Source organism: Kitasatospora sp. NPDC094028 (assembly GCF_049543595.1).
Lineage (GTDB): Bacteria > Actinomycetota > Actinomycetes > Streptomycetales > Streptomycetaceae > Kitasatospora.
The window spans coordinates 113232-169365 of the sequence record NZ_JBMVFA010000014.1 but is presented as its reverse complement, the minus strand read 5'-3'; the positions used below and the strand labels follow the sequence as shown (position 1 = coordinate 169365).

The 56134-nt window shown below is 74.0% G+C and carries 52 protein-coding genes and 1 pseudogene (2 of these 53 only partly in view); 27 read left to right on the top strand and 26 right to left on the bottom strand.

Going from position 1 to position 56134, the window contains the following annotated elements:
* From ACPC54_RS22080 to ACPC54_RS22070, 3 genes are all read left to right on the top strand, one after another.
* Positions 1 to 78, top strand: the 3' end of a protein-coding gene (locus ACPC54_RS22080) for a helix-turn-helix domain-containing protein (RefSeq protein ID WP_498966981.1). It extends 771 nt beyond the left edge of the window; the window shows 78 of its 849 coding nt (coding positions 772-849); its start codon lies off the left edge, out of view; its stop codon occupies positions 76 to 78.
* A 117-nt stretch (positions 79 to 195) separates the two neighbouring features.
* Positions 196 to 651 carry a glycine-rich domain-containing protein gene (locus ACPC54_RS22075; protein ID WP_498966979.1) on the top strand — a complete coding sequence of 152 codons (456 nt, stop codon included), beginning with the start codon at positions 196 to 198 and terminating at the stop codon, positions 649 to 651.
* A gap of 108 nt (positions 652 to 759) precedes the next feature.
* Positions 760 to 1470 carry a class I SAM-dependent methyltransferase gene (locus ACPC54_RS22070; RefSeq protein ID WP_498966978.1) on the top strand — a complete coding sequence of 237 codons (711 nt, stop codon included), beginning with the start codon at positions 760 to 762 and terminating at the stop codon, positions 1468 to 1470.
* Between the two features lie 112 nt (positions 1471 to 1582).
* On the opposite strand, the gene hutI is transcribed toward ACPC54_RS22070, so the two are convergent.
* From hutI to ACPC54_RS22040, 6 genes are all read right to left on the bottom strand, one after another.
* Positions 1583 to 2758, bottom strand: a complete 1176-nt coding sequence (gene hutI / locus ACPC54_RS22065) for an imidazolonepropionase (protein ID WP_498966977.1) — start codon at positions 2756 to 2758, stop codon at positions 1583 to 1585.
* Positions 2759 to 2789: 31 nt separating this feature from the next.
* Entirely contained in the window at positions 2790 to 4169 is a 1380-nt protein-coding gene (locus ACPC54_RS22060) for a formimidoylglutamate deiminase (protein WP_498966975.1), read from the bottom strand.
* Positions 4160 to 5341 carry an allantoate amidohydrolase gene (locus tag ACPC54_RS22055; protein ID WP_498967025.1) on the bottom strand — a complete coding sequence of 394 codons (1182 nt, stop codon included), beginning with the start codon at positions 5339 to 5341 and terminating at the stop codon, positions 4160 to 4162. Before ACPC54_RS22055 ends, ACPC54_RS22060 begins: the two co-directional genes overlap by 10 nt.
* A 20-nt stretch (positions 5342 to 5361) precedes the next feature.
* Positions 5362 to 7044 (bottom strand): urocanate hydratase, encoded by a 1683-nt coding sequence (gene hutU, locus ACPC54_RS22050; RefSeq protein ID WP_498966973.1) that lies wholly within the window; start codon positions 7042 to 7044, stop codon positions 5362 to 5364.
* Between the two features lie 217 nt (positions 7045 to 7261).
* Entirely contained in the window at positions 7262 to 7582 is a 321-nt protein-coding gene (locus ACPC54_RS22045; protein ID WP_498966971.1) for a hypothetical protein, read from the bottom strand.
* A gap of 123 nt (positions 7583 to 7705) precedes the next feature.
* Positions 7706 to 8575: a MurR/RpiR family transcriptional regulator gene (locus ACPC54_RS22040; RefSeq protein ID WP_498966970.1), complete on the bottom strand. Its 870-nt coding sequence runs from the start codon at positions 8573 to 8575 to the stop codon at positions 7706 to 7708.
* Between the two features lie 234 nt (positions 8576 to 8809).
* Between ACPC54_RS22040 and ACPC54_RS22035 the strand changes: the two genes are divergently transcribed.
* Entirely contained in the window at positions 8810 to 9238 is a 429-nt protein-coding gene (locus ACPC54_RS22035) for a hypothetical protein (RefSeq protein ID WP_498966968.1), read from the top strand.
* A 28-nt stretch (positions 9239 to 9266) separates the two neighbouring features.
* On the opposite strand, the gene hutH is transcribed toward ACPC54_RS22035, so the two are convergent.
* Together hutH and ACPC54_RS22025 are read right to left on the bottom strand one after the other, a co-directional pair.
* The gene (gene hutH, locus ACPC54_RS22030; RefSeq protein ID WP_498966967.1) at positions 9267 to 10844 is read right to left on the bottom strand and encodes a histidine ammonia-lyase; all 1578 of its coding nucleotides are present in this window, start codon (positions 10842 to 10844) and stop codon (positions 9267 to 9269) included.
* A 130-nt stretch (positions 10845 to 10974) separates the two neighbouring features.
* Positions 10975 to 12141, bottom strand: coding sequence for a macrolide family glycosyltransferase (locus ACPC54_RS22025; RefSeq protein ID WP_498967024.1), 1167 nt, complete (start codon positions 12139 to 12141; stop codon positions 10975 to 10977).
* Between the two features lie 124 nt (positions 12142 to 12265).
* Between ACPC54_RS22025 and ACPC54_RS22020 the strand changes: the two genes are divergently transcribed.
* The 3 genes from ACPC54_RS22020 to ACPC54_RS22010 all read left to right on the top strand — a co-directional run bounded on the left by ACPC54_RS22020 (position 12266) and on the right by ACPC54_RS22010 (position 14233).
* On the top strand, positions 12266 to 12886 hold the full coding sequence (locus tag ACPC54_RS22020; RefSeq protein WP_498966966.1) for a TetR/AcrR family transcriptional regulator: 621 nt from the start codon (positions 12266 to 12268) through the stop codon (positions 12884 to 12886).
* 154 nt (positions 12887 to 13040) lie between these two features.
* Positions 13041 to 13532 carry a Pycsar system effector family protein gene (locus tag ACPC54_RS22015; protein ID WP_498966965.1) on the top strand — a complete coding sequence of 164 codons (492 nt, stop codon included), beginning with the start codon at positions 13041 to 13043 and terminating at the stop codon, positions 13530 to 13532.
* Positions 13529 to 14233: a Crp/Fnr family transcriptional regulator gene (locus ACPC54_RS22010; RefSeq protein WP_498966963.1), complete on the top strand. Its 705-nt coding sequence runs from the start codon at positions 13529 to 13531 to the stop codon at positions 14231 to 14233. The genes ACPC54_RS22015 and ACPC54_RS22010 overlap by 4 nt, the downstream gene beginning before the upstream one ends.
* Before the next feature lie 4 nt (positions 14234 to 14237).
* On the opposite strand, the gene ACPC54_RS22005 is transcribed toward ACPC54_RS22010, so the two are convergent.
* The 9 genes and pseudogenes from ACPC54_RS22005 to ACPC54_RS21965 form a co-directional block, all read right to left on the bottom strand.
* Positions 14238 to 15887 (bottom strand): serine/threonine-protein kinase, encoded by a 1650-nt coding sequence (locus ACPC54_RS22005; RefSeq protein ID WP_498966961.1) that lies wholly within the window; start codon positions 15885 to 15887, stop codon positions 14238 to 14240.
* Positions 15884 to 16945, bottom strand: coding sequence for a protein phosphatase 2C domain-containing protein (locus ACPC54_RS22000; protein ID WP_498966960.1), 1062 nt, complete (start codon positions 16943 to 16945; stop codon positions 15884 to 15886). The genes ACPC54_RS22005 and ACPC54_RS22000 overlap by 4 nt, the downstream gene beginning before the upstream one ends.
* Before the next feature lie 2 nt (positions 16946 to 16947).
* On the bottom strand, positions 16948 to 17628 hold the full coding sequence (locus ACPC54_RS21995; protein ID WP_498966958.1) for a vWA domain-containing protein: 681 nt from the start codon (positions 17626 to 17628) through the stop codon (positions 16948 to 16950).
* Positions 17629 to 17698: 70 nt separating this feature from the next.
* Entirely contained in the window at positions 17699 to 19504 is a 1806-nt protein-coding gene (locus ACPC54_RS21990; protein ID WP_498966956.1) for a vWA domain-containing protein, read from the bottom strand.
* A complete protein-coding gene (locus ACPC54_RS21985) occupies positions 19501 to 21732 on the bottom strand; it encodes a hypothetical protein (RefSeq protein WP_498966954.1) in 2232 nt (743 codons plus the stop codon). Before ACPC54_RS21985 ends, ACPC54_RS21990 begins: the two co-directional genes overlap by 4 nt.
* A 65-nt stretch (positions 21733 to 21797) precedes the next feature.
* Positions 21798 to 22592, bottom strand: a complete 795-nt coding sequence (locus ACPC54_RS21980) for a hypothetical protein (RefSeq protein ID WP_498966952.1) — start codon at positions 22590 to 22592, stop codon at positions 21798 to 21800.
* 911 nt (positions 22593 to 23503) lie between these two features.
* Positions 23504 to 24637, bottom strand: a pseudogene (locus ACPC54_RS21975) (GGDEF domain-containing protein); the annotation flags it as partial.
* Between the two features lie 328 nt (positions 24638 to 24965).
* Positions 24966 to 26246 carry an adenylate/guanylate cyclase domain-containing protein gene (locus ACPC54_RS21970; RefSeq protein ID WP_498966950.1) on the bottom strand — a complete coding sequence of 427 codons (1281 nt, stop codon included), beginning with the start codon at positions 26244 to 26246 and terminating at the stop codon, positions 24966 to 24968.
* Positions 26247 to 26337: 91 nt separating this feature from the next.
* On the bottom strand, positions 26338 to 27243 hold the full coding sequence (locus tag ACPC54_RS21965) for a biotin--[acetyl-CoA-carboxylase] ligase (protein ID WP_498966949.1): 906 nt from the start codon (positions 27241 to 27243) through the stop codon (positions 26338 to 26340).
* Between the two features lie 223 nt (positions 27244 to 27466).
* On the opposite strand from ACPC54_RS21965, the gene ACPC54_RS21960 reads away from it, so the two are divergent.
* The 6 genes from ACPC54_RS21960 to ACPC54_RS21935 all read left to right on the top strand — a co-directional run bounded on the left by ACPC54_RS21960 (position 27467) and on the right by ACPC54_RS21935 (position 33078).
* Complete coding sequence (locus ACPC54_RS21960) at positions 27467 to 29056, top strand: acyl-CoA carboxylase subunit beta (RefSeq protein WP_498966947.1); 1590 nt, start codon at positions 27467 to 27469, stop codon at positions 29054 to 29056.
* A 24-nt stretch (positions 29057 to 29080) separates the two neighbouring features.
* The gene (locus tag ACPC54_RS21955) at positions 29081 to 29302 is read left to right on the top strand and encodes an acyl-CoA carboxylase epsilon subunit (RefSeq protein ID WP_498966946.1); all 222 of its coding nucleotides are present in this window, start codon (positions 29081 to 29083) and stop codon (positions 29300 to 29302) included.
* 165 nt (positions 29303 to 29467) lie between these two features.
* A complete protein-coding gene (gene mmpB, locus ACPC54_RS21950; RefSeq protein ID WP_498966945.1) occupies positions 29468 to 29608 on the top strand; it encodes a morphogenic membrane protein MmpB in 141 nt (46 codons plus the stop codon).
* A gap of 34 nt (positions 29609 to 29642) precedes the next feature.
* Positions 29643 to 30242 (top strand): nucleoside triphosphate pyrophosphatase, encoded by a 600-nt coding sequence (locus ACPC54_RS21945; RefSeq protein ID WP_498966943.1) that lies wholly within the window; start codon positions 29643 to 29645, stop codon positions 30240 to 30242.
* Between the two features lie 94 nt (positions 30243 to 30336).
* Complete coding sequence (locus ACPC54_RS21940; RefSeq protein WP_498966942.1) at positions 30337 to 31071, top strand: hypothetical protein; 735 nt, start codon at positions 30337 to 30339, stop codon at positions 31069 to 31071.
* Positions 31072 to 31305: 234 nt separating this feature from the next.
* Entirely contained in the window at positions 31306 to 33078 is a 1773-nt protein-coding gene (locus ACPC54_RS21935) for an acetyl/propionyl/methylcrotonyl-CoA carboxylase subunit alpha (RefSeq protein WP_498966941.1), read from the top strand.
* Positions 33079 to 33185: 107 nt separating this feature from the next.
* Here the strand turns inward: ACPC54_RS21935 and ACPC54_RS21930 are convergent, their stop codons facing one another.
* On the bottom strand, positions 33186 to 34145 hold the full coding sequence (locus ACPC54_RS21930; protein ID WP_498967022.1) for a DeoR/GlpR family DNA-binding transcription regulator: 960 nt from the start codon (positions 34143 to 34145) through the stop codon (positions 33186 to 33188).
* Positions 34146 to 34381: 236 nt separating this feature from the next.
* Positions 34382 to 35929: an NAD(P)H-quinone dehydrogenase gene (locus ACPC54_RS21925; RefSeq protein ID WP_498966940.1), complete on the bottom strand. Its 1548-nt coding sequence runs from the start codon at positions 35927 to 35929 to the stop codon at positions 34382 to 34384.
* Between ACPC54_RS21925 and ACPC54_RS21920 the strand changes: the two genes are divergently transcribed.
* The 3 genes from ACPC54_RS21920 (at position 35928) to ACPC54_RS21910 (ending at position 39250) form a co-directional block, all read left to right on the top strand.
* A complete protein-coding gene (locus ACPC54_RS21920; RefSeq protein WP_498966939.1) occupies positions 35928 to 36365 on the top strand; it encodes a gamma-glutamylcyclotransferase family protein in 438 nt (145 codons plus the stop codon). The two genes, ACPC54_RS21925 and ACPC54_RS21920, sit on opposite strands and share 2 nt — an antisense overlap.
* A 180-nt stretch (positions 36366 to 36545) precedes the next feature.
* The gene (locus tag ACPC54_RS21915) at positions 36546 to 37367 is read left to right on the top strand and encodes a purine-nucleoside phosphorylase (protein ID WP_498966938.1); all 822 of its coding nucleotides are present in this window, start codon (positions 36546 to 36548) and stop codon (positions 37365 to 37367) included.
* Positions 37368 to 37531: 164 nt separating this feature from the next.
* The gene (locus tag ACPC54_RS21910) at positions 37532 to 39250 is read left to right on the top strand and encodes a phospho-sugar mutase (protein WP_498966937.1); all 1719 of its coding nucleotides are present in this window, start codon (positions 37532 to 37534) and stop codon (positions 39248 to 39250) included.
* Positions 39251 to 39314: 64 nt separating this feature from the next.
* On the opposite strand, the gene ACPC54_RS21905 is transcribed toward ACPC54_RS21910, so the two are convergent.
* Complete coding sequence (locus ACPC54_RS21905) at positions 39315 to 39989, bottom strand: PH domain-containing protein (protein WP_498966936.1); 675 nt, start codon at positions 39987 to 39989, stop codon at positions 39315 to 39317.
* A 108-nt stretch (positions 39990 to 40097) separates the two neighbouring features.
* Between ACPC54_RS21905 and deoC the strand changes: the two genes are divergently transcribed.
* The 4 genes from deoC to ACPC54_RS21885 all read left to right on the top strand — a co-directional run bounded on the left by deoC (position 40098) and on the right by ACPC54_RS21885 (position 44318).
* On the top strand, positions 40098 to 41084 hold the full coding sequence (deoC, locus tag ACPC54_RS21900; protein WP_498966934.1) for a deoxyribose-phosphate aldolase: 987 nt from the start codon (positions 40098 to 40100) through the stop codon (positions 41082 to 41084).
* Between the two features lie 5 nt (positions 41085 to 41089).
* Positions 41090 to 42565, top strand: coding sequence for an aldehyde dehydrogenase family protein (locus tag ACPC54_RS21895; protein WP_498966932.1), 1476 nt, complete (start codon positions 41090 to 41092; stop codon positions 42563 to 42565).
* The gene (locus tag ACPC54_RS21890; RefSeq protein ID WP_498966931.1) at positions 42558 to 43463 is read left to right on the top strand and encodes an aldehyde dehydrogenase family protein; all 906 of its coding nucleotides are present in this window, start codon (positions 42558 to 42560) and stop codon (positions 43461 to 43463) included. Before ACPC54_RS21895 ends, ACPC54_RS21890 begins: the two co-directional genes overlap by 8 nt.
* 216 nt (positions 43464 to 43679) lie before the next feature.
* On the top strand, positions 43680 to 44318 hold the full coding sequence (locus ACPC54_RS21885) for an ATP-binding protein (protein ID WP_498966930.1): 639 nt from the start codon (positions 43680 to 43682) through the stop codon (positions 44316 to 44318).
* A 162-nt stretch (positions 44319 to 44480) separates the two neighbouring features.
* On the opposite strand, the gene ACPC54_RS21880 is transcribed toward ACPC54_RS21885, so the two are convergent.
* A complete protein-coding gene (locus tag ACPC54_RS21880) occupies positions 44481 to 45143 on the bottom strand; it encodes a SigE family RNA polymerase sigma factor (protein ID WP_498967021.1) in 663 nt (220 codons plus the stop codon).
* A 589-nt stretch (positions 45144 to 45732) separates the two neighbouring features.
* Here ACPC54_RS21880 and ACPC54_RS21875 point away from each other — a divergent pair.
* The 4 genes from ACPC54_RS21875 (at position 45733) to ACPC54_RS21860 (ending at position 49053) form a co-directional block, all read left to right on the top strand.
* Positions 45733 to 46413 (top strand): response regulator, encoded by a 681-nt coding sequence (locus ACPC54_RS21875; RefSeq protein WP_045693468.1) that lies wholly within the window; start codon positions 45733 to 45735, stop codon positions 46411 to 46413.
* A gap of 56 nt (positions 46414 to 46469) precedes the next feature.
* A complete protein-coding gene (locus tag ACPC54_RS21870; protein WP_498966927.1) occupies positions 46470 to 48026 on the top strand; it encodes an ATP-binding protein in 1557 nt (518 codons plus the stop codon).
* Entirely contained in the window at positions 48023 to 48334 is a 312-nt protein-coding gene (locus tag ACPC54_RS21865) for a hypothetical protein (protein WP_498966926.1), read from the top strand. Before ACPC54_RS21870 ends, ACPC54_RS21865 begins: the two co-directional genes overlap by 4 nt.
* Positions 48335 to 48420: 86 nt before the next feature.
* Entirely contained in the window at positions 48421 to 49053 is a 633-nt protein-coding gene (locus ACPC54_RS21860) for a VanZ family protein (RefSeq protein WP_498966925.1), read from the top strand.
* 10 nt (positions 49054 to 49063) lie between these two features.
* On the opposite strand, the gene ACPC54_RS21855 is transcribed toward ACPC54_RS21860, so the two are convergent.
* On the bottom strand, positions 49064 to 49714 hold the full coding sequence (locus ACPC54_RS21855) for a PhzF family phenazine biosynthesis protein (RefSeq protein WP_498966924.1): 651 nt from the start codon (positions 49712 to 49714) through the stop codon (positions 49064 to 49066).
* Between the two features lie 146 nt (positions 49715 to 49860).
* Between ACPC54_RS21855 and ACPC54_RS21850 the strand changes: the two genes are divergently transcribed.
* The gene (locus tag ACPC54_RS21850; RefSeq protein ID WP_498966922.1) at positions 49861 to 50373 is read left to right on the top strand and encodes a hypothetical protein; all 513 of its coding nucleotides are present in this window, start codon (positions 49861 to 49863) and stop codon (positions 50371 to 50373) included.
* Positions 50374 to 50488: 115 nt separating this feature from the next.
* Here the strand turns inward: ACPC54_RS21850 and ACPC54_RS21845 are convergent, their stop codons facing one another.
* A complete protein-coding gene (locus tag ACPC54_RS21845) occupies positions 50489 to 51850 on the bottom strand; it encodes a hypothetical protein (RefSeq protein ID WP_498966921.1) in 1362 nt (453 codons plus the stop codon).
* Between the two features lie 396 nt (positions 51851 to 52246).
* On the opposite strand from ACPC54_RS21845, the gene ACPC54_RS21840 reads away from it, so the two are divergent.
* Positions 52247 to 52432, top strand: a complete 186-nt coding sequence (locus ACPC54_RS21840; RefSeq protein ID WP_498966918.1) for a PspC domain-containing protein — start codon at positions 52247 to 52249, stop codon at positions 52430 to 52432.
* Positions 52433 to 52516: 84 nt separating this feature from the next.
* Here ACPC54_RS21840 and ACPC54_RS21835 read toward each other — a convergent pair whose 3' ends face one another.
* The 3 genes from ACPC54_RS21835 to ACPC54_RS21825 all read right to left on the bottom strand — a co-directional run bounded on the left by ACPC54_RS21835 (position 52517) and on the right by ACPC54_RS21825 (position 55375).
* Positions 52517 to 52903 carry a hypothetical protein gene (locus tag ACPC54_RS21835; RefSeq protein ID WP_498966916.1) on the bottom strand — a complete coding sequence of 129 codons (387 nt, stop codon included), beginning with the start codon at positions 52901 to 52903 and terminating at the stop codon, positions 52517 to 52519.
* Between the two features lie 223 nt (positions 52904 to 53126).
* Positions 53127 to 54284 carry an adenosine deaminase gene (locus tag ACPC54_RS21830; protein ID WP_498966915.1) on the bottom strand — a complete coding sequence of 386 codons (1158 nt, stop codon included), beginning with the start codon at positions 54282 to 54284 and terminating at the stop codon, positions 53127 to 53129.
* Between the two features lie 125 nt (positions 54285 to 54409).
* Entirely contained in the window at positions 54410 to 55375 is a 966-nt protein-coding gene (locus ACPC54_RS21825; protein ID WP_498966913.1) for a LysR family transcriptional regulator, read from the bottom strand.
* Between the two features lie 92 nt (positions 55376 to 55467).
* On the opposite strand from ACPC54_RS21825, the gene ACPC54_RS21820 reads away from it, so the two are divergent.
* A protein-coding gene (locus ACPC54_RS21820) for an MFS transporter (RefSeq protein ID WP_498966911.1) crosses the window boundary here: on the top strand, positions 55468 to 56134 show its 5' portion. 623 nt of this gene lie beyond the right edge of the window; 667 of the gene's 1290 nt are visible here — the first part of the coding sequence; it begins with the start codon at positions 55468 to 55470; its stop codon lies off the right edge, out of view.

Sequence of the window (56134 nt, the reverse complement as noted above, 5' to 3'; positions counted from 1 at the left end):
GCCCGCTTCGCCGCGCTCGCCGTTCACGGCGGCGCCGCCCGCGCGCTGATCACCTCCGCGATCAGCGACTTGGGCTGAGGTTCGCAAATTTTCGCAACTTCGTTGAGGCGCAAGCTGGTTGGTCCGTAGCGTTCACGGTGTCGCCGGGCAGTGCGCCCGGCGACACCAGGTGCCCCAACAGCAGTCGGAGGAACCATGGCAACCGCAGTTGCACCCACCGACCCGATCGTCGGCCCGCTCCGGAACGTGCGCAACCACGTCCCCACCGATCTGTGGGACAAGCAGATCGGCCTCCTGATGCGCGACTACCCGTACGACCACGTCATGGCCGCCCGCGTCCTCGGGCAGGGTTACGCCTACCTGCTGACCGCGATGGCCCACCGCGGCGAGCAGCTGAGCCTCGGCCCCAGCTCGCTGGTCGACATCGGTGTCCACGCGATCATCCTGGACACCGTCGCCTACGCCGAGCTGTGCCGGACCCACAACGACGGCCAGTTCCTGCACCACGTGCCGGCCGTCGCGTTCAAAGAGGACGGCACCGTCCTGCGCACCGCCCAGCTCATCGCCGCCGACGGCTGGGACGTGGACCTGCCGCTGTGGGCCGACGCCGCGAACTGCAGCCCCTGCCACCCCGGCAACGACTCCCACTGATCGGCCAGTTGCGGTGGCCCCGGCCCGGCTGGGGCCACCGCGACGCGGGCGGGTGAAGTTCACTCAAACCGCAGCGCCCGGGGCGCCTGGGGTACCAGGATGGCCCGGGTGAAGACCACCTCCCCCGCCCGAGGCGCAGCGCCAGACCTCTGGCACCACTACGGCCGCTCCCGCACCACCACCGACCGGTCCGTCCCCGAGTCCTTCTCCTGGGTCTGGGCCCAGGACGGCGGGCCGGGGACCGAGGTGCTGGGTGACCTCACCGGCCTCATCGTGGCCGACCTCGGCGCGGGTGCCGCCCGGCACGCCGCCCACCTCGTCACCCACCTGGCACCGGCCCGGGTCGACGCGGTCGACGCCTCCCCCGCCCAGCACGCGATGGCCTGCGACCTCTACGGTCGTCTCGCACCACGCCTGCGCCTGGTGCACGCCGACGTGGTCGAGCACCTGGACCATCACCCTGGCGGGTACGACGTCGTCTACTCAGTGTTCGGCGGGCTCGATTTCGCCGACCCCCGCCGGCTGCTCCCGGCCGCTGCCCACGCTCTGCGTCCCGGCGGGCTGTTCATCGCCTCCACCCTGGGCCACTACATCGGCGGTGCGCCCGCCGAACCGGACGTGCAGCACGCCGACATCCCGGCCCACACACCGGACGGCGCTCCGGCAACCATGCGCCGCTGGGTTCTCCAGGAGCACGTCTGGACGAAGCTGTTGGGCGAAGCGGGGTTCACGAAGATCAGTGTCGACCGGCTCCCTCCCACCGCACCGAGTGCACGCGCTGCCGACACCCTGCTTGTCTGCGCCTACCGTCTGCCCTGACGGCTGTGGGAGATCTTGGCATCGGGGCGTGCTGGCCATTCCGGCGACCGCGCCCCAGCACGTCGCCCCGTCGAGCGCCGGCTCGACGGGGCGACGTGAAGGGATCAGGGGCTCAGACCTCCCGCACGCCCGACCGCCAGACCCCAGCCGTCAGTGGCACGCCCGGGCGGTAGGCCAGGTGCACGTGCGAGGGCGCGTCCAGCAGCAGAAGGTCCGCCCGCGAGCCGACCGCGACCGTCCCCACGTCACTGCGGCGCAGCGCGTGGGCGCCGCCCGCAGTCGCGGCCCAGACCGCCTCGTCCGGGGTCATGCCCATCTCCCGCACCGCCACCGCGATGCAGAACGCCATCGAGCTGGTGAAGCTGGAGCCGGGGTTGCAGTCCGTTGACAACGCCACCGTCGCGCCCGCGTCCAGCAGCCGCCGCCCGCTCGGGTACTCGGCCCGGGTCGAAAACTCCGCGCCCGGCAGCAGGGTCGCGACCGTGCCCGAGCCGGCCAGCGCCGCCACGTCCTCGTCGGTGAGGTGAGTGCAGTGGTCGGCCGAGGCCGCGCCAAGTTCCACCGCGAGCTGTACGCCCGGGCCGTACGTGAGTTGGTTGGCGTGCACCCTCGGCGTGAGGCCGCGCTCGATGCCGGCCGTAAGGATCGCGCGGGCCTGGTCGCCGTCGAAGGCGCCCTTCTCGCAGAACACGTCCACCCAACGGGCGTGCGGCGCACAGGCGTCGAGCATCTCGCCGGTGACGAGATCCACGTAGCCCGCCGGGTCCTCGGCGTACTCGGGAGCGACCACGTGCGCGCCCAGGTAGGTGGTTTCCGGGGTGTGCTGCGCGGCGATGCGCAGCGCCCGCGCCTCGTCCTCGACCGTCAGCCCGTAGCCGGACTTGCACTCGATGGTGGTGGTGCCCTGCCGTAGCGCCTCGGCGACGAATCGCGACAGGTTGGCGTCCAGTTCGGCGTCGCTCGCCGCCCGGGTGGCCGCCACCGTTGTGCGGATGCCGCCCGCCGAGTACGCCTGCCCGGACATCCGGGCGTTGAACTCGGCAGTACGGTCACCCGCGAACACCAGGTGGGCATGGGAGTCGACGAAGCCGGGCAGCAGCGCCCGCCCCTCGGCGTCGAACCGCTCGTCCCCAGCCGGAGCGGCGGACGACGGACCGACCCAGGCGATGCGGTCGCCCTCGACCACCACGGCCGCATCGCTCAGCAGACCGAGCGGCCCGGTGCCGAGCCCGGGATCGTTGGTGACCAGGCTGCCGATGCCCGTGATCACGGTGGTCTTGGTGCTCAAGACAGCGCCTTCCTAGGGGAGTTAAGAAACGTCAGCCGCTCAGCGCGCCGATCGCGGTCCGCAGCGCGCCGGGCACGTCCGCCACCAGCCGGTGCACGCCGTCCCGAACGATCTGCCGGCCGCCGACCACCACGTGCCGCACATCCGCCGCCGAGGCCGCGAAGACCGCGATCTCCGCGCCGAGCCGCGGCGGCGGGCCGGCGGTGCGGACGGAGTCCAGCGCGATCACCGTGAAGTCGGCGAGCGCCCCGGCCTCGATCCGCCCGGCCTCGGGCCAGCCGAGCGAGGCGTGCCCGTCCTCGGTGCCCGCCCGCAGCAGCGCGTTCGCCGTCCAGTGCCCGCGCGTACGGGTGCGCAGCCGCTCGTCCAGTTCCAGCGCCCGCGCCTCCTCGAACGGGTCGATCACGGCGTGGCTGTCGCTGCCCAGGGTGACCGGGCAGCCCGCCGAGGCGAGCGCCCGGGCCGGGCCGATGCCGTCCGCGAGGTCCCGCTCGGTGGTGGGGCACATGCAGATCGTCGTGGAGCTGTCGGCGAGCAGCCGGACGTCCTCGTCGGTGAGGTGGGTGGCGTGCACGGCCGAGGTTCGCGGGCCGAGCGCGCCGTGGTCGGCGAGCAGCCGGGTCGGGGTGACGCCGTGCGCGGCGAGGCAGGCGTCGTTCTCGGCGGTCTGCTCGGACAGGTGGACGTGCAGCGGCGCCCTGCGCATCGCCGCCCAGTGCGCGACGGTGCCCAGCTGCTCGGCCGGGACGGCCCGGACGGAGTGGATCGCGGCGCCGATCCGGGCGTGCTCGCGCGGCTTGAGCGCCTCCGCCCGCACCGCCCAGGCCTCGGCGTCGCCGTCGCTGAACCGCTGCTGCGGCTTGGTCGGCTCGGCGCCGAAGCCGGAGGAGAGGTAGCAGGTGTCCAGCAGGGTGATCCGGATGCCGGCCCGGGCGGCGGCCTCGATCAGCGCCTCGCCCATCGCGTTCGGGTCGGTGTAGCGGGCGCCGCCGGGCGCGTGGTGCAGGTAGTGGAACTCGCCGACCGCGGTGATCCCGGCCAGCGCCATCTCGGCGTAGACCGCGGTGGCGAGCTCCAGGTACGTGTCCGGGTCGAGCGCGCCGGCGAAGCGGTACATGGTGTCGCGCCAGGTCCAGAAGGTGCCGGAGCCGACCTGGACGTGGCCGCGCAGCGCCCGGTGGAAGGCGTGCGAGTGGGCGTTCGCCTGGCCCGGCACCGCCAGCCCGTCCAGCCGGACGGCCCGGGGCGGGCAGGGCCCGCTGTCCGGTGTGACGGCGGCGATCCGGCCGCCCGGGCCGGTGGCGATCAGCACGTCGCGCTCGACGGCCGGCCCGTTGGGGTGCGGCAGCCAGGCGTACTGCGCCCAGTAGGTCACCGGCTCGACGACCGGCGTCGATGGGGTCACTGACACGCCAGGTCCTCCAGTACGTCGGCGAGGGCGCTCACCCCGGCCAGGCAGTCCGCCCGTTCGGCGTGCTCCGCCGGGGAGTGCGAGACGCCGGTGGGGTTGCGCACGAACAGCATCGCGGTCGGCACGGCCGATGCCAGGATGCCCGCGTCGTGTCCCGCGCCGGTGGGCAGCACCGGCGCGTCCAGCAGCTTCGCCAGCCGGTCGCGCAGCGGCCCGTCGAAGTCCACCACCGGGGTGTAGGACTCGCGGGTCAGCTCGACCCGGACGCCGTCGCGCCCGCCGCGCTCGGCGGCGGCCTGCTCGATCTCGGCGACCAGCGCGGTGAGGGTGCGCTCGTCGGCCGCCCGGGAGTCCAGCCAGCCGCGCACCAGCGAGGCGATCGCGTTGGTGCCGTTCGGCTCGACCGCGACCTTGCCGAAGGTGGCCAGCGCGCCCGCCTGCCTGGCCTTCTTGCGGGCGGCGAGCACGGTGTTGGCGTAGGTCAGCATCGGGTCCCGGCGGTCCTCGATCCGGGTGGTGCCGGCGTGGTTGGCCTCGCCGTGGAAGTCGAACCGCCAGCGGCCGTGCGGCCAGATCGCGCTGGCCACGCCGACCGGCCGCTCCTCGGTGAGGTAGCGGCCCTGCTCGACGTGGAGTTCGACGAAGGCGCCGATCCGGGCCAGCCGGTCGCCGTCCGCGCCGATCGCGGTCGGGTCGTAGCCGGCCCGCTCCATCGCGTCGGGCAGCCGCAGGCCGTCCGCGTCGCGCAGCTCGTACGCCTCCTCGCGGGAGAGCACCCCGGCACTGAGCCGGGAGCCGATGCAGGCCACGCCGAACCGGGCGCCCTCCTCGTCACCGAAGTTGACGATCGCCAGCGGCCGGCTGAACTCGGCGCCCCGGCCCCGCAGTTCGTCCAGCGCGGCGAAGGAGGAGACCACGCCGAGCGGGCCGTCGAAGGCGCCGCCGTCCGGGACGGAGTCCAGGTGCGAGCCGGTGACCACGGCGCCGCCGGCGTTCGGGTCGCCCAGCCAGGCCCACTGGTTGCCGTTGCGGTCCAGCTCGTACGCCAGGCCGCGGTCGCGGGCCTGCTGCTCGAACCAGGCGCGGCACTCGGCGTCGGCGGAGTTCCAGGCGAAGCGGCGGTAGCCGCCGGAGGAGGCGGAGCGGCCCACGGGGAGCAGCTCCGCCCACATCTCTTCGAACGAAGAAACCGTCACAGCTCACCCATCGGCACGCGCACGCCGCGCTCGCCGGCGACCTCGGTGGCGCGGTCGTAGCCGGCGTCCACGTGCCGGATGACGCCCATGCCCGGGTCGTTGGTGAGCACCCGGCGGATCTTCTCCCCGGCCAGCGCGGTGCCGTCCGCGACGGTGACCTGGCCGGCGTGGATCGAGCGGCCGATGCCGACGCCGCCGCCGTGGTGGATGGACACCCAGGAGGCGCCGGAGGCGACGTTGACCATGGCGTTGAGCAGCGGCCAGTCGGCGATCGCGTCCGAGCCGTCCAGCATCGCCTCGGTCTCGCGGTACGGGGAGGCGACCGAACCGCAGTCCAGGTGGTCGCGGCCGATCACGATCGGGGCGGACAGCTCGCCGGAGGCGACCATGTCGTTGAAGCGCTCGCCGGCCTTGTCGCGCTCGCCGTAGCCGAGCCAGCAGATCCGCGCGGGCAGGCCCTGGAAGTGCACCTTCTCCTGGGCCATCTTGATCCAGCGGGCCAGCGACTCGTTCTCCGGGAAGAGGTCGAGGACGGCCTTGTCGGTCTTGTGGATGTCCTGCGGGTCGCCGGACAGCGCGGCCCAGCGGAACGGGCCCTTGCCCTCGCAGAACAGCGGGCGGATGTAGGCGGGGACGAAGCCGGGGAAGGCGAAGGCGCGGTCGTAGCCGGCCAGCTGGGCCTCGCCGCGGATCGAGTTGCCGTAGTCGAAGACCTCGGCGCCGCGGTCCTGGAAGCCGACCATGGCCTCGACGTGCCTGGCCATCGACTCGCGCGAGCGCTCGGTGAACTCGGCGGGCTTCTCGGCGGCGTAGGTCGCCATGTCGTCGAAGGCGACGCCGACCGGCAGGTAGGCCAGCGGGTCGTGGGCGCTGGTCTGGTCGGTGACGATGTCGATCGGCGCGTCCATCGCGAGCAGCTGCGGGACCAGCTCGGCGGCGTTGCCCAGCACGCCGATGGAGAGCGGCTGCTTCTTGTCGCGGGCGGCGGTGGCGAGCTCCAGCGCGTGGCTGAGGTCCTTGGCCTCGACGTCCAGGTAGCGGTGCTCGATCCGGCGGGCGATCCGGGACGGGTCGCAGTCGATACAGATCGCCACGCCGCCGTTCATGGTGACGGCCAGCGGCTGGGCGCCGCCCATCCCGCCGAGGCCGGCGGTGAGGGTGATGGTGCCCTCCAGCGTGCCGTTGCTGTTCCATTTAGAAGCGTGCTTGTTGGCGACGGCCGCGAAGGTCTCGTAGGTGCCCTGGAGGATGCCCTGGGTGCCGATGTAGATCCAGGAGCCGGCGGTCATCTGGCCGTACATGGTGAGCCCGAGGCTCTCCAGGCGGCGGAACTCCTCCCAGTTGGCCCAGTCGCCGACCAGGTTGGAGTTGGCGATCAGCACGCGCGGCGCCCACTCGTGGGTCTGCATGACGCCGACCGGGCGGCCGGACTGGACCAGCATGGTCTCGTCCTGCTTCAGGCCCTGCAGGGTCTTCACCATGGCGTCGAAGGAGCGCCAGTCGCGGGCCGCCTTGCCGGTGCCGCCGTAGACGACCAGCTTCGACGGGTGCTCGGCCACCTCGGGGTCGAGGTTGTTCATCAGCATCCGCAGGGCGGCCTCCTGCTGCCAGCCCTGCGTCGTGAGCCCAGTCCCGCGGGCCGCCCGTACCTCTCGCGGACCGCTCGTCTGCTGCGCCATGTCCCGGCCTCCTTGCGGATGGATTCATTCAAGCTCGGTTCGGCTGAATATATCCAAACATTCAGCCCTCGACCAGACCTGGAATCCATCGGATCAGCGATGGCCGGAACCCGCGCCCAGGCACGCCGGAGCGCCCGCCCGGCCTGGCCCTCCCGGCGGAGGGGCCCCAGGAACCGGAACGGGCCGAAACGGACCCGGAACGCGCCCGCGACGTCGCTCAGGCGGCGGCGTCGCCGTCCCAGTCGATGCCGATCTCGGCGAGCCACCGGCGGTCGGCGGCGTCCGGAGCGGGCGGGGACGGCGGGCGGGGAATGTTCTGGACGGGGCCGAGGCCGTACCTCTCGGCGGCCGCGGCGGCACGGGAATCGGGCTCGATCACGCCGACGTGCACGGCGGACTCGTCGCCCGGGTCGAGGACGATCAGTTCGGGCTCGGGCAGGCGCCGCAGGGTGACGCGGCGTCCGCAGGTGGGGCAGGACCATTCGTCGACACCCGAGGCCAGACGGGCGACGAACTTCATCTCGTGGATCACGCGCATGGGCGGCACCCCCTGCAGTAGGGGATGCCCGGCGCGCGGGACGGCTATTCCCGGCCGAACCGCCGTGAACTGCGTTTAACCCCGTCCTTGTTCACTCCGGCCCCCGTTCACTTCGGGCCGTGCTCACTCCAGGAAGAGCCCGCGCGCCGCCGCCGACTGCTCGATCGCCTCCAACCGGGCCTCGGCCCCCGGGAGTTCGTCGCACATGGTCTGCAGCAGCACCCGGCCGAGCATCATCGGCGCGCAGGCGGTGTCGAAGACCAGGCCGGTGCCCACGGCGGCCGGCAGCATCAGGTCGGAGAGCTTGGCGACCGGTGAGAAGACGCTGTCGGCCACGGTCAGCACGGTCAGCCCGCACTCGCGGGCCACCGCCAGCGCGTCCATCAACTCCCGCGGGTAGCGCGGCAGCGCGAAGCAGAGCAGCGCGCTCGCCCCGGCCGCGGCGGCCTGTTCCAGCCGGTCGGCGAGCATGCTGCCGCCCTCGTCGAGCAGCCGGATGTCGGGGTGCACCTTGGCGGCGAAGTACGCGAAGCCGCGCGCCTGCGCCGAGGCGGCCCGCAGGCCGAGCACGGGCAGCGGGCGGGAGGCGGCCAGCAGCCGGGCGGCCCGGATGATCGGCTCGGGGTCGGCGAGGAGCTCGGCGAGGTGGCGCAGGTGCTCGATCTCGGCGAGCACGGCCTGCTGGTGCTCGTTGCGCACCGCGTCGACCGGGGTCTCCGCCGCGGCCGGCTCGCCCGCGCCGAGTTCGCGCAGCTGCCGGCGCAGCGCCGGGTAGCCGTCGTACCCGAGCGCGACCGCGAAGCGGGTGACGGACGGCTGGCTCACCCCGGCGAGCTCGGCGACCTCGACGCTGGACAGGAACGGCGCCTCGGTGGCGTGCCGGACCAGCGAGTGGGCGATCCGGCGCTGGGTCGGCGTCAGCCGACGGCCCTCGAAGAGCTGGAGCAGCCGGGCGGAGGGCCCGACGGTGCCGGCCTCGTCGGTGGCGGTCATCAGCGGTACCTCCGGATGCAGCGGTTCGGACGACGACTGTGCAGCAGCACGTCCCCGGTGGCAAAAACGTCTCGTGCGACGGGACGTCCGGCGGGACGCCCCGAGGACCGGACCGTACACGCCCCCGCGCACCCGCACCGCCTCTCGGGGTGACCCTGATTTCTCCCTGAGCCTGCCCGGATTCCCCCCGCGAACGGATGGACCGGGCCCGGCGGCGGCGCCAGGCTGGTGGCCATGGACACTCGCCAGGACGAACTGCGGCGCGACCTCGACGCCACCCTCCAGGCCCGGAAGGAGCTGGGCAAGGAGTACGAGGACGAGCTGGTCGATTCCTTCATGAAGCGCCTCGACTCCCGGCTGGACGCCCGGGTCGAGCGCTCGGTGGCCGACCGCCTGGACGGCCGCGACGACTACGGGCCCGGCTACCGGGACCGGCACCGCCCGCGCCGCGGCGGCTGGGGCCAGGGCCGGTCCGGGAACCGGCTCGCGGTGGTCTCGCTGGGCCTCGGCATCCCGCTGAGCGCGATCGCGGGCAGCCCCGAGAGCGGCGGCTTCGCGGGCCTGCTGGTCTGCTGGGCGGGCATCGTCGGGGTCAACTTCGCGGCCGCGCTGGGCAACCGGCTGAACCGCGCGGAGCGCCGGCCGCGGAGCGACTGGGACTGAGCCCCGGCCGCTCCGCGGGTCGATGGCCTCAGGCCAGCGGCCCGGTGACCCGCTCCACGGCGCGCACCAGCCCGCCGGAGGCGACCAGCGCCGCGGCGGCCTCCAGGTCCGGCGAGAGGAAGCGGTCGCGACCGGCGCCGCCGACCCCCGCCTCCCGGGCGGCGGCGACGGCGGCCGCCGTCGCCGGGGCCGACCGGCCGGTGCCGTCCGCCTGCTGGCGGATCTCCAGCGCGCGGGCCGAGGCGGTGAGTTCGACGGCGAGGATGCGGGCCAGGTTGTCGACCGCCTGGCGCAGCTTGCGGGCCGCCGACCAGCCCATCGACACGTGGTCCTCCTGCATCGCGGAGGAGGGGATCGAGTCGACCGAGGCCGGGACGGCGAGCCGCTTGTTCTCGCTGACCAGCGCGGCCTGGGTGTACTGGGCGATCATCAGGCCGGAGTCCACGCCCGGGTCGTCGGCCAGGAAGGCCGGCAGGCCGTGCGAGCGGGCCTTGTCGAGCAGCCGGTCGGTGCGGCGCTCGGAGATCGAGCCGAGGTCGGCGGCGGCGATGGCGAGGAAGTCCAGCACGTACGCGACCGGGGCGCCGTGGAAGTTGCCGTTGGACTCCACCCGGCCGTCCGGCAGCACCACCGGGTTGTCCACCGAGGCGGCCAGCTCGCGCGAGGCGACCAGCTGGGCGTGCGCCAGGGTGTCGCGGCCGGCGCCGGCCACCTGCGGGGCGCAGCGGATCGAGTACGCGTCCTGGACCCGCGGCGCGTCGTCCTGGTGGTGGCCGGTGAGGCCGGAGCCCTTGAGCACGGCCAGCATGTTGGCGGCGCTGAGCGCCTGGCCCGGGTGCGGGCGGATCGGGGCGTGCAGCTCGGGGGCGAGCACCTTGTCGGTGCCGAGCAGCGCCTCCAGGCTCATCGCGGCGGTGATGTCGGCGGTGGTGAACAGCCGCTGCAGGTCGGCGATGGCCATCACCAGCATGCCGAGCATGCCGTCGGTGCCGTTGATGAGGGCCAGGCCCTCCTTCTCCAGCAGCTCGACCGGCTCGATCCCGGCGGCGGCGAGCAGCTCGGCGACCGGCTTCTCCTCGCCGTCCGGGCCGGTGGCGGTGCCCTCGCCCATCAGGACGAGCGCGCAGTGCGACAGCGGCGCGAGGTCGCCGGAGCAGCCGAGCGAGCCGAACTCGCGGACCACCGGGGTGATGCCCGCGTTGAGCAGGGCGGCCATGGTCTGGGCGACCAGCGGGCGGACGCCGGTGCGGCCGGAGGCGAGCGTCTTCATCCGCAGGAACATGAGCGCGCGGACGACCTCGCGCTCGACCGCCGGGCCCATCCCGGCCGCGTGCGAGCGCACCAGCGAGCGCTGCAGCTGGGCGCGCAGCTCGGGGCTGATGTGCCGGACGGCGAGCGCGCCGAAGCCGGTGGAGACGCCGTAGACGGGGCGCGGCTCGGCCGCGAGGGCGTCGATCCGCGCGCGGGCGGCCGCCATCTCGGCGAGCGCGTCGGGACCGATCTCGACCCGGGCGTTGCCCCGGGCGACGGCCAGCACGTCCTCCGCAACTACGTCGGCCTTGCCGACCAGGACCAGCGGAGCGTCGGGGGCCACAGCACTGTGCATATCCATATGCATCATCACATCAGGTGAATGAAGATATGACAACAGCTGTTCGTCATTCGGATTCTCCGCCGCCCGGATCCGGCCCGCACCCCCCGACCCCGCCGCCGCCCCTTCCCCGGGCGCCGTCGGCTCACCCCTCCAGCTCGGCCTCGATCAGGTCCGCCGCCCGGACGGTGCCGCCCTCGGCCCGGCCCGCGGCGGACAGCGCCGCCAGCCGTTCGGCCACCGCCGGATCCCCGACCAGCTCCAGCAGGGCCGCCCGCAGCGCCTCCGCCGTGGCCTGCCCGGTGTCCAGCCGGCGGGCGACGCCGAGGCCCACCAGGGCGTCCGCGTTGGCGAACTGGTCGGCGGCCTGCGGCACCGCGATCATCGGCACGGCGTGGAACAGCCCCTCGCTGGAGCCGCCCATACCCGCGTGGGTGACGAAGGCGTCCGCCTGGGCGAGCACCGACAGCTGCGGCACCCAGCGGTGCACCTCGACGCTCGCCGGCACCTCGCCGAGCTCGGCCGGGTCGGTGTGCCTGCCGATCTGGAGCACGACGTGCCAGCCCGGCAGGTCGCCGAAGGCCCGCACGCAGGCCCGGTAGAACGCGGGCCGGTGGGTGAAGGCCGAGCCCAGCGAGACCAGCAGCACCTTCTCGGCGCCCGCCGGGCGCTCCCACCGCCCCTGGTGGGCGCGGTCGCCGAAGCAGGGCCCGACGAAGCTGACGCGCCGCCCGTCGACCCGGTCGGCGTTCGGCTGCAGCGCGCGCGGGACGAGCGCGACGCACCGGGCGGGGCGGTTCTTGAAGGCCTCCACGCCGCGCTCCACCGCGCCGGCCGCGGCCAGCCAGTCGGCGAACCGGCGGTAGTGCTCGGGGCCGCCGGGGCCGGTGCGGATCGCCTCGAAGACCGCAGCCATGTCCTCCTCGATGCCCTCCCAGCCGACGATGCTGGAGGACAGCTGCACCACCGGCACCCCCAGCCGCTCGCCGAACGCCCGCCCGGCGAAGCCCGCGATGTCGTAGAGCACCAGGTCGGGCCGGTCGTCCTCGAAGGCCGCCAGCAGGGCGGGCCACATCGACAGCGCGTCGTCCAGGAACACGTCCTGGATCGCCACCGGGTCCTCCGGCCAGCCGGCCGGGTCGTCGGCGAGCGGCAGCCTGGTCGGGTACGGGACGAAGGTCGCGCCGGTGGACTCGACGATCGCGCGGAAGGACGGGTCGTTGACGTAGCTGACCCGGTGGCCGCGGGCGACCAGCTCGGTGATCACGGCGAGGCCGGGGTTGACGTGCCCGTGGGCCGGGACGGAGACCATCAGGACGTGTGCGGGGCGGTTCACGGGCACCTCCGGGGAGAGTGGATGAGACGAGACGTACCGTCTCGCCGAGTCACGACGATACGATACGTCTCGTCTCACCGATCCGCATAGACTTTTCCCCATGGCCACCAGACCCGCCCCCGACCCCGCCCGCCGCAGCGAACGCGCCCGCGCCGCTGTCCTCGCCGCCGCCACCGAACTCGTCGGCGAACTCGGCTACGGCAAGCTCACCATCGAGGCGATCGCCGCCCGGGCCGGCGTCGGCAAGCAGACCATCTACCGGTGGTGGCCCTCCAAGGGCGCCGTCGTCTTCGACGCCTTCCTCGCCGTCAACGAGAGCGGGGGCGGCCTCGCCCTCCCCGACACCGGCGACCTCGCCGCCGACCTGCGCACGGTCCTGCGTCCCACCAGCGACGAACTCGCCGACCCGGCCGCCGACCTCACCTACCGCGCGATCACCGCCGAGATCCTCAACGACCCGGCCCTGCGCGCCGAGTACCGGACCCGACTGCTCGACCCGCTGCTCGCCGTCACCCGCGACCGCCTCCGCAGCGCCCGCGACGCCGGCCAGATCGCCCCCGACACCGATCTCGACCTCGCCGTCGAACTCCTCTACGGCCCCCTCCACTACCGCTGGCTGCACCAGCTCGGCCCGCTCAGCCACGACCACGCGGACCGCCTGGTCGACGCCGCCCTGCGCGCCCTCAACCCGCCGCCCGCGAACGACCGTTCGGGCAGCTGACGCCCAACGTCCCGGGCGACGCGGGAAGTTCACCTCCCGACCCCGGCGAGACCGGTGCCAGGCGGGCCGCCCGGGGCTATCCTGGAGCGGTGGGGCCCGGGTGCCGATCCCGGCAGACCCGGGGGAACCAACGGAACGGTCGTCCGGGGGGCCCGTGTCGAACGAAGAAGCGGTCAAGACCGCCTGGCAGATCCACGGTTCGCTGACCGAGGTGACCGGCAGAGTCGATGCCAAGGCCTCCTTCGCGCTCACCATCGAATCCGCCGCGCTGGGCGCCATCGTCGCCCTGTCCGGCACCGGCACCACCCTCGGCCGCACCTCCGGCGCGCTCGCCGCGACCCTCTTCTGGCTGGGCGTCGCCGTCCTCGCCCTGGCCGCCGTCGCCGCCGTCTCGGTCGTCGTGCCGCGCGGCGAGGGCAAACAGCCCAGCGACCCGCCGAACTTCGTCTACTACGGCCAGCTCCGGCACTGGACGCCCGACCGGCTCGCCACCGAACTGCGGGACACCGACCCGCTGCCCGTACTCACCCGGCAACTCGTCGAGATGAGCCGGATCATCTGGGTCAAGGACCGCCGGGTACGGCAGTCCCTGCTGCTCGCCGTGGTGGGCTGCGGCCTGGTCGCCCTGGCCGGACTGCTGGGATGACCCCCGCCGGACGGGCCCCGCACGGCCGCCCGCCGTTCTGGCGGCTGCTCGACGCCGGGGCCCGGGAACGGCTGCGCGCGTCCGCCCGCCCGGTCGACTACCCGGCGGGCGCCGCGCTGCTCCAGCAGCACGAACGCTCCGACCACCTGCTGGTGATCGAGCGCGGCTGCGTCAAGGTCCTGGTGGAGTCCGGCGGCGGCTACCGCGCGATCCTCGCCATCCGGGGGCCCGGCGACCTGCTCGGCGAACAGGCCGGCCTCGACGGCGGCTCCCGCTCGGCCACCCTGCACGCCCTCACCGACGTCACCGCGCTGCACATCCCGCTCAGCCGGTTCGGCGCCCTCAAGCAGGCCGACCCGGCCGTCGCGCACGCCCTCCAGCAGGTCCTCTCCGGCCGGCTGCGGGAGGCCGACCAGCAGCGCGCGGCCACCGGCTCGGCGGTCGCCCGCCCCCGGCTGGCCGCACTGCTGCTGGAGCTCGCCGACCGCTACGGCACCCGGGCACCCACCGGCGAGGTGCGGATCGCGCTGCCGCTCTCCCAGGACGACCTCGCCGGGCTCGTGCTCAGCTCCCGGCGGACCGTCAACCGGCTGCTGGAGGAGTGGCGGGAGGCGGGCTGGCTGCGCACCGGGCGCCTGGCGATCGAACTGCACCGGCCGGAGGCGCTGGCACGGCTGGTCCGCGGCGAGCGGGTGCCGTAGGGCGTCAGAGGCCGTCCTCCGCGCGCTGCGCCAGCCCGTAGCGGGCCGCGATCGGGTTCCAGGCGTCGACGAAGGCCTGCTTGGCGGCGGTGGCCGCCCCGCTCTGGCGCTTCGCCTCGGCGTAGTCCGAGGTGGTGGTGTCCGCGTCCTTGACGCATCCGGCCTGCGAGTTCGCCCAGCGGGCGAACGCCTGGTCGGCCAGCGCCGAGGACTTCCAGCCCTGCTGCAGCTGGGCGGACAGCACCGCCGGCAGGGCCGAGGTGTCGAGGTTCTGCAGGCGGGTGACCAGGGCGTTCCGGTCGCCCGCCGCCCCGCGGAGCACGACGGCGTCGTACCCGACGTTCCCGCACGAGCCGACGTCGGCGACCGCGGCGATGACGGCCGCCCGGCTGCTGGTGCTGCTGTTCAGCAGGGCGTCGACGGCCCTCGCCTGGGCCCCGGGGTCGGGCGGGGCGACGCCGCCGCCCGTCGTACCGCCGCCGGTGGTGCCGCCGGTGGTGCCGCCGGTGGTGCCGCCGACGGTGCCGTAGCCACCGGTCGGAGGCCGGTACGGCGTGGAGTGGGGCGCCGAGGTCGACGGGTTCGAGCGGGCGCCGTCGGCATGGTCCTTCAGCGCCGAGACGCCCTGGACGCCGCCCCAGACGAGCACGACGGCCAGCAACAGCCCGGCCAGCACCTTGCCCGGCCCCGGCGGGGCGGCGGCGGGCGGGCCGGCGGCGCCGCCGGCCGTCGCGTGCGGCCCGGACGGCCCGGACGGCCCGGACGGCGCGGAGGGCGAGGAGGGCGAGGACGGCCCGCCCACCCCGCTCGGAGGCGTCCGCAGCTCCGTGATGGCCCGCAACAACGGCCCTTCCCACGCCGCGAGTTCGGGCCGCCCACCGGGCTCCTTCGCGAGCGCGGCGGCGGCGAGCCGGCCGAGGTCCGCCGAGATCATCGCGGCCACCCGGGTGTCCCGGCTGTCCTGCTCCCCGGCGAGCAGCCGGACCACCAGCAGGCCGAACTTGTACGCGTCCCCGCGCTCGGTGGCCAGCGGTTCGCCCGCGGGCAGGCTCCAGTCCGGGGTCTCCGTCTGCTTGAGCGCGTCCCGGCCGTTCACCCGCATCGCGTCGCAGTCGATCAGGAAGCAGCCGGGCTCCGGGCCGAGCCGGAACAGCACGTTCTTCGGCGAGAGGTCGCCCACCACGACGCCGAGCCGGTGCAGGCCGGCCAGCGTCCGGGAGAGGTCGAGCAGCAGTTGGAGCCGCTGCTCGTCGCTGATCGCGATCCCCACCCGGTTCAGGTAGCCCTCGTTGTTCAGCAGGAACTGGAAGCCGGCGAGGTGGCGGCCGGTCTGCGGCGAGCTGATGAAGAAGTCGTCCGGGACGAGGCGCATCAGGATGCCGCAGCGGCCCCGGTCGTCCAGTACCACGGCGGCCGGCCAGGCCAGCCGCTCGCACAGCCAGCGCCCGGCGGCGTCGGCCAGCCCGGGCACGAACTCGACCATCGCGTCCAGCGCCGGGCCGTCCAACTCGCCCCGGCTGGCGGTGGAGTACTCCTTGTACGCCATCGGCCACTCGCCGTTGATCAGCCGCCCGGGCAGGTCCCATACGGTGCCCTGGCCGCCCTGGCCGAGCTTGTCGCCCCTGGTCAGCTTCTCCATCCGGATCCCGGTCACGGCGCCGCCTCCACGGCCGAGGCGGGCCACACCACGAGCAGGGTGCGGTCGTCGTCGAAGGTCTCCCGGGAGAAGTCCAGCAGGTGGGCGAGCCCGCGCGGTTCCAGCGTGGGCGCCAGGTGTTCGGCGAAGAGCCGGCCGACCGGGCCGGTGCCGTCGCCCAGCGGGTCGCCGAAGCCGTCCGTGCCGACCAGCAGCCGGTCGGCGCCGAGCACCGTGGTGCGGTGCACGCGCGGGTCGAGGACCTTGCAGGGCAGGGCCGTCACCGCCGAGGAGGCCACCCCGCGGCCGCCGCCGCGCCGGGCCGGGGTCATCCGCAGGAACCGGCCGCCCTGCGACAGCACCCAGGCCCCGGAGTCCCCGACGCAGACCAGGTGGACGTCCAGCCCGAGGGTGATCGGCGCCGCCACGCCCGTCACCAGGGTGGTGGCCATCAGCCGCTGGGCGGCCTCCGTGTCGTCCCGCGGCAGTTCGAGGATCTTCGTCGTCTGCGCGACCAGCTGGTAGGCGGCGTGGTGCAGCACCGTCGCCCAGTCCAGCTGCTCGGGGCGGCGGCCGCCGTCCAACTGCCGGGTGACGGTGTCCACCGCCGTGCGGCAGGCCAGGGTGGCGCCCAGGTGCGACTGCTCGGCGCCGGAGACGCCGTCCGCGACGGCGAACACCAGCACCCCGGAGTCGTGCAGCGCGATCGCGACGTCGTCCTCCCGGAGCCGTCCGTTGGCCCGGTGCCCGTACCCGCGGACGGAGGCCAGCCGGACCCGCAGGTGCTCGCTGGACCAGCCGTCGAAGACGGTGTCCGGCCGGTACGAGGAGCCGGACGGCGGCCGGGGCTCGAACCGGTCCACCGGACGGTCGAGTTCGATCGGCCCCCAGGACGTCCGGGGCGCCACCCGCCCCGGATCGCCGCCCGGCCGGACGCCTCCCGGCGGGTGGACCGTCCGGACGGGGACGGGCAGGAAGCCGGACGCGTCCGGCCCGCCCGCCGGGGGCGGCGGTACGGACGGCAGTGACGGCGCGCCCCGGCGGTCCGGCCCGCCCGCGCGATGCTCCGGGCTCACCGTCACACCACGTCGATCGCCATGCGGAAGCCCTCCGGCCGGTCCACCACCAGCTCCGCACTGCCCGCGGCGAGCGACATGCCGGAGGCGACGATGCTGGTGGTCAGGGCCGCGCAGAACTTGGTGATGGCCGCGCCGATGTCGGCGCCGGGGATCTGGACGAAGGCGTAGTTGCGGTCGGTGGCGACGTTCAGGATGGTGGCGGCGTCCGCGGCGCCGATGCCGAAGGCGGCGATGTTCGGCGACTCGGGCAGGCTCCGCCGGTCGGTCAGCTTGCGGTGCACGCTCACCCAGTCCTCGTTGCTGTTGGGCTGGCCGTCGCTCAGGAAGAACACGGCGGGCCGGTAGACGGTGTACCCGGCCTTCTTCAACTCCCGCACGTCCCTGGGGATCCGGGTGAGCAGGTCGTCGAACACCGCCCGGAAGCTGGTGCCGCCGCCGTAGCTGGCGAGCACCGGCAGCTCGTCCTCCTCCCGCAGGTCGGCGAGGCTCATCCGCACCTCGATCCCGTTGGAGAAGCCGAGCACGGAGAATCTGATCTTCGCCGCCGCCATCGGCTCGGCCATCAGCGCGCGGTGCAGGGAGGCCAGGCCGGAATTGAGTTCGCCGAGGACGGGTGTCATCGATCCGGATTCGTCGGCGACCACGTACATCGGGATCAGGTTGCCGCGGTTGTCCGCCATGGTCAGGACTGCCTCTCGGGTCCGGGCGCCCTGGGCGCCCCGTTCGGTTCGGGTCGGGGATCGGTGCGGCTCAGCGGGTGCCGCCGAGCCGGCGCAGACCGGGCGGGCACTCGATGAACAGGTCGAGCCGGCCGCCGGCCAGGCCGCGGCCCAGGTACAGCACGGAGTCGCGCAGCAGCGAGGCGAACCGCTCGGCGGCGGTGGGCAGGTCGAGCCCGGGCTCGGCGAGGAAGGCGAGTTCGGGGTGGTGGGCGACGGTCCGGATCTCCGTCTCGTCGGCCCGCCCGATGCCCACCGCGATGACCGTCGGGTGGCCCGGGTTGGCCACCGGGTCGGTCAGCGCCCGCAGCGCCTCGCGCCACCGGACGGAATCCTCCTCGCAGGGCCCGCCGAACAGCACGAAGAGCACCGGGCGGTGGACCACCGGGTGCTCGGCCTTCAACCGGGCCAGGTCCTGCGCGACGAGGGCCCGCAGCCGCTCGAAGGCCAGGTCGTGCCGGGCACCCGCGCGCACCGTCAACTCCGGCATCACGGTGGTCCATTCGACCGCGGCCAGCGGCAGGTGCAGCGTGGTCTCCCCGGCCGCGCCGAGCACCGCGAGCCGCAGCCCGGCGGCCGACTCCGGCGGGGTGAGCAGGGCCGAGTGCAGGCCGCGCAGCGCGTTGTTGAGGCCGGGGAGGCAGCCGGCGACGGCCGCCGACTCGTCGAGCAGCAGGTAGATCGGGAGCACCCCGGTCACCGGGCCGCCGCCGGACGCGGCGTCGGCCGGCCCGTTCGTGACCACCGTCCCCACCAGCGGGGAGTGCGCGCCGGCCGGCGGCGGCGCGGCGACCGGCGGCAGGGGCCCGGCGACGGGCGGCGGTGGCGCGGTCCGTCCCGAGGAGGCGGCCGGCCGGTCCCAGCCGACATGCGGCCCGCCCGGCAGCACCGCGCCCTGCGCCCGGTCGAGCGCCTGCCGCCGGATCACCTCGACGTCGGCCGGCTGGATCAGCTTGCTCTCGACCATGAACCTGAAGACCTCGACGGACCGTTCGTCGAACTGCTCCTGCCGCGCGATCAGCGCCGCCTCCCACTTGGTGCGCATCTCGACGGCTTCAGCGGCCTTGTCCGGGTGTTCCAGCACGAACAGCGTGATCAGCCGGTTGATGTCGAGGTCGCCGTCGCCCAGCAGTCGGTGCCGCTCCTCCTGCAGCTCCAGCCTGACGGCCTGTTCGCGCCGTTCGCGGGCGAGCCGGCCCTCCAGCTCGATCCCGTCGATCACCTGCTTGCCGTGGGCCTCGCCCTCGGCGAGCCGCTGCGCCGCGATGGCCAGCTGCATGTCCCGGTCGGCCTTGGTCAGGTTCTCGACGTAGCCGCGGGCGGCCTCGTCGAGGCGCAGGTCGACCACGCAGCGGTAGATGGTGATGCCCTCCGGCAGCATCATCTCGCGGGCGCACTCGTGGTTCATCCGCAGTTCGGCGAGGTCGGCCTGGTGGATCGAGTAGCCGCGGGCGATCACCCGCAGCACGGCGGCGATGTGCCCGTAGACCACGACCAGCGCGTCGGTGACGTTGCGCCGCACCACCTCGACCGGGTCGTGCACCCGGAAGCCGACGTCCACCACGGCGTCGAAGCAGTGCGCCTGGTCCTGGGAGGGCAGCGGCCAGCTCTTCAGGTGCGCCTTGCGCCGGTGGTCGCTGAGGTCGACCTCGTACCTGGTCCGGTACTTGCTCATGAACTGCTGCGACCAGCTGAGCGGCCGCCCCTGGAACCACGCCAACTGGCCGTCGTAGGAGGCGTACACGGCGGCGGCGCTCGGCTTCAGTGCCTTCACCGGGCCGGACAGCCCCCGGGGCACCGGCTCCTCGCTGAGGATCAGCGGCAGGGTGGGGGTCATCTCGCGCTCTCCTGTCGGTCCAGTTCGGCGGTGACGGCGGCGGTGCTCCGGGTGAACGGGGTGATGCTGTACGGGCCGGACCAGTCGACGGCCTGGCGGCGCAGGATGGTCGCGGTGCGCGGGTCGCCGTCCGCGAGCGCGCCGACCATCCGGACGAAGACGTCCCGCAGCGCCGGGTCGGCCTCGGTCAGCCGGGCCCACAGCTGCAGCACGACCTCGCAGACCGCGCGGTGGACGGGGTCGGCCTCGTTCAGCGCCGCTCGCCAGAGCGCGACGAACGGAGCGCGCAGCGCCGGCTCCCGGTCCACCCGGATCAGCAGGCCGGGCCAGTTCGGCATCGCGGCCGGCTCGGCCAGGGTCTCGGTCTCGACCACGAACTCGGCGTTGACCAGCAGGAACGCCAGGAGGACGGTGGCGCGGGCCCGATGGTCGGCGAGCGCGGCGTGCAGTCGGCCGAGCACCACGGCGGCGAGCCGGCCGTCGTCGGTGAGGATGTCGCTCAGGCTGTCGCCGACCGCGATGGCGACGTCGAGGTCGTCGTCGACCATGCAGAGCCGGGCCAGCGCGTCGATCGCGACCAGCGGCTCGGCACCGCCGAGGCTCACCGCGTACACCCGTGCCGCGGTGGCCTGGAGGTTCGGGCGGGACGCCTCCACGAGCCAGCCGGCCGCCAGGTTCTTCACCCTGCGGACCAGTTCGGGGTTCTTGGCGCACACCTTCAGGGCGTGCGCGACGGCGGTGCGGCGGCGCGCGTCGCCGTCGTCGGCCCAGCGGAAGAACAGGTGGTCCATCAGGTACTGGAAGGACCGGTCGGCCAGCACCCCGAGCGCCACCCCGGCGTGCGTGCGGACGTGTTCGGACGGGTTCTCGACCAGCTCGCCGAGCCAGTCCAGCAGCACGCTGTGCAGCGGGAGTTCGGCCCACGCGTGCTGGATCAGCCGGCGCGGGTAGCCCGGATCCTTGAACCGCAGGCCCTCTGCGGGCACCCGCCCGTAGGGGCTGAAGAGGCGCACCGGCACCGCCTGGGCGCGCAGCCGGGCCAGCCGCCGGCGGCGCGGCACCCGGTACGGCTCGCGCACCCGCGGCAGGTGGCCGTCCGCGGTGGCCAGCACGGTGTAGTCCTCGACGCCGAGCCGGCGGTACAGCCCGCGGGCGGCGGCGGCCACGTCCTCCTGCGGGAGGCCGTTGAGCACCGCCAGGGCGACGGCGTAGCAGCGCAGGAAGGGGTCGTCCAGGTTCTCGACCCAGATCTCGAAGTCCTCCTCGCCACGCCGGGCCAGCTTCTCGCGGACGAGGTCGAGGTCGGGCGCGCCGGTGCCGGTGGCCTCGGCGGCGTCGGCCAGCGCGGCGGCGAGTTCGGCCGCCGCCCGGCAGGCGCCGTCCGCGGCCAGCTGCTCGTCGACCAGCTCCGCCACGCCCCGGCGGCTGAGCAGCAGGGTGGCGACGGCCTCGCCGAGCCGCCAGTCCAGGTGCCGCCGGACGATCGCGGCGGGCTCGGGCGGGGCGGGCAGGTCGATGACGTGGCCGAGGATCTCGGGGTCGACCAGCCCGCTCTCCTGGCCGACGGTCAGCACCAGCCGGGCCCCGGCGCGGTGCAGGGCGCCGTCGAGCGCCTGGACCAGCGGGCCGTTCAGGGTCGCTCGGTCCGCCGGCTGGTCCACCAGGTAGCCGACCGGCTCGCCGGGCCCCTCCTCGGCGTCGGCCTCCAGCCGCGCGGTGAGCGCGCCGAGGTCGGTGGTGCGGTCCAGGTGGTACGTCCGGTCGACGGAGCAGCCGAGCAGCAGCCGCAGCGCGGCCGTGGTCTTGCCGGAGCCGGCCGGGCCGCGCAGGATCGCCAGTCGGCGCCGGCCGAACGCCGCCCGCACCTCGGGCCAGCCGGCCGGCTCCGCGAAGGCCCGGCGCACGCGTTCCAGGACGAGCGGGGAGACCAGCCGCAGCGGTGCCCGGCCGCCGCCGACCAGGAAGACGTTCTTGTCCCCGGCGACCAGGTCGCCGTCGATGCTGGCGAGCGCGTGCCGCACGGTGTCGTGGCGCAGCATGCCCTGGGCGAACCCGGCCCCGGTGCTGTCCCGAGCCGCGCCGACGCGGACGGAGTGCCTGCCGCCGGAGTCGCCGGACGGCCCTGCGGGGTCACCGGACGACCCGCCGCCGACGCCGTCGCCGGCGGGCGGGCCGTCCGGGGCGGGCCCGTCCGGCCCGGCGGTGGGCGGTGCCGCCGGGCCGGGCACCGGGCCCGCTCCCCCCTCGGCCGGCGGAACCCCCGTTACCGCCGGCCCCGCGTCCCCGGGCGTCGTCATCGACGGCCCGGGGAGTTCGGTGCCTGGTGGACGTTCTTGTCGCCGGCCACCGCGTCGCCCCGCACGTCCCCGTGGATCTGGAACACCACCCGCGCCGCCGGGGCGGCGGGCTGCGGGTCGCCCCCGGGGCCGTTCCGCGGCGCGTCGGGAGGCCCGCCCGCGGGCCCGTCCGACCCGCCGTGCCCCGGCCCGGCGTCGAGCCCGGGCGGCGCCGGGTAGCCGGGCACGGTGATCCAGCCTCGGGCGGGGAGCCCGTGCTTGACCTCGAAGTCGACCGGCAGGTACGCCGCCGGGTCGACGGTGCGGTACTCGTGCCGCACGACGCCCCGGTAGACCTCGTCCGAGACGATGAACGCCAGGTTGGCCCGCCCCGCCCGGGCCAGCACCGCGCGCAGCGGCGCGGCGTCGACCAGCCGGAAGGTCCAGTTCACCGCGTCCCCGGACCAGCCGTCCGCGTCCCGGCTGACCAGCCCCTGGTGCAGCGCGACCCGCAGGCGCAGGGCGTGCGCCTCGCTGAACATCCGCGCCTTCTCGCCGAGGCAGTCGTCCAGCGCCCGGATCAGCGCGCCGGCCAGCAGCACCGGCGAGACCTGCGGCTGCACCAGGATCAGCACGCCGTCCCCGCGGTCCTCGGTGGCGACGGCGTCGGCCGGCAGGCCGGCCTGCGCGACGGCCTCCCGGAGCACCTGGTACATCGCGTCCCGCAGCGACCGCTGGACGGGGTCCGGCCGCGTGCTGAACGCTTCGATGTCGAGCACCACGATCCAGTGGTGCACGGCCGCCAGTGTCATTACGCCCTCCCGGCTCGGCGTCGGCCCGTACCCCATTGGTACGCCACCCGGGGGCGCGCTTCTACGCCAAATGGCGCACCGGGCGCGCTTTCTGACCCGACTTCAGGGCAGGTGGTCTGCAGGCACCGGCCAGGGTACGAAGCGGACCCGGGCGTACGACCGCGCTTGTCCGGATCGTTACCGCACTCCCCCCACGACCGACCCGCACCACCCCGGCGCGCACGCCCCCGCGCACGCACGGCCCCCACTGCGCCCCGGCGCCGGCGTACGCGCCCCCGCCGTACCACCCCCGCCGTACCGGCGCCGTCAGACCGCCGCCGTCAGACCACCGGCGGTGAGGCCGGGCCGGCCAGCCCGACCGCGACCAGCGCGCGCATGGCGCTCGCCGCCTGCCCGAGCGGCAGGGTCGCGTCGTCGGCGAACAGCTCCACCAGCCAGCCGCCGGCCGGGTTCCGCCCGCCCGCCGCGACCATGCCCCGGTAGCCGGAGACCACCAGCATGGCCTCCTCCGCCGGGTCGTTGCCCGCCGCGCCCGCGCGCAGCGCGAAGGCCCCGCCGCGCACCGCCCGCCGGGTCAGCGGGTAGTGCCGCAGGTCGAAGACGGCGTCCGGCGCCTCGATCTGGGCGCGCTGGGTCTCGGCCCGGGTGCTGCCGGGCCCGCTGGTCATCCGGTAGACGGCGTGCTGCGCGGTGCGCATCAGCTGGGAGCCGGGCGGCACGTACGAGACCCACCAGCCGACCGCGTCCAGCAGCCGGGCGGAGGTCTCGGCGACGACCACGAGCTTGCCGAGGGTGTCGGCGGGGTGGACGGCCCTGGCGGCCGCGGCCCGGTCCAGCGCGGAGAGGACGGCGGTGAGCAGCTGGCCCGGGTCGGCGCTGTGCGCGGCGCCGCGGAACCGTCGCCGGTCGCCCGCGCCGGCCCGTCCGGTCGGCCCCCGCCGGCCGTCCGCGCGGCGGTGCGGGTCGGCGGCGTCGGCGAGCAGCACGGTCGGGTCGGGCGAGAAGCCGGGGCCGTGGCTGCGCCCGGCGACGACGGGGTGCGCGGCGCGGGCGGCCTTGGCCCGGTACTGGGCGGCGTCGGCGAGCCGGAACAGCCGGTCGGGCGTGGTGACCGGCCCGATCGAGTCCCCGGTGGAGGCGACCCCGCAGGCGACGCCCTCGCCCTCGGACAGCGCCAGGGCCCGGGCGCACAGCTCCTCGGCGACGGCGACCACCTCGTCCGCCTTCTGCCCCTCCACGAGCAGGCAGAACTCGTCGCCGCCGAGCCGGGCCGCGAGGCTGCCGGGGAGTTTGGCGGCGGCCAGCGAGAGCTGGTGGGCGAAGCGTTCGAGCAGCCGGTCGCCCATCTCGTGGCCGAGCTGGTCGTTGACCCGCTTCAGCCCGTTGACGTCGCAGACGACCAGGGAGACGACGGTGTCGTCCCGGTTGTGGGCGGCCAGCGCGCTCTCCAGCCGCTCGTCCACCGCGCGCCGGTTGGCGAGGCCGGTGAGCGGGTCGGAGAAGGCGAGCCGGCGCAGGTCGGCGAGGCGTTCGGTCTGGGCGAGGCCGGCCGAGATCTGGGCGGCGAGCAGGGTGGCGTAGTCGGCGTCGGCCTCGGTGAACGCGGGCATCCCGAGCGAGCGGGCGAGGTACAGCTCGCCCCAGGCCTGCCCGTGCAGCACGATCGGCGCGACCACGCAGCAGGCGCGCCCGCGCCGGCGCAGTGCGGCGGCGCGTTCCTGGCAGTACGCGCCGGCGGTGGGGTGTGCGTGCCCGGTGTGCGGTTCGACACTCTCGGCGGTCTGCACCCACGCGCGCGGCAGCCGCCCGGTGGTCCAGCGCTCGTCCAGGTACGTGACGATCTCGGGGAAGTCGGCGACGGGGTAGGACTCGTCCTCGGGGAGCTCCTCCTCGCCGGGCGCGAGCTCTCCGTGGTTGACCAGGACGCGCAGCCGGCCGGACTCGCGGTCCCACACCGAGACGGCCGCCATGGTGGCGCCGAGCGCCTCGGTGGCCCGGACGGCGGCGGCCCGGACGGCCTCCAGCGGGGTGAGCGCGCCGGCCATGTCCTGGGCCAGCTCCACCACGGATTGCAACCGCAGGTCGGGCAGCGGGTCGGGCCGCCGGGGACCGTCGCGGTCGCGGTCGCGGTCCGTCATGATCGCCTCACTGCTCACCGGCTCGCCTCGCTCCCTGTGCTCGGTCGCGCCAGACCCCCTCCAAGGCCAGCCCGGCCGCTTGCACCAAGACTATGGCGGTTTCATTCGGTTATGCCCCGTTTGCCCCGGCGGATCCGCGACCGATCGGTACGGCTTTCAACCGTTCGGCACCCCCGGGCGACTCCGCTCCGTGGCCGAACCGGGCCGTCCGACGCCCTCGCACGCGAGGTGGGGACTACTCCGCCTTGAGCCACCGCGACAGCAGCCACGGCTCGACCAGCCCGAGCCCGCGCACCGGCCGGCGCCACATCGGCTGCAGGTGGAAGCGCCCCCCGGGCTCCGGCGCCGGGACGGGCAGCCCGGAGGCCGGCATCCCGGCCGCCGCGGACAGCGCCTCGGCCAGGCCGGGGCCCTCCGCGTCGGCCGGCGCGACGGCGCCGTTCTGCTCCAGCGCGGCGGCGAACTCGCCGTCGATCAGCACCGCGTCCTTGGGCGCGATCGAGGTGAGCCGGCTGGCCAGGTTGACGGTGGTGCCGAAGACGTCGCCCATCCGCGAGGTGACCGTGCCGAAGGCCATGCCGACCCGCAGCGCCGGGATGGTGTCGTCCCCGGCCAGCGCCTCGATCAGGCCGAGCGCGATCTCGGCGGCGGTGGCCGGGTCCTCGGAGACGAACAGGATCTCGTCGCCGAGGGTCTTGATCACCCGGCCGCCCTGGCCGGCGATCAGGTCGGAGCAGGTGTTCTCGAAGGTCTCGACCAGCTCGCCGAGGTCCTCCTCCTCCAGCCGCCGCGACAGCCGGGTGAAGCCGACCAGGTCGGCGAAGCCCACCGCGAGCCGGCCGCTGGTGATCTCGTGGTCCTCGGCGGCCTGCACCACCCGGCCGGTCACCGCGGCCAGCTGGCGCCGCCAGACGTACACCAGGAACTGCTCCAGCTCCGGCAGCAGCAGCTCGACCAGCGGGTACGCGACCTCGGCGCGGGTCAGCCCGGGCTCGACGGACTGGGTGAGGTTCTCCAGGAAGGTGTCCATCTGCCAGCCGGCCAGCCGCGCGGTGGTCTGCCCGGTGGAGCGGGCCACCTGGATCGCCATCGACTCGCTGAGCAGTCCGGACTCCACCAGGCCGGCGAGCCGGCGCAGCGCGATCACGTCACCGTCGGTGAGCGCCCGGGACTGGCCGATGTCGGGAAAGCCCATCGCCCGCCAGAAGCGGGTGGCGAGCTCCATCGGGACGTCTGCGGCGCGCGCGGCCTGGTACGGGGTGTAGTGGCGCGGCGCGTCCAGGATCAGCCGTTCCAGTTCGAGCGCGACCGTCTGGCCGTGGTCGTCCGCCGTCGCGTCGCTGCTGCCGTCCTCTGCCACCGGTCCGTCCCCGTGCGGTCGCCGCACTTGCCTCGTGTCCTGCCTGTCCGGGCGCGCTGCCTGTCCGGGCGCGTTTTGGCCACCCCTTCGGGCAGTGGCGCGCCTCACACCGCTGCCAGGTGGAATATTCGCACGGAATCCCGTCATCCGGGGCATCCGCCCGGGTCAAGGCGAGGTAAGCGCGGACATGACGACCCGGACGACCGGTGGCCGGAGCACCGGCGACCGCTCAGCGGGGCTCGGGTCGTCAGCGGGGCTCGGGGCGCACGTGCACGACGTCCCCGGCGCCGACCGCCCGGCGCGCGCCGTCCGGGGTGCGCACCACCAGCCGGCCGTCGCCGTCGATCGCGACCGCCTCGCCGACCAGCTCGCGGTCCCCGGGCAGGTGGACCTTCACCTGCCGGCCCAGCGTGGTGCAGCGGTCCACGTAGGCGCGCAGCAGCTCGCTCGCGTGCGGGTCCCCGGCGGCCCGGGTCCACTCGCCGTACAGCTCGGCGAACTCGCGCAGCAGGGCGCGCAGCAGGATCGAGCGGTCGGTGACGGCGGCCCCGGCCAGCGCCAGCGAGCCGGCGGTCGGGACGGGCAGTTCGTCGGCGCGCAGCGAGACGTTCAGGCCGAGGCCGGCCACCACCGCGCCGCCGCCCAGCTCGGTGAGGATGCCGCCGAGCTTGCGCTCCGCGCCGTCGATCTCCACCTGCAGGTCGTTGGGCCACTTCAGCCCGACCTCGATCCCGGCGACCCGGCCCAGCGTGCTCGCCACGGAGACCCCGACCAGGATCGGCAGCCAGCCGTACCGCTCGACCGGCACCTGCTCCGGGCGCAGCAGCACGGACAGGAACAGCCCGGAGCGGGCCGGGGCCGTCCACTGCCGCTCCAGCCGGCCGCGCCCGGCGACCTGCGCCTCGGCGACCAGCACCGCGCCCTGCGGGGCGCCGGCCCGGGCCCGCTCGGCGAGGTCGCTGTTGGTGGAACCGGTCTCGGCGACGACGTCCAGGGCCGTCCACAGCCCGCCGGCGGTGACCAGGTCGCGGCGCAGCGCCGTCGCGTCGAGCGGGGGCCGGTCCAGGTCCGTCCAGGGCGACGATCCGGCGGAGGAGGCGGAGGCGGCGAAGCCGCGCAGCCCGCTGCGGCGAGGGGTGTCGGGTGCGGTCATGCGCAGCACACTAGAGGTCGTAGGCCGTCCTATCGTCTCTCAGAACGCCGGGTGGACACACTGTGTCGCTGGCCATAACCGCAGGACGTTACGCCGGGAGCCGCACGCTGGCTACGCTACCCAACGGTAGTTCGCAGCGCCGCCCTGCCCTCATGCGCGGGCCCCACTCCGGTCCGCGCGCACTCGTACAGGTCGCGGCCGATGATCAGGGAGAGCCACCGGAATGACCGAGGCGCCGTACGACCCCCACACCACCGCCGGCAAGCTCGCCGACCTGCGCCGCAGGCTCGACGAGGCGGTGCACTCCGGCTCCGCCAAGGCCGTCGAGAAGCAGCACGCCAAGGGCAAACTGACGGCCCGCGAGCGGGTGGTGGAGCTGCTGGACGCGGACTCCTTCGTCGAGTTCGACGAGTTCGCCCGGCACCGCTCGACCAACTTCGGCCAGGAGAAGAACCGGCCGTACGGCGACGGCGTGGTGACCGGCTACGGCACCGTCGACGGCCGTCAGGTCGCCGTGTTCGCCCAGGACTTCACCGTCTTCGGCGGCTCGCTGGGCGAGGTGTTCGGCGAGAAGATCGTCAAGGTCATGGACTTCGCGCTGAAGACCGGCTGCCCGGTCATCGGCATCAACGACTCCGGCGGCGCCCGCATCCAGGAGGGCGTGGTCTCGCTCGGCCTGTACGGCGAGATCTTCCGCCGCAACGTGCACGCCTCCGGCGTCATCCCGCAGATCTCGCTGATCATGGGCCCGTGCGCGGGCGGCGCGGTGTACTCCCCCGCGATCACCGACTTCGTGGTGATGGCCGACCAGACCTCGCACATGTTCATCACCGGCCCGGACGTCATCAAGACCGTCACCGGCGAGGACGTCGGCATGGAGGAGCTGGGCGGCGCGCGCACCCACAACACCAAGTCCGGCAACGCGCACTACCTGGCCACGGACGAGAAGGAGGCGATCGAGTACGTCAAGAGCCTGCTCTCGTACCTGCCCTCCAACAACCTCTCGGACCCGCCGTCCTTCCCCGAGCAGGCCGACCTCGACATCACCGACGAAGACCTCGAACTCGACAGCGTCGTGCCGGACTCGGCGAACCAGCCGTACGACATGCGCACGGTGATCGAGCACATCGTCGACGACGGCGAGTTCCTGGAGACCCAGCCGCTGTTCGCGGGCAACATCATCACCGGCTTCGGCCGGGTCGAGGGCCACTCGGTCGGCATCGTCGGCAGCCAGCCGATGGACCTGGCCGGCTGCCTGGACATCAACGCCAGCGAGAAGGCCGCCCGCTTCATCCGCACCTGCGACTCCTTCAACATCCCGGTGCTGACCTTCGTCGACGTGCCCGGCTTCCTGCCCGGCACCGAGCAGGAGTGGGACGGCATCATCCGCCGCGGCGCCAAGCTGATCTACGCCTACGCCGAGGCCACCGTCCCGCTGATCACCGTGATCACCCGCAAGGCCTTCGGCGGCGCGTACGACGTCATGGGCTCCAAGCACCTGGGCGCCGACCTCAACCTGGCCTGGCCGACCGCGCAGATCGCGGTGATGGGCGCGCAGGGCGCGGTCAACATCCTGCACCGCCGCGAGATCGCCGAGGCCGAGGCCGCCGGCACCGCCGAGGAGAAGCGCGCCGAGCTGATCGCCTCGTACGAGGACACCCTGCTGAACCCCTACCTGGCGGCCGAGCGCGGCTACGTGGACGCGGTCATCGCGCCCAGCGAGACCCGCCGGCACATCGTCCGCGGCCTGCGGGCGCTGCGCGGCAAGCGCGAGGTGCTGCCGCCCAAGAAGCACGGCAACATCCCCCTGTAGGCCCGTACGGGAGAGAATCGAACCATGGCCCCGATCCACGTGCTGCACGGGCAGCCGACCCCCGAGGAGCTTGCCACCGTCCTGGCGGTGGTCCAGGCGCGGGCCGCCGCCGCGCAGGCCGCCGCCGACGCGGCGCGCCTGGCCGGTGTCGGCCCCGCCTCCCCCTGGAACGACCGCGTCCGCCTGCTCCGCCCCGCGCTCCACCCCGGCGTCAACGCCTGGCGGACCGCCGGCTGGGCGCGCTGATCCACCCCGTACGGGAGCGGGAAGTCGGCCGGTCCGACTTCCCGCTCCCGTACGGCGTTTCCCGCCCGGTTCGTCGGCGCACCGGCCCGCCCGCGCACCGGTTCGTCCGGAACCTGAGTACGGATACTCAGGCGCCGGGCGCCAGGCGCGGCGCACCCTGGACGGGTGCTCTGGTCAGACCCCCGCGACGAGCCCTCACCCGAGGCGCGCCGCATGCAGGAACGGATGCAGCGGGCCGGCAAGGTGCTCGGCGCCCTGGTGCTGGTGGGCGCCGTCCTGATCATGCTCACCCGCCCGTTCACCTGAACGGCGGACACCGCCAGCCCCTACCCTGGTGGCCATGACCGACCAGCGCACCCTCGTCCTCGCGTCCGCCTCCCCCGCCCGCCTCGGGCTGCTGCGCCAGGCGGGCCTCGACCCGCGCGTGGTGGTCAGCGGTGTCGACGAGGACGCGCTCAGCGCCGCCACCCCCGCCGAGCTCGCCCTCGTGCTGGCCGAGGCCAAGGCCAAGGCCGTCGCCGCCGAACTCACCGGCGGCGAGCTGGTGATCGGCTGCGACTCCGTCCTGGAGCTGGACGGCCAGGCTCTCGGCAAGCCCGCCGACGCCGCCGAGGCGACTGCCCGCTGGCACGCGATGCGCGGCCGCGCCGGGGTGCTGCGCACCGGCCACTGCGTGATCGACACCGCGACCGGCCGCCAGTCCTCGGCCACCGCGTCCACCACCGTCCGCTTCGGCACCCCGGACGACGCCGAGATCGCCGCCTACGTGGCCTCCGGCGAACCCCTGCACGTGGCCGGCGCGTTCACCCTGGACGGCCGCTCGGCGCCGTTCGTCGAGGGCATCGACGGCGACCCGGGCAACGTCATCGGCCTCTCGCTGCCGCTGCTCCGCCGCCTGCTCGCCGGCCTCGACGTGCGGCTGGTCGATCTCTGGGCCTGACGGCCAGGCCGATCCGTGGACCAACTGATCTGCCGCACCGGGCCGGTGTGGCCCTAAGCTGACCGGCGTTCGACCCGGGGGAGGGAACGCGGCGATGAACGACAACGTGCTCAACGTGGTGCTCGGCCTGGTGGCCAGTGCCATCAGCGCCGGCCTCGGCTGGCTCGCCCAGGCCCTGCGCCGCCGGCGCAGGATCGAGCGGGTGCGGCGGTTCTTCGGGCTGCCCGCCGGCAGCGAGTGCCTGATCGTGGTCAACCGCAGCATCGGGACGGGCTCGCACGCGCACACCGTGACCCGCCGGGACGCCTACGCCCTGATGTGGCTGGCCGGGCTGGTCGAGGAGTGCGGGGCCCGGCCCGAACTGGTCGCGCACGACGCCGCGCAGCGGGGCCTGGGCGCCAAGACGGAGCTGTGCCTGGGCGGCCCGGTCAGCAACGAGCGGATGGCCGCCCACCTGGCCTGGGGCCTGCCGGGCGTGCTGGTCGCCTCCGGCCCGGACCAGGGCGACAACGTCATCGTGGTGGGCGAGCGCGACTTCGCCGTCGACCACGACCGCACGCACGTCCTCCTCGCCCGGATCGCCACGCCGGAGGGCGGCCGCCCGGTGTTCCTCGTCTGCGGCCAGACCGGCGTCGCCAACCAGGCGGGCGTGCGCCACCTCGTCGCCCACCACCGCGAACTCGCCCGGAAGTACGGCCAGGACGGCACCTTCGCGCTGGTCCTGCGGGTGGTCAACCCGGAGGCGTACGGGCCGGACATGGTGGAATTGGCCGCCGACGTGACGACCGAGGCGCTGCACCGGCCCGCCACCCCCGCCGCGGCCGCCTGACCCGGTCCGTGAAACTGTGTTGCATGCCACGTGCCGCCACGCCGCCGCCCGGCCGCGGGGCGACGCTCGGACCGCCGCGGCGGTACCGGTGGTGACCTGCGCAGTCACCTCACGGACCGTAGACAAGACCACGAATTCCATCACCGAGCGTGTGGGATAGTTCACAACCTGGGGCTACTCGCCGGTACCGCCCAGGAATCCATAAACTCAACGAGGTTCAAGAAGGGAGCCACAGTGCGCAAGGTGCTCATCGCCAACCGCGGGGAAATCGCCGTCCGCGTCGCCCGTGCCTGCTCGGACGCCGGTATCGCCAGCGTCGCCGTCTACGCCGAGCCGGACCGGGATGCGCTGCACGTCCGCGCGGCCGACGAGGCTTACGCGCTGGGCGGTGACACCCCGGCCACCAGTTACCTGGACATCGCGAAGGTCCTCAAGGCCGCCGCCGACTCCGGTGCCGACGCCGTCCACCCCGGTTACGGGTTCCTGTCGGAGAACGCCGACTTCGCCCAGGCCGTCCTCGACGCCGGCCTGATCTGGATCGGCCCGCCGCCGCAGGCCATCCGCGACCTCGGCGACAAGGTGACCGCCCGGCACGTGGCGCAGCGCGCCGGTGCCCCGCTGGTCGCCGGTACCCCGGACCCGGTCGCGGGCGCCGACGAGGTCGTCGCGTTCGCCCGGGAGCACGGCCTGCCGGTCGCCATCAAGGCGGCGTTCGGCGGCGGCGGCCGCGGCCTGAAGGTCGCCCGCACGCTGGAGGAGATCCCGGAGCTCTTCGAGTCCGCGGTGCGCGAGGCGGTCGCCGCCTTCGGCCGCGGCGAGTGCTTCGTCGAGCGCTACCTGGACAACCCGCGCCACGTCGAGACCCAGTGCCTCGCGGACAAGCACGGCAACGTGGTGGTCGTGTCCACCCGTGACTGCTCGCTGCAGCGCCGGCACCAGAAGCTGGTCGAGGAGGCGCCCGCGCCGTTCCTGACCGCCGAGCAGAACGCCGAGCTGTACCGCGCGTCCAAGGCCATCCTGAAGGAGGCCGGCTACGTCGGCGCCGGGACCTGCGAGTTCCTGGTGGCGCTGGACGGCACGATCTCCTTCCTGGAGGTCAACACCCGTCTGCAGGTGGAGCACCCGGTCACCGAGGAGGTCACCGGCCTCGACCTGGTCCGCGAGATGTTCCGGATCGCGGACGGCGAGGAGCTCGGCTACGACGACCCCGAGGTGCGCGGCCACTCCTTCGAGTTCCGCATCAACGGCGAGGACCCGGGCCGCAACTTCCTGCCCGCGCCCGGCACCGTCACGCTGTTCGCCCCGCCGTCCGGCCCGGGCGTGCGCCTGGACTCGGGCGTGGAGACCGGCTCGGTCATCGGCCCGGCCTGGGACTCCCTGCTGGCCAAGCTGATCGTCTCCGGCCGGGACCGCAAGCAGGCCCTGGAGCGGGCCCGGCGCGCGCTGAGCGAGTTCAAGGTCGAGGGCATGGCCACCGCCATCCCGTTCCACCAGGCGGTCGTCACCGACCCGGCGTTCGCGCCCGAGGTGCACGGCCAGGAGGGCCCGTTCAAGGTCTTCACCCGCTGGATCGAGACCGAGTTCGAGAACACCATCCCGGCGTTCGCCGGCTCGGGTGCCGAGGGCGAGGAGGCCGAGACCCGGGAGACCGTGGTGGTCGAGGTCGGCGGCAAGCGGATCGAGGTCTCGCTGCCGTCCTCGCTGGGCGTCGCGTCGGCCCCGGCGGCCACCGCGGGGGCCGCGAAGGCCAAGCGCCGGGTGGGTGCCAAGAAGGCCGGCTCGGCCGTCGGTGGCGACACCCTGGCCTCGCCGATGCAGGGCACCATCGTCAAGGTCGCCGTCGAGGAGGGCCAGGTCGTCGCCGAGGGCGAGCTGATCGTGGTCCTGGAGGCGATGAAGATGGAGCAGCCGCTGAACGCCCACAAGGCGGGCACCGTCGTCGGCCTCAAGGCCGAGGTGGGTGCGAGCGTCAGCAGCGGCGCCGCGCTCTGCGAGATCAAGGACTGACCCGGATCGGGGGCTGACACCCCGCCCGTCAATCCGACGACCGGTCCGTACGCCCTTCGGGGACGTACGGACCGGTCGCGTGTTTTCACCGGTACGGAGGGGCGGCGTCACCGCCCGCGCGGCAGCCCCAACTCGGCCAGCCGGACGGGCATCCCGCCGGGGCCGACCGGCCCGCCGTGCGCGCCCGGGCGGCGCTGCCCGGGCAGCGGGGCGCCGCCGGGCGCCGGGGAGGGGCGGCGGGCCAGCGGACCGGGCTGGGTCTGGTGGACGGGCCCGCTGCCGGTGCCGTGCACCGGGGCGTCGCTGCCGCCCGGGGAGCCGCCGATCGGCGCCAGGTCGATCTGCACGCCGCGGTCGGCCAGCGCGTCCAGTTCGCGGGCGGTGGTGTCGTCCGCGCCGGCCTGCTCGTCGGTGACCAGCCGGGTGATGGCCTCGGACTCGACGGTCGGGAACATGCTGTCCGTGCCGAGCTTGGTGTGGTCGGCGAGGACGATGACCTCGGCGGCCGACTGCACCAGTGCCCGGTCCACGCTCGCGGACAGCATGTTGGCGGTCGACAGCCCGCGTTCGGCGGTCAGGCCGCTGCCGGAGATGAAGGCCTTGGCGACCCTCAGCCCCTGCAGCGCCTGTTCCGCGCCGCTGCCGACCAGCGCGTAGTTGGAGCCGCGCAGGGTGCCGCCGGTCATCACCACTTCGACCCGGTTGGCGTGCGCCAGCGCCTGGGCGACCAGCAGCGAGTTGGTGACGACGGTCAGCCCGGGCACCCGGGCCAGCCGGCGGGCCAGCTCCTGGGTGGTGGTGCCGGCGCCGACCACCACCGCGTCGCCCTCCTCCACCAGGGAGGCGGCGAGGTCCGCGATGGCGCTCTTCTCCGCCGCGGACAGGTGGGTCTTCTGCGGGTAGCCGGGTTCGCGGCTGAAGCCGCCGGGGAGCACCGCGCCGCCGTGCCGGCGGTCGAGGAGCCCTTCTGCCTCCAGCGCCCGTACGTCACGGCGCACGGTCACTTCGGAGGTCTGGACGACGCGGGCCAACTCCCGGAGCGAGACGGCTCCGTTGGCGCGCACCATTTCGAGGATCAACTGGCGACGTTCTGCTGCAAACACAGAACTGACGGTAACCCGCGTGACCGTCTGCTTTCAGGCGTTTGCAGCTGGTAGCGGGAAATGCTCACGCACGAGCGGCGCGTGACCGTACAATACGCGCCGTCAGCAATCCGGGGGCTGCGCCCGCCGTCCGGGTGACGGTCCGGCATGCGCGAAGGGCGGCCGCCGACCGGCAGCCGCCCTCAACTGTGCGCCTGAGCTCAGGATTCGCCGTCGGCCCGCTTGCGGATGTGCAGCTGCCGGGCGGCCTCGGCGGTGGAGCCGGAGACGGACGGGTAGACGGTGAAGGCGCTGGCCACCTGTTCGACCGTCAGATTGGCGTCCACCGCGAGCGAGATCGGGTGGATCAGCTCGCTCGCCCGCGGGGCGACGACCACGCCGCCGACCACGATGCCGGTGCCCGGGCGGCAGAACAGCTTCACGAAGCCGTCCCGGATGCCCTGCATCTTCGCCCGCGGGTTGCCGCGCAGCGGCAGCTTGACCACGACGGCGTCCATCTTGCCGCACTGCACGTCGGCCGCGGTGTAGCCGACGGTGGCGATCTCCGGGTCGGTGAAGACGTTGGAGGCCACGGTCTTCAGGTTCAGCGGCTGCACCGCGTCGCCCAGCGCGTGGTACATCGCGATCCGGCCCTGCATGGCGGCGACCGAGGCGAGCATGAAGACGCCGGTGCAGTCGCCGGCCGCGTACACGCCCGGGGCGCTGGTGCGGGAGACCCGGTCGACCTGGATCTGGCCCCAGTCGTTGAGCTTGACCCCGGCCTCCTCCAGGCCCATCTCGGAGGTGTTGGGGATCGAGCCGACCGCCATCAGGCAGTGGGTGCCCTCGATCACCTTGCCGTCCGAGAGGGTCACCTCGACCCGGTCGCCGATCCGCTTGGCGCTCTCGGCCCGCGAGCGGCTCATCACGTTCATGCCGCGGCGGCGGAAGACGTCCTCCAGCACCTCGGCGGCGTCCGGGTCCTCGCCCGGCAGCACCCGGTCACGGCTGGAGACCAGGGTGACCTTCGAACCGAGCGCCTGGTACGCGCCGGCGAACTCGGCGCCGGTCACACCGGAGCCGACCACGATCAGCTCGCGGGGCAGCTCCTCCAGGTCGTACACCTGGGTCCAGGTGAGGATCCGCTCGCCGTCCGGCTTGGCGTCCGGCACCTCGCGCGGGTGGGCACCGGTGGCGATCAGCACGGCGTCGGCGCGCAGCGACTGCACGCCGCCGTCCGGGCCGTCCACCAGGACCTCGCGGGAGCCGTCCACGGCCTGCCCGCCGGCACCGAGCCGGCCGCGGCCGCGCAGCACGGTCACACCGGCCCGGGTGACGGACTGGGTGATGTCGTGGGACTGCGCGATCGCCAGGCGCTTCACACGGCGGTTGACCTTGCCCAGGTCCACGCCGACGACCTTCTCGCGGTCCTCGCCGTCCTGGGCCACGACCGTGATGCCCAGCTCCTCGTACGAGCTGTCGAAGGTGGTCATCACCTCCGCGGTCGCGATCAGGGTCTTCGACGGCACGCAGTCCGTGAGCACCGCCGATCCGCCCAGACCGTCGCGGTCGACGACGGTCACCTCCGCGCCGAGCTGAGCGGCCACCAGCGCCGCCTCGTAGCCGCCGGGTCCGCCACCGATGATCACGATCCGAGTCACGACCCCATTGTCCCGCACGCCGGGAGTGCCGCCACGCCGGGGTCCGGCCTGCGGACCGGTCCGCCGGGCCTCCACCCGGTCCGCCCGCCGGGCTAGTCTGACCCCCATGCCCCTCTACGCCGCGTATGCCACCAACCTCGATGCCCGGCAGATGACCCGCCGCGCCCCGCACTCCCCGCTGCGCGGCACCGGCTGGCTGGACGGCTGGCGGCTCACCTTCGGCGGCGAACAGCTCGGCTGGGAGGGCTCGTTGGCCACCGTGGTGGAGGACGAGAAGGACCAGGTCTTCGTCGCGCTGTACGACGTCGCGCCGATGGACGAGGAGGGCCTGGACCGCTGGGAGGGCGTCCAGCTTGGCATCTACCGCAAGACCAGGCTCCGGGCGCACACCCTGGAGGGCGACATCCCGGTCTGGACGTACGTGCTCAACGACTACGAGGGCGGCCTGCCCGCGGCCCGCTACCTCGGCCTGATCGCCGACGCCGCCGAGAGCGCGGGCGCCCCCGACGACTACGTCATGGACCTGCGCCGGCGGCCGTGCTAGGTCCTCTCTCTCGGACCTGGCCGCCCGGCGCTTCCGGCACGCACGTTCTTGTACGTCCCGACGGCCCGGTCACCCGAAAAGCGCCACCGAGCTGTGTTTTCGGGTCAACCGGGTAACGATCCGGCACGCCGCGCCCGGATTTTCTACGCGCGTAGCCAAATCCCGTCTATCCTCTGACGCGTGAACGCAACTCCTCAGTCGGTCGTCTCCGCCGACCCCTACGCCGCCGCCCAGGCCGCCGCCGAGCGCCTGCGCGAGCTGACCGGTGCCGAGCGGCACGACGTCGCCCTGGTGATGGGCTCCGGCTGGGTGCCGGCCGCCGACGCCCTGGGCGAGACCGTGGCCGAGTTCCCGGTCACCGACCTGCCCGGCTTCCCCGCCCCCGCCGTCGCCGGCCACGCCGGCAAGATCCGGTCGGTGAAGATCGGCGACAAGCGCGCCCTGATCTTCCTCGGCCGCAACCACTACTACGAGGGCCACGGCGTCGCCACGGTCGTCCACGGCGTGCGCACCGCCGCCGCGGCCGGCTGCGGCGTCATCGTGCTGACCAACGGCTGCGGCGGCCTGCGCCAGGGCTGGACCCCCGGCCAGCCGGTCCTGATCAGCGACCACATCAACCTGACCGGGGACTCCCCGATCGTCGGCGCCAACTTCGTCGACCTCACCGACCTGTACTCCAAGCGCCTGCGCACCCTGTGCCACGAGGTCGACCCGAGCCTGGACGAGGCCGTCTACGTCCAGTTCCGCGGCCCGCACTACGAGACCCCGGCCGAGGTCAACATGGCCCGGGTGATCGGCGGCGAGCTGGTCGGCATGTCCACCACCCTGGAGGCCATCGCCGCCCGCGAGGCCGGCTCCGAGGTGCTCGGCATCTCCCTGGTCACCAACCTGGCCGCCGGCATGACCGGCGAGCCGCTCAACCACGAAGAGGTCCTGGAGGCCGGCAAGGCCTCGGCCGAGCGCATGGGCGAGCTGCTGGCGAAGGTCCTTGAGCGGATCTGACGCCCGCCAGGCGCAGAATCATGAGCGACGGGGCCCCCGGGCGGCGTGATCCGCTGATCACGCCCTCCCGCGGGCCCCGTCCGTGTGTGCCCACCGCTTCCCCTCGTTCCCGCGGAAACCTCCGGCCGACCCACCCGACGCACTTCCCGATGGAGTTGTCGACTATGACGCAGGCACTTAACCCCGACCTCCTCGCCCGGGCCCGGGCCTGGCTGGCCGAGGACCCCGACCCGCAGACCCGCGAGGAGCTGACCGCCCTGCTGGCCCGGGCCGAGGGCCCGGAGGCCGAGGAGGACAGCACGCGCGCCTGGGCCGAGCTGACCGAGCGCTTCGCCGACCGCCTGCAGTTCGGCACCGCCGGCCTGCGCGGCGAGCTCGGCGCCGGCCCGATGCGGATGAACCGCGCCGTGGTGATCCGGGCCGCCGCCGGCCTGGTCGCGTACGTCAAGAAGGAGGGCCTGGGCGACCTGGTCGTCATCGGCTACGACGCCCGGTACAAGTCCTACGACTTCGCCCGCGACACCGCCGCCGTGGTGGTCGCGGCCGGCCTGCGCGCCGCGCTGCTGCCCCGCCCGCTGCCGACCCCGGTGCTCGCCTTCGCCGTCCGCCACCTGGGCGCGGCCGCCGGCGTCACCGTCACGGCCAGCCACAACCCGCCGCAGGACAACGGCTACAAGGTCTACCTGGGCGACGGCTCGCAGATCGTCCCGCCGGCCGACGCCGGGATCGCCGCCGAGATCGACGCGATCGACTCGCTGGACGACGTCCCGCGCGCCGAGGAGGGCTGGGAGGTGCTCGGCGAGGACGTGGTCGAGGCCTACCTGGACCGGGCCGTCTCGATCGTCGACGCGCACAGCCCGCGCGAGCTCGACGTGGTCTACACCCCGATGCACGGCGTCGGCCGCGACACCCTGGTCGCCGCGTTCCGCCGGGCCGGCTTCGCCGCGCCCACCGTGGTCGCCGAGCAGGCCGAGCCCGACCCGGACTTCCCGACCGTCGCCTTCCCCAACCCGGAGGAGCCGGGGGCGATGGACCTCGCCTTCCGCACCGCCGCCACGGTGGGCCCGGACATCGTGATCGCCAACGACCCGGACGCCGACCGCTGCGCGGTGGCCGTCCCGGTCCACGGCAACGCGGCCGGCAGCGGCAACGGCGGCTCCGGCTGGCGGATGCTGCGCGGCGACGAGGTCGGCGCGCTGCTCGGCTCCGCGCTGGTCGCCAAGAAGGCCGAGGGCACCTTCGCCACCACCATCGTCTCGGCCACCCTGCTCGGCCGGATCGCCGAGGCCGCGGGCCTGGGCTACGCCGAGACGCTGACCGGTTTCAAGTGGATCTCCCGCGCCGAGGGCCTGCGCTACGGCTACGAGGAGGCGCTCGGCTACTGCGTCGACCCGCAGGGCGTCCGGGACAAGGACGGCATCACCGCCGCCCTGCTGGTCGCCGAGCTCGCCGCGACCCTCAAGAAGTCCGGCCGCACCCTGAGCGACCTGCTGGACGACCTGGCGCTGGAGCACGGCCTGCACGCCACCGACCAGCTGTCCGTCCGGGTGCAGGACCTCTCGCTGATCGCCGACGCCATGCGCCGCCTGCGCGAGCAGCCGCCGACCGTCCTGGCCGGCCTGACCGTCACCCGCGCGGACGACCTCGCGGCGGGCTCCGCCGAGCTGCCGCCCACCGACGGCCTGCGCTACTACCTGGCCGGCGAGGCCGTCCGCTCCGCCCGCATCGTGGTGCGCCCCTCCGGCACCGAGCCCAAGCTCAAGTGCTACCTGGAGGTCGTCCTCCCGGTGGCCACCGCCGCCGACCTCGCCGCCACCCGCGAGCGCGCCACCGAGCTCCTCGGCGCGATCAAGCGCGACCTGGCCGCGGCCGCCGGCATCTGACCCACGGCACGCGGAAGGGCCCGCCGGTTCCGACCGGCGGGCCCTTCGTCGTACGGGGGGTGCGTCAGACCACGATCGCGGTGATCAGGGCGAGCAGTCCGACCAGGGTCGGCGCGATGATCCACCAGCACCACCGGACGACCAGCGGGCCGGCCGCGTCCGGGCGGCGGGCGTAGCGCTCGGCCATCTCCTGCAGGACGTTCGTCACCTGGTCGGACCAGGCGCGGGTGGGGTCGGCCGAGCCCGCCACGACCGGGTTGGTCTGCCGCCCGAAGACCATCCCCATCCGGGAGGCGTGCTCGGCGGGGCCGCTCTGCTGGGCCCGGGTCGCCCGCTTGCGCTGCCGCAGCGACACCGGCACCGCCCACAGCTGGTACTTCTTCTCGCCGGCCAGCAGCTCGACCGAGTACCCGGCGCGCAGCGCGTCCACCGAGGCCCAGGGCGCGGTGATGGTCCGCCACGGGTTGCGCACCACCAGCTCGCTCGCGTTCGCCCGGACCACCGGGCGCAGCGTGTAGGCGATCACCGGGAAGGCGAACACCGGCAGGGCCGCGAGCGCGACGTACGGGGTCCGGCCCGTCCCGGTCACCACCGCGTCGCCGATCAGCCAGGCGGCGACGGCCAGCAGGAACACGCCGGAGATCACACCGGGGACGGACCGGTACACGCGGTCCGCGTACTCGGTCTCCCCGTCTGGGCCGGCCGCGCCCTGGCGGGGCTTGCCGTCGGAATCGGTCATGGCGTCGATTCTGCCCCATGCCCCCCACCTGCGGAGGTCTCGGTCCGGCCACGAAAGGTGGGCTCCCTAGCGGACGACTACGCGCGTAGATATGCTGGTCTGGTGACTATGTCCACTGTTGCAGCCAATGCCCTCGGTGTTGCGGGCAGCGGCCTCGCGGACGTTGCGGCGTCCGAGGCCTCGCTCCGCCGCTTCCTGCACGGCCTGCCCGGCGTCGACCAGGTCGGCCTGGAGGCGCGTGCCGCCACCCTCGGGACCCGCTCGATCAAAACCACGGCGAAGGCGTACGCCATCGACCTGGCGATCTCCATGATCGACCTGACCACGCTGGAGGGCGCGGACACGGTCGGCAAGGTGCGCGCGCTCTGCGCCAAGGGCAGGACCCCCGACCCGACCGATCCGACCACTCCGCGCGTCGCCGCCATCTGCGTCTACCCGGACATGGTCGCCACCGCGAAGGACGCCCTGAAGGGCACCGACATCCAGGTCGCGTCCGTCGCCACCGCCTTCCCGGCCGGGCGCGCCGCCCTGCCGGTCAAGCTCGCCGACACCGCCGACGCGGTGGCCGCGGGCGCCGACGAGATCGACATGGTGATCGACCGCGGCGCCTTCCTCTCCGGCCGCTACTTCGACGTCTTCAACGAGATCGTCGCCGTCAAGCAGGCGTGCAAGCGCGCCGACGGCAGCTACGCCCACCTCAAGGTGATCTTCGAGACCGGCGAGCTGCAGACCTACGACAACGTCCGCCGGGTCTCCTGGCTGGCGATGCTGGCCGGCGCCGACTTCATCAAGACCTCCACCGGCAAGGTCGCCGTCAACGCGACCCCGCCGGTCACCCTGCTGATGCTGGAGGCCGTCCGCGACTTCCGCGCGGCCACCGGCGTCCAGGTCGGCGTCAAGCCCGCCGGCGGCATCAAGACCACCAAGGACGCCATGAAGTACCTGGTGATGGTCAACGAGACCCTCGGTGACGACTGGCTGACCCCGCACTGGTTCCGCTTCGGCGCCTCCAGCCTGCTCAACGACCTGCTGATGCAGCGCCAGAAGCTCGCCACCGGACGCTACTCCGGCCCCGACTACGTGACGGTGGACTGATCACCATGGCCAAGAAGAAGACCATCGAGGAGCCCGTGCGCAAGGCCGGCCTCTTCGAGTACGCCCCGGCCCCCGAGTCCCCCGCCGCCGCGGGTGACATCGCCACCTCCTACGGCCACTTCATCGGCGGCGAGTTCGTCGACTCCTCCGGCAGCGAGGCCCTGAAGACGGTCAACCCGGCCACCGAGCAGGTGCTCGCCGAGTTCACCCAGGGCACCGACGAGGACGTGGACCGCGCCGTCGCCGCCGCCCGCAAGGCCTTCGCCGACTGGTCGGCGCTGCCGGGCAGCGAGCGCGCCAAGTACCTGTTCCGGATCGCCCGGATCGTCCAGGAGCGCAGCCGCGAGCTGGCCGTGCTGGAGTCGATCGACAACGGCAAGCCGATCCGCGAGACCCGTGACGTCGACCTGCCGCTGGTCGCCGCGCACTTCTTCTACTACGCGGGCTGGGCCGACAAGCTGGACTACGCCGGCTACGGCCCGAACCCGAAGCCGCTGGGTGTGGCCGGCCAGGTCATCCCGTGGAACTTCCCGCTGCTGATGCTGGCGTGGAAGATCGCGCCCGCCCTGGCCACCGGCAACACGGTCGTCCTGAAGCCGGCCGAGACCACCCCGCTGACCGCGCTGCGCTTCGCCGAGATCTGCCGCCAGGCCGGTCTGCCGAAGGGCGTCGTCAACATCGTCACCGGTGACGGCCGCACCGGCGCCGCGCTCACCGCGCACCCGGACGTCAACAAGGTCGCCTTCACCGGCTCCACCCCGGTCGGCCGGGCGATCGCCAAGCAGCTGGCCGGCACCCGCAAGAAGCTGTCGCTGGAGCTGGGCGGCAAGGCCGCGAACATCGTCTTCGACGACGCGCCGATCGACCAGGCCGTCGAGGGCATCGTCAACGGCATCTTCTTCAACCAGGGCCACGTCTGCTGCGCGGGCTCGCGCCTGCTGGTCCAGGAGTCGGTCCAGGACGAGCTGCTGGACGCCCTGAAGCGCCGGATGGGCACCCTGCGGGTCGGCGACCCGCTGGACAAGAACACCGACATCGGCGCCATCAACTCCGCCGAGCAGCTGGCCCGGATCACCGCGCTGACCGACGCCGGCGAGGCCGAGGGCGCCGAGCGCTGGTCGCCGGCCTGCGAACTCCCGGGCACCGGCTTCTGGTTCAAGCCGACCCTGTTCACCGGCGTCAGCCAGGCCCACCGGATCGCCCAGGAGGAGATCTTCGGCCCGGTCCTGTCGGTGCTGACCTTCCGCACGCCCGACGAGGCGGTCGCGAAGGCCAACAACACCCCGTACGGCCTCTCCGCCGGCATCTGGACGGAGAAGGGCTCGCGCATCCTCTGGATGGCCAACCGGCTCAAGGCCGGTGTGGTGTGGGCCAACACCTTCAACAAGTTCGACCCGACCTCGCCGTTCGGCGGCTACAAGGAGTCGGGCTACGGCCGCGAGGGTGGCCGCCACGGTCTGGAGGCCTACCTCGATGTCTGACACGACCTTCGCGCGTCTTGACGTCCTCAAGACCTACAAGCTGTACGTCGGCGGGAAGTTCCCGCGCTCCGAGAGCGGGCGGGTGTACGAGGTGACCGACGCAAAGGGCGAGTGGCTCGCCAACGCCCCGCTGGGCACCCGCAAGGACACCCGCGACGCCGTCCTGGCCGCCCGCGCGGCCGTCAAGGGCTGGGCCGGCACCACCGCGTACAACCGCGGCCAGGTGCTGTACCGGGTGGCCGAGATGCTGCAGGGCCGGCGCGAGCAGTTCGCCGCCGAGGTGGCGCTCTCCGAGGGCATCGGCCCGAAGAAAGCCGCCGCGCTGGTGGACGCCGCGATCGACCGCTGGGTCTGGTACGCGGGCTGGACGGACAAGGTCGCCCAGATCGCGGGCGGCGCCAACCCGGTCGCCGGCCCGTACTTCAACCTGTCGACCCCGGAGCCGACCGGCGTGGTCGGGATCGTCGCCCCGCAGGCCGGGTACGGGCACTCGCTGCTCGGCCTGGTCTCGGTGATCGCCCCCGCCATCGCCACCGGCAACACCGTGGTGGTCGCGGCCGCCGCGGACGCCCCGCTGCCCGCGCTGTCCCTGGGCGAGGTGCTGGCCACCTCGGACGTCCCCGGCGGCGTGGTCAACATCATCTCGGGCAAGACGGCGGACATCGCCCCGACCCTGGCCTCGCACCAGGACGTCAACGCGCTGGACCTCACCGGCGCGATCGCCGCCGACGGTCCCGGCGCGGCGCCCGCGCTGGAAGCCGCCGCCGCGGATACCCTGAAGCGGGTGGTCCGTCCGGAGCTGGACCCGTTCGCCCAGGACTGGACCAATGCGCCCGGTACGGACCGGCTACTCTCGTTCCTGGAGACGAAGACGGTCTGGCACCCGATGGGGATCTGACCCTCCGGCTCTCCGCCGGGTGAACAACTCCACAGGCTGGCCGTCCCCAGTGCCCTCTCCCCCCCAGGGCCAGGACGGTCATTGGACGGACCCGCACCTCTCCCCCCCAGGTGCGGGTCCGTCGACTTTCCCGGACCCTCCCGCCGGGGCACCCGCCGAGAAGGTGTGAGCACACCGGTTTCGGCAACCGGCCGGGATGCGTCAGACTGGTGTCCCGTGAGTGACTCCCCCATGAACCCCGCACCGGCCGCGCACGCCCGGGTGATCCTGCTCTCCGGCCCGTCCGGATCGGGGAAGTCTTCGCTCGCCGAGCGCAGCGGGCTGCCCGTGCTCCAGCTCGACGACTTCTACAAGGACGGGGACGACCCGACGCTCCCCCGGCTGCCGGACGGCGCCGTGGACTGGGACTCCCCGCTCGCCTGGCACCGCGACCAGGCCGTGGCCGCCATCCGCGCCCTGCACGAGCACGGGCGCACCGAGGTGCCGGTCTACTCGATCCCGGACAACGGCCGGATCGCCACCCGCGCCCTGGAGCTGGACGGCGCGGGCGCGTTCATCGCCGAGGGCATATTCGCCGCCGAGATCGTCGCCGAGTGCGCCGAGCAGGGCCTGCTCGGCGACGCGCTGTGCCTGCGCAACGGCGCGCTCACCACGGCCTGGCGCCGGCTGCGCCGGGACGTCCGGGAGGGCCGCAAGTCGCTGCCGGTGCTGCTGCGCCGGGGCCTGCGGCTGATGCGCGCCGAGCGGTCGATCGTCGGACGGCAGGTCGCGCTCGGCTCGTCCCCGTGCGCCGGGCCGGAGGCCGAACGGCGGATCCGCGCGGTGGCCGCGCGGCGGGAGCTCTCGGCGGTCTGAACCGCCCCCCACGAGGACACGACGAAGGGCCCGGTGCGTCTCCCCCGCACCGGGCCCTTCGCCTTGCCGAACGGTCCTCGGCTCCCCCACGGGCAACTCCCCCGAGTCCTGCCCCCGGACCGTGACCGTCCGTTCCCGTCCCCCGACGGGAGTTCTCGTGCGCTACGCGACCAACTCGCCGAACGCCCGGACGGTGTCGCCCGACTTGTTCAGGTGCTCGTCCTCACGCAGGCGGCGCAGCGCGCGCCAGATGCTGCTCTTGACCGTGCCGACGCTGATCTGCAGCACGTCGGCGATCTCCGGGTCGGTCTTGCCCTCGTAGTACCGCAGCACCAGCATGGTCCGCTGGTTCTCCGGCAGCTTCGCCAGCGCCTGCCAGAGCACGGCGCGCAGCTCGGTGCCGCCCATCGCGTCGGTGTCGCCGGCCTGCTCGGGCAGCTCCTCGGTCGGGTACTCGTTGACCTTGCGGCGCCGCCAGGCGGAGATGTGCAGGTTGGTCATGGTGCGGCGCAGGTACCCGCCGACCGCGGCCTTGTCGGTGATCCGGCCCCAGGCGCGGTAGGTGCTGAAGAGCGCGCTCTGCAGCAGGTCCTCGGCCTCGTACCGGTCACCGGTGAGGTGGTACGCCGTGGCGTACAGGGAGGCGCGACGCTCGCGCACGTACGCGGTGAACTCCGTGATGTGGTCCTCCGCGACGCCGCGGTGCTCCCCCCGCGCGTCTCCCTGTCCCGCCTCGGTGGTGCGGGCCGCCGCGGGGTTCAGCCGCAGCAGCGTCGCACCGGCGGCCTCGCGACCGGTCGGCTCCCCCGAGCCGACCGCCCGCAGGCCGTTCCCCCCGTTCCCCCGAGCGCCCCCCAGGGCGTCCTTGCCCTCGACGCGGACGGGGAGGATCCCCCGCAGCGTGAGGGTGGTGGCGGAGTCGGCCGCACTCCCCATCCGGCCGATCCCGTACTGCTCCCCCGTCCTGCCGCCGCCGCTCACCCGGCAGGCGACAGTGTTCCCGGCGCTGTGCGCGCACCCCCGTACGGTCACGGCACCGGAGTTCTCGTCGGTCCTGATCTCGTACCGGGTCCGGGGGGCGGCTGACGGACGCGCGGTGCGGACAGCCGGGTTGGTCCGGGTCTGAAGCATGGCGGTCATCGTGCGCCCCCTTGGTTCGGTACGAGCGGTTCCGGTTGCCGCCCTCCAGCCGGCCGGATCTCCGGCCCGCTGTCCTGCGGCGACATGGAAAATCCTGCCCGGCGGTTGTGATGGCGCTGTCCGCCGACTGTCACAGGGGTGTCACAGGGGCGGGCCCTTCGTCCTGCTCCGCCTCCATCCCTTGCGGACGCCGGTGACCGTCCTTCCGGTTCCCGTACGGGCGGTGACCGGTCCGGGGGGTGATTCGGCGCTGCGGGTGGGCCAAAATGGGGCCGTGCCTTTCCTCCTACTGATCGAGGACGACGACGCCATCCGGACCGGCCTCGAACTCGCCCTCACCCGCCAGGGCCACCGTGTGGCCACCGCCGCCTCCGGCGAGGACGGTCTGAGGCTCTTCAAGGAGCAGCGGCCCGACCTCATCGTGCTGGACGTGATGCTGCCCGGAATCGACGGCTTCGAGGTGTGCCGCCGGATCCGCCGCACCGACCAGCTGCCGATCATCCTGCTGACCGCCCGCTCCGACGACATCGACGTGGTAGTCGGCCTGGAGTCCGGCGCGGACGACTACGTGGTGAAGCCGGTGCAGCCACGCGTCCTGGACGCGCGGATCCGGGCCGTGCTGCGCCGCGGCGAGCGGGAGAGCTCGGACTCCTCCGCGTACGGCAGCGTGGTCATCGACCGGGCGGCGATGACCGTCACCAAGGACGGCCAGGACCTCCAGCTCACCCCGACCGAGCTGCGGCTGCTGCTGGAACTGAGCCGCCGGCCCGGGCAGGCGCTCTCCCGCCAGCAGCTGCTGCGGCTGGTCTGGGAGCACGACTACCTCGGCGACTCCCGGCTGGTGGACGCCTGCGTGCAGCGGCTGCGGGCCAAGGTCGAGGACGTGCCGTCCGCGCCGACGCTGATCCGCACCGTGCGCGGCGTCGGCTACCGGCTGGACCCGCCGACCGGCTGACCGGCCCGCGGCCCGGCCGCACCGCTTCCTGAACTCCCGTACGACGACAGGCTCCTGTGACTGACCATCAGACGACAGCCCGGCGCATCCCGGCCGGCCCGTGGCGGCGGCTGCGCTCCCTGCGGGTGCGGCTGATCGCGGTGTTCGCCGCGGTCGCCCTGCTCGCCGCGGTCTCCGCCTCCGGCATCGCGTACTGGCTGAACCGCGACGCGGTGCTCAAGCGCGCCCAGGACACCGCGCTGAACGACTTCCGGGTCTCGCTCAGCCGCAGCGTCTCCGACCTCCCGCTGCAGCCGAGTTGCGGCGACCTCACCCAGCTCGCCACCAACGTGGCCAGCTCCGGGCTGAGTTACGACGTGGTGGTGGTCGCCCCGGAGAACCCGGGCTGCTCCGCCTCCTCCGACCCGACGCACTTCACGCTGGCCGACGTCCCGGCCCCGCTGCAGTCCACCGTCGCCAAGCCGCGCGAGCTCACCGAGACCAACCCGTACCGGTACCACCTGTACTGGCAGCGGCAGAACCTGGAGGGCCGGCCGTACCTGATCGGCGGCACCAAGGTGGTGTCGAACGGCCCGACCGCCTACATGTTCAAGTCGCTGGAGAACGAGCGGGCCGACCTCAACACGCTCGGTATGTCGCTGGCCATCGCCACCCTGCTCGCGCTGATCGGCTCGGCGCTGCTCGCCCAGGCCGCCTCGGCGACGGTGCTGCGGCCGGTCCGCCGGCTCGGCGACGCCGCCCGGCGGCTCGGCGAGGGGCACCTGGACACCCGGCTGGAGGTCGACGGCGGGGACGAACTCGCCGACCTGGCGCGGACGTTCAACCGGACCGCGGAGGCGCTGCACGACCGGGTGGAGGAGCTGAGCGCGCGCGAGGCACAGAGCCGGCGGTTCGTCGCCGACATGTCGCACGAGCTGCGCACCCCGCTGACCGCGATGACCGCCGTCACCGACATCCTGGAGGACGAGGCCGAGTCGCTGGACCCGATGATCGAGCCGGCCGTACGGCTCGTGGTCAGCGAGACCCGGAGGCTGTCCGACCTGGTGGAGAACCTGATGGAGGTGACCCGCTTCGACGCCGGCACCGCCAAGCTGGTCGCCGACGAAATGGACATCTCCGACCTGATCATGTCCTGCATCGACGGCCGGGCCTGGTACGACGCCGTCGAACTGGACGCCCCGCGCGGCATCCTGGCCGTCGTCGACCCGCGCCGCCTGGACGTGGTCCTCGCCAACCTGATCGGCAACGCGCTCAAGCACGGCGGCTCGCCGGTGCGGGTGAAGGTCCGGCAGACCGCGGACACCGTCGTGGTCGAGGTCTCGGACAGCGGCCCCGGCATCCCGGAGGACGTGCTGCCGCACGTCTTCGACCGCTTCTACAAGGCCGACCGGGGGCGCGCCCGCTCGGAGGGCAGCGGCCTCGGGCTGTCGATCGCGATGGCCAACGCGCAGATCCACGGCGGGACGATCACGGCGGCGAACGGGGAGACCGGCGCGGTGTTCACCCTCACGCTGCCGGTGAACCGGCCGACGCCCCCGCCGCCCGCGCCGCCCGCGGACGGGCCCGAGGACGGCTCGCCCCGCGACGCCGCCGAGCCTAAGGACGCCACGTGACCTCCCTCGACCGCACCATCGCACGCCGCGCCGCCGGCATACTGCTGCTGCTCGCGCTGGCCTCCGGCTGCGGCATCCGGCCGACCGCCGTGCCGGTCGACGCCGGCGCCCCGGCCAGCCGGACGGCCTGCCCGACCGCCCCGCACGTGCCGCCCGCGCTGGCCACTCCGACCGGTCCGGCGCCGGCCGCCACCCCGGCCCGCGGGGTCGCCAAGGGCACGCCGAGCCCGTCGCCCACCCCGGTACCGCCGGGCAGCCCGCCGCCGGACAACGTGTTCAGCGCGGTCCCGACCGCGGGCTGCCGTTGACCTCCTGCGAAGGCACCCGGGGCGCGTTCCGGAATGTTCGCGCCCGGCGTGGAACCACCGCGCCACCGGCTCGCGTCGTTCCCCCCGTGCAGCGAGATGGCACCAGGACACGCGAGGGGCGTTCCGGCGCACGGACCGAGACCAGGCCGGCGGCGGTCGTCCACCGATCCCTGCGCCGTACCGGGCTGGCGGGGCTGGTCTGCCACCTGACGGTGGTGCTCTGGCTGGTCGTCCTCCGGCCCCTCCCGGTGGCCTGGGTGTACGACGCCAACCTGACGCCGCTGGCCTCGCTGCGGTCCTCGACGGGCTGGCAGGTGCTCGGCGAACTGCTGCTGCTGGCACCGCTCGGCGTCCTGCTCCCGCTGGCCGGCGGGCGGGTGCGGGCGCGCTGGCTGCCGTCCTTCCTGCGCACCACCGGCGTCTCCGCCCTGCTGGCGACCGGCCTGGAGTTCCTCTCCTCCTGGACGCCCGGGCACGTGCTCAACGTCGACCACATCCTGCTCGCGGTGATCGGCGTCGCCGTCACCCACCTCGCGCTGGTGCCCGGACTGCGGCGGCTGCTGCGGGAACGGCGGCCGCGGGCCCGGGCGGCGCGGACCGCGCGGACGGCCGTGCTGGCCGGCCCGGCGGTGACGATGGTCACTCCCGCCGTCGTCGCCCCGGCCGTCGTCGCCCCGGTCGCCACCGTCGCCGCCGGGGCCACACCGCCCGCGTCCTAGGGCCCGCTCGTCAGGCCGCCGCCTCGGGCACCACCCGGCCGCCGACCTCGATCAGCCCGCCCGGGCGCGGCCCGGTCATCAGCTGCGAGCCCGCGCCCTGGGTGATCGTCAGCGCCCGGCCGAGGTGCGCGGTCAGCAGCAGGGCGGCCGCGCCGGTCGCCTCGTCCTCGTCGATCCCGTCGCCCCGCCCCGGGAAGGCCCGCGCCCGGACCGTCCCGGCCGCCTCGTCCTGCCAGCACCAGGCGTAGATCCACTCCCCCGGCGGCGGCACCTCCAGCGCCTCCACCTCGGCCACCGAGTCGTACCGGCGCAGCGTCCGCCCCGGCGCCCACTCCGGCCGGGCCTCGATCCGGGTCAGCCCGTCCGCGCGGCGGACGCCCACCACCCCGGCCTCGGTGACCAGCCGATCCACCCCGAGCAGCCAGGCCGCGCCCACGCAGGGGTGGCCGGCGAAGGGCAGTCGTACCGTGGGCGTGTAGATGTCGATCGCACCGGCCGCCGGGTCGTCGACGAACACCGTCTCGCTGAATCCGAGTTCACGCGCCATCGCCTGACGGTCCGCGCGCCGCGGCAGCGCCGCGCCCGCGCGCACGACGCCGAGCGCGTTCCCGTACCGGCCGTCGGGCCCGCAAAAGACCCGCAACACCTCATAGTCGACCATTTCCCACCTCGTCAATAGCCGTTGCGGCAGAGCGAAACGACACCGTGATGAAAAGGCGACGACGGATGTCAGCCGCCTCCAGTACTGTGCGCTCTCGTCCCCGAACGGCGCTGCCGTTTTTTCACTCCTGTCACAGGAAGCCCCCCTTGAACAATCTCGACTTCAGCGCCGAACCGCTGTTCTCCTGGTACGTCGTGGCGCTCGCAGTCAGCGGCATCCTCCTTCTGGGCCTCGGCGCTTTCGCCTTCGGCGTGAAGTTCCTCCCGCGCATCCTCGCCATCGCGGCCGGCCTCGGGCTGCTCTACTACGCCTACTACATGACGTTCGTGTTCGAGGGCGGCACCTACACCCTGTACTACAAGCTGTTCGTCCTGCCGGTGCTGCTGATCGTCTACATGGTGAAGGCCATCGTGGAACGCAGCAACGCCAAGACCAAGGGGCAGCAGGCCGCTCAGCAGATGGCGCCGTTCAACCCGAACGCCCCGCAGGCGCCCTACAACCCGAACGCCCCGCAGGCGCCGTACAACCCGAACGTCCCGCCGCAGCAGGCCGCGCCGTTCGCCCCGCCGGCCGGTCAGCCGGGCGTGCCCGCGCAGCCCGTCGCGGACAACCCCTACGCGCAGCCCGTGCCGCCGGCCCAGCAGCCGCCGGTCGCCTGAACCGCGCCCGTACGGACACCTCCCGTCCGGACGCCGGAAGGCCCGCCCCGCACCACCTCACCGTGGTGCGGGGCGGGCCTTCCGCCGTGTCCGGGGTCCGGGTGCCGGGCCCGGGTCAGTTCCCGGCGCCCTGCGCGCCCTTGCGGCGGCGGGCCACGATCAGGGTGCCCACGCCGAGGGCGATCGCGGTCGCGCCGGTGATCGCCATCGGGGCGGCCGAGGAGCCGCCGCCGGTGGAGGCCAGCCGGGTGTCGGTGGCGGCCGGTGCGGCCGGTGCCCCGGCGGCCCGATCCGGCGTCGTGCCGGTGACCGCCGCGGCCGGGGCGACGGTGGGAACGCCGGCGGCGGACGGGGCGGCCGGGGTGGCATCGGTGGCCGCGGGGTCGGGGGCCGGGGTGCCGGCCGCGCCCGCGGCGGGCTCGATCCGGAAGCCGATCGGGGCGCTGGAGGTGCCGGCCTCGCGCTCGCCCGGGGCGGGCAGGCTGTAGCCGTTGGCGAACACCGACTCGGCGCCCACCGGGGCGTCCTTGGTGAAGGCCAGCCGGACGTTGACCGAACGGGTCCCGTCCTTGGGCAGGGCGATGACGTCGGCGTCCTTGCTGCCGGACCGCAGCCACATGGGCAGCTGGGTGCCGGGGATCTCCGACTCCTCCGGCGTGGCGGCCAGCCAGTCGCCGTTCGCGGTCTGGAACTCCAGCTTCGTCGCGGCGCCGCGGAGCACGTTCTGGCCCTGGAAGACGACCGCCGGCAGGATCCGCAGGTCCTTGCCGGTGTGGTTGGCGTACACCAGCTGGAACGTCTTCGCCTCGCCACCCGCGGTGAAGGCGGCGGGCGCGCCCTCGACCCTGACCTCCGGCAGCCCGGCGGGGGCCGGGTCGGGGGCCGGGGTGCTGCCGGCGACGGTGAAGTTCGGCGTTCCGCCCCAGGCCTGGGTGGGGGCCTGCCACGGGGGCAGGGTCGGGTCCGTGACCACCGCGCAGAGCGCCGCGGAAGCCGGGCCGGGAGTGGCGTCGGCGGCGAAGCTCAGCCGCAGGCGGTAGGTGGCCTCCGCGCCGGCCGCCAGGTGCAGCTGGGTGGCGAACTCGTCCAGCTCCCAGACGCCGCCGGTGGACGCGGCGTTCACCCTGGCGTCCTGCCACTGCGTGCCGCCCGGGCGCTGGAACTCCAGCTTGAGCTGACCCTGCTTGAGGGTGGACGACGCGACGGTGAAGCCGGTCGTCACGTTCACCTGGTGGTCGGCGGTGTTCCTGAGGGCCGTCGTGAACTCGACCGAGGTGCCCGCCTTGACCGTGTCGGGGAAGCCGCTCGTGACGGCCACGACGGGCGAGGCCTGGCCCTGCGGGCCGGGCGCGGTGGGCCCCGGGGCCGGGGTGGCGGGGCCGGCCGCGAGGGCGGCCGGGGCCGACGCCAGGGCGACGCCGGAAACCAGCGTGGCAGTTGCGGCGACGGCGAGGAATCTGCGGTGCTGGTAGCGCAATGGAACCTCACGGGAGAATTCGGGCGGGGCCCGAGAAAGACGCGAAATCGCAGACGTGAGGGGGCTTTTGAGCCCGGAAGAGGCGTCGCCGGTTCAGCCCCCCGACATCGGCGACGCGCGAAATCATATCCAGCCGGTCCGACCATTTCGCCACGGGGTTCCCGCCCCCACCCCCGCCCCCACCCACCCGCGGGCGAGGACTTTCGGCCCGCCGCCACAGGACCTCCGCCCTCGGGGGTGCCCCTGAGGCGTACCCCGAGGATGGGGTCACTCCCACCGGTGACCGATCGGGGGGAGGAATCGGCTCGCGGGCGGAGGAATCCGGGCCCGTCCGCACCGAAGATGGAATCACGCCCGCCGGACCGGCCGACCGGGCCACCACCCCAGGGAGTCGTCATGAGCGCACGTCTCGCCCGCCCCCGCCACAACCGCGTCATCGCCGGCGTCTGCGCCGGGGTCGGCGAGCGCTTCGGCCTCACCCCGTGGACCGTCCGGCTGATCTTCCTGCTGTCCTGCATGCTGCCCGGCCCGCAGTGCCTGGTCTACCTCGCGCTGTGGGTGCTGCTCCCCCAGGAGCCGTGAGCACCGGCGGGAAACCACGACGACGGGCCGCCCGCCCCGGGATTCACCGGGGCGGGCGGCCCGTCGTCGTGCCGGCGGCTCGGATCAGCCGGTCAGACCCGGCAGCGGCAGGGCGCCGGTCAGCCCGCCGATCGGGGTCTTGTCGACACCCGGGATGGTCGGGACGGCACCGCGCGTCTGGGTGACGCCGGCGACCGGCGCGGCCGGAGCGGCGGCCGGGGCCGGGGCGGCCGCGGCGTGGCCCGCGGTCGGGGCGAGGGTGCCGAGCGCACCGGTCACCTTGTCGCCGCCGGGCAGCTTGGCGGCGGTGTCGGTGACGGCGCCGGTCACCGCGGGGTTCGTCACCGCGCCGGTGGGCAGCCCGAGGCCGCCGGCCGCCTGGCCGTCGGCCGCGGAGGCCACCCCGGTGCCGACCGCCGCGATGGCGATGCCGAGCGCCGCGGTACCGGCGGCCTTGAGAGCCTGCTTCATGGTTCGTCCCCTTGGGTCCTCGTCGGTGGCCGGCGTCGGGCGGGGTCGGCGGGCGGTCGGAACCGCCGCCGCCACCGCCGTCTTCGGCATGACTGGCACACCGTAGTGAGAGGTTCGCGCCGGGACCAAAGGGCGTTCACTCGCCCGAGCGATTAGTCAGATGAACGCCAAGTTTCCTGTGGAGAAAGGGCGTTCACCCGACGAAGGGCGTGAACGAAACGGCTCAGTTGCCGCCGGTGCCCGCACTGAACAGCCACTCCGCCTTGAGCTCGGCGTAGCCCGGCTTGATCACGTCGTTGATCATCGCCAGCCGCTCGTCGAACGGCAGGAACGCCGACTTCATCGCGTTGACCGTGAACCACTCCATGTCCCCCAGCGTGTAGCCGAAGGCCTCCACCAGGTGCCCGAACTCCTGGCTCATGCTGGTGCCGCTCATCAGCCGGTTGTCGGTGTTCACGGTGACCCGGAACTTCAGCCGGCTGAGCAGCCCGATCGGGTGCTCGGCGTACGAAGCGGCCGCCGCGGTCTGCAGGTTGGAGGTGGGGCACATCTCCAGCGGGATGCGCTTGTCGCGCACGTACGCGGCCAGCCGGCCGAGCTCGACGCTGCCGTCCTCGTTCACCGTGATGTCGTCGACGATCCGCACGCCGTGGCCGAGCCGGTCGGCGCCGCAGCACTGCAGAGCCTCCCAGATCGACGGCAGGCCGAAGGCCTCGCCCGCGTGGATGGTGAAGTGGTTGTTCTCGCCCTTGAGGTAGTCGAAGGCGGCCTGGTGGCGGGTGGGGGGGTAGCCGGCCTCGGCACCCGCGATGTCGAAGCCGACGACGCCCGAGTCCCGGTGGCGGTTGGCCAGTTCGGCGATCTCCTGCGAACGGGCGGCGTGCCGCATCGCGGTGATCAGGGTGCCGATGCGGATCCGGTTGCCGGCCGCGCGGGCGTTGGCCTCGCCGAGCCGGAAGCCCTCCTGGACGGCCTCGACGACCTCGTCCAGGGTCAGGCCGCCCTCCAGGTGCTGCTCCGGGGCGTACCGGACCTCGGCGTACACGACGCCGTCCGCGGCCAGGTCCTCGGCGCAGTCGGCGGCGACCTTGATCAGGGCCTCGCGGGTCTGCATGACGGCGCAGGTGTGCGCGAAGGTCTCCAGGTAGCGCACCAGCGAGCCGGAGTCGGCGGCCTCGCGGAACCACTCGCCGAGTTCCTTGACGTCGGTGGTCGGCAGGCCTTCGTAGCCGGTCGCGGCGGCCAGCTCGACGACGGTCTCCGGGCGCAGCCCGCCGTCCAGGTGGTCGTGCAGCAGGACCTTGGGGGCGCGGCGGATCTGCTCGGGGGTGGGGATGCGCGGGCCGGTGCCCGCGGTGGTGACGGGGATCTGCTTCTCCATTGCGGAAATATAGCCCCTACGCGCGTAGACCCACCACCGACCGCACCGCCGGATGGTCCAAACTCCACCCCGAATTCCACCGGTCGGTCCATACGATCCGCCAAAGCCCGGACGGACCCGCCGGGTCAGTCGTGCTCCAACAACCGGCCCCGCCGGGACAGCACGAAATCCCGGAACGCCGCCACCGGCGGAGTCAGCGGCCGCCCCGCCGCCCAGGCCAGCCCGATCGCCCGCCGCGCCCGCGGCGCCGTCACCTCCAGCTCCACCACCCCCGGCCGGGGCACCAGCGCCGGCGGCAGCAGCGCAACCCCCAGCCCGGCCGCCACCAGCCCGCGCAGCGTCTCGGCCTCCTCCCCCTCGAACGCCAGCCGGGGCACGAACCCGGCCTGCGCGCAGAAGTCGTCCGAGATCACCCGCAGCCCGTACCCCTGCTCCAGCCCGACGAACGGCTCCTCGGCCACCTCCGCCAGCCGGATCCGCCGCCGGCCCGCCAGCCGGTGGTCGGCCGGCACGACCAGGTGCAGCCGCTGCTCGTCCAACGGGCGGACGGTGAACGCCGGGTCGTCCGGCAGCGGCGAGACCAGGCAGAGGTCCAACTCGCCCGCCCGCAGCCGCTCCAGCATCGCCGCGCCGTAGTCCTGCACCAGCTGGAACCGCACCTGCCGGTGCTCCGCCCGGAAGCCGCGCAGCAGGGCCGGCACCGCGTCCGGCCCCATCGTGTGCAGGAAGCCGAACGCCACCCGCCCGGCCGCCGGGTCCGCCTCCGCCCGGGCCGCCTCGGCGCCGCGCTCCACCTCGGCCAGCGCCCGCTCCACCGAGGCCAGCAGCAGCCGGCCGGCCCTGGTCAGCCGGACCGTCCGGCCCTGCCGGGCCAGCAGGTCCACCCCCAACTCCTCCTCCAGCCGGGCCACCGCCCGCGACAGCGTCGGCTGCGGCACCCCGAGCAGCGCCGCCGCCCGCGTCACGTGCTCCAGCCGCGCCACCGCCGCGAACTGGGCCAGCCGGGGCGCCAGCAGCAGCGCCGGCTCACCGGGCCCCAACTCGGCCACCCGGTGCCGCGACTCCGTACCGTCCACCGCTTCCGCCGCCATGCCGCCACCGCCTCGCCTCATACGCCAGTGCATCGATCATCGCCGCTTGATGCATTGGACGCATCAACGGCCGCGGTCCTACCGTCGAAACCATGCAGCCCGCCGATACCAGGGCATCCGTGCCCGCCCCGGATGCCTCCGCCGACCGCGCCCCCGACCACGCCCCCGACCACGCCGGCCGGCTCCGCCCCGGCCAACGCGCCTTCCGCCGCGCCAACCTGGCCCTGTTCGCCGCCGGGATCGCCACCTTCGCCCTGCTCTACTCCACCCAGGGCCTGCTGCCCGTCCTCTCCGCCGACCTCGACCTCACCCCCGGCCAGGCCAGCTGGACGGCCTCCGCGGCCACCCTCGGCCTCGCCCTCGGGCTGCTCCCCGCCAGCGCGCTCTCCGACCGGTACGGCCGCACCGCGGTGATGACCGCCTCCGTCCTGGCCGCCTCCGTGCTCGCCCTCGCCCTGCCCCTCGCGCCCGACCTCACCACCCTCGTCGCGCTGCGCGCCCTCCAGGGCGCCGCCCTCGCCGGCCTGCCCGCCACCGCCATGGCGTACCTCGCCGAGGAGATCCACCCCGGCGCCCTCGCCTCCGCGATGGGCCTGTACGTGGCCGGCAACAGCATCGGCGGCATGGGCGGCCGGCTCCTCTCCGGCTGGACCGCCGCCGCCCTCGGCTGGCGCTGGGGCCTGGCCGCCTCCGCCGCCCTCGCCCTGCTCGCCGTCCTCGCCTTCCGGCTGCTGATCCCCGCCGCCCGGCACTTCACCC

Bases quoted from the DNA above. Each gene is read 5' to 3' on its own strand.
- ACPC54_RS22075 (WP_498966979.1), top strand. From the start codon at position 196: ATGGCAACCGCAGTTGCACCCACCGACCCGATCGTCGGCCCGCTCCGG.
- ACPC54_RS22055 (WP_498967025.1), bottom strand. From the start codon at position 5,341: ATGTGGGCGGAGCTGCTCCCCGTGGGCCGCTCCGCCTCCTCCGGCGGC.
- hutU (WP_498966973.1), bottom strand. From the start codon at position 7,044: ATGGCGCAGCAGACGAGCGGTCCGCGAGAGGTACGGGCGGCCCGCGGG.
- ACPC54_RS22045 (WP_498966971.1), bottom strand. From the start codon at position 7,582: ATGCGCGTGATCCACGAGATGAAGTTCGTCGCCCGTCTGGCCTCGGGT.
- ACPC54_RS22040 (WP_498966970.1), bottom strand. From the start codon at position 8,575: ATGACCGCCACCGACGAGGCCGGCACCGTCGGGCCCTCCGCCCGGCTG.
- ACPC54_RS22035 (WP_498966968.1), top strand. From the start codon at position 8,810: ATGGACACTCGCCAGGACGAACTGCGGCGCGACCTCGACGCCACCCTC.
- hutH (WP_498966967.1), bottom strand. From the start codon at position 10,844: ATGCACAGTGCTGTGGCCCCCGACGCTCCGCTGGTCCTGGTCGGCAAG.
- ACPC54_RS22025 (WP_498967024.1), bottom strand. From the start codon at position 12,141: ATGGTCTCCGTCCCGGCCCACGGGCACGTCAACCCCGGCCTCGCCGTG.
- ACPC54_RS22020 (WP_498966966.1), top strand. From the start codon at position 12,266: ATGGCCACCAGACCCGCCCCCGACCCCGCCCGCCGCAGCGAACGCGCC.
- ACPC54_RS22010 (WP_498966963.1), top strand. From the start codon at position 13,529: ATGACCCCCGCCGGACGGGCCCCGCACGGCCGCCCGCCGTTCTGGCGG.
- ACPC54_RS21995 (WP_498966958.1), bottom strand. From the start codon at position 17,628: ATGGCGGACAACCGCGGCAACCTGATCCCGATGTACGTGGTCGCCGAC.
- ACPC54_RS21990 (WP_498966956.1), bottom strand. From the start codon at position 19,504: ATGACCCCCACCCTGCCGCTGATCCTCAGCGAGGAGCCGGTGCCCCGG.
- ACPC54_RS21980 (WP_498966952.1), bottom strand. From the start codon at position 22,592: ATGACACTGGCGGCCGTGCACCACTGGATCGTGGTGCTCGACATCGAA.
- ACPC54_RS21970 (WP_498966950.1), bottom strand. From the start codon at position 26,246: ATGCCCCGGATGACGGGATTCCGTGCGAATATTCCACCTGGCAGCGGT.
- ACPC54_RS21965 (WP_498966949.1), bottom strand. From the start codon at position 27,243: ATGACCGCACCCGACACCCCTCGCCGCAGCGGGCTGCGCGGCTTCGCC.
- ACPC54_RS21960 (WP_498966947.1), top strand. From the start codon at position 27,467: ATGACCGAGGCGCCGTACGACCCCCACACCACCGCCGGCAAGCTCGCC.
- ACPC54_RS21955 (WP_498966946.1), top strand. From the start codon at position 29,081: ATGGCCCCGATCCACGTGCTGCACGGGCAGCCGACCCCCGAGGAGCTT.
- ACPC54_RS21945 (WP_498966943.1), top strand. From the start codon at position 29,643: ATGACCGACCAGCGCACCCTCGTCCTCGCGTCCGCCTCCCCCGCCCGC.
- ACPC54_RS21940 (WP_498966942.1), top strand. From the start codon at position 30,337: ATGAACGACAACGTGCTCAACGTGGTGCTCGGCCTGGTGGCCAGTGCC.
- ACPC54_RS21930 (WP_498967022.1), bottom strand. From the start codon at position 34,145: ATGGTGCGCGCCAACGGAGCCGTCTCGCTCCGGGAGTTGGCCCGCGTC.
- ACPC54_RS21920 (WP_498966939.1), top strand. From the start codon at position 35,928: ATGCCCCTCTACGCCGCGTATGCCACCAACCTCGATGCCCGGCAGATG.
- ACPC54_RS21925 (WP_498966940.1), bottom strand. From the start codon at position 35,929: ATGGGGGTCAGACTAGCCCGGCGGGCGGACCGGGTGGAGGCCCGGCGG.
- ACPC54_RS21910 (WP_498966937.1), top strand. From the start codon at position 37,532: ATGACGCAGGCACTTAACCCCGACCTCCTCGCCCGGGCCCGGGCCTGG.
- ACPC54_RS21905 (WP_498966936.1), bottom strand. From the start codon at position 39,989: ATGACCGATTCCGACGGCAAGCCCCGCCAGGGCGCGGCCGGCCCAGAC.
- deoC (WP_498966934.1), top strand. From the start codon at position 40,098: ATGTCCACTGTTGCAGCCAATGCCCTCGGTGTTGCGGGCAGCGGCCTC.
- ACPC54_RS21895 (WP_498966932.1), top strand. From the start codon at position 41,090: ATGGCCAAGAAGAAGACCATCGAGGAGCCCGTGCGCAAGGCCGGCCTC.
- ACPC54_RS21890 (WP_498966931.1), top strand. From the start codon at position 42,558: ATGTCTGACACGACCTTCGCGCGTCTTGACGTCCTCAAGACCTACAAG.
- ACPC54_RS21855 (WP_498966924.1), bottom strand. From the start codon at position 49,714: ATGGTCGACTATGAGGTGTTGCGGGTCTTTTGCGGGCCCGACGGCCGG.
- ACPC54_RS21840 (WP_498966918.1), top strand. From the start codon at position 52,247: ATGAGCGCACGTCTCGCCCGCCCCCGCCACAACCGCGTCATCGCCGGC.
- ACPC54_RS21835 (WP_498966916.1), bottom strand. From the start codon at position 52,903: ATGAAGCAGGCTCTCAAGGCCGCCGGTACCGCGGCGCTCGGCATCGCC.
- ACPC54_RS21830 (WP_498966915.1), bottom strand. From the start codon at position 54,284: ATGGAGAAGCAGATCCCCGTCACCACCGCGGGCACCGGCCCGCGCATC.
- ACPC54_RS21825 (WP_498966913.1), bottom strand. From the start codon at position 55,375: ATGGCGGCGGAAGCGGTGGACGGTACGGAGTCGCGGCACCGGGTGGCC.